This window comes from Mesorhizobium sp. M1307, assembly GCF_040318155.1.
Lineage (GTDB): Bacteria > Pseudomonadota > Alphaproteobacteria > Rhizobiales > Rhizobiaceae > Mesorhizobium.
The window spans coordinates 57,672-114,788 of sequence record NZ_JAMYLR010000011.1; the positions used below are offsets into that span (position 1 = coordinate 57,672).

Here is a 57,117-nt window from a genome sequence, read left to right on the forward strand (position 1 = left end):
CCGATGCAGGTCGTCTCAGGTCCCATCGGTCGGGAGAAAGTCCACTATGAAGCTCCAGCAGCGGCCCGGCTTGAGCTTGAAATGGCCGCGTTCATCGACTGGTTCAACGGTTACGCGCCGCTTGATCCCGTTCTGAAGGCGGGGGTCGCCCATCTATGGTTCGTCACCATCCATCCCTTCGAGGATGGCAACGGCCGTATCGCCCGCGCGATCGCCGACATGATGTTGGCGCGATCGGAGGGCAGCGCTCAGCGGTTCTATAGCATGTCCGCGCAAATCCGGGCGAAGCGGAAGGACTACTACGCCATCCTCGAACGGACGCAGAAGGGCAATCTCGACATCACCCCTTGGCTGCAATGGTTTCTAAGCTGTCTCGACCGCGCCTTCAGCGGGGCCGAGGAGATTTTGGCCAATGTGCTGCGAAAGGCCCGTTTTTGGGAGGAGATGGTCCAACGACCTCTAAGCGAACGCCAGCGCAAAGTCGTCAATCGGCTCCTGGACGGCTTCGAAGGCAAGCTCACCTCCTCGAAATGGGCAGTGCTGACCAAGACCTCACCTGACACGGCCTTGCGGGATATCAATGATCTCCTGGCGCAAGGGATACTCGTGAGAGATGAAGCCGGCGGGCGAAGCACGAGCTATTCGCTGGCAGGTTTGGATGACGGGCCGGACCACGCGCCTCGGCGACATCGTTGAAGCAGGAGCGCGAGCCGACAGCGCGCGCCCCAGAGCAAGGTTGGCCCGCTCGATTGGTTCGGAAAATGCGTCTACGCCGTTTGTCGCTCGGCACTGGCCAAGTCCATCGGGCTCGGACGCAAGCTGTCAAGCGAAGCCGCAACACGCCCTGCAAGATCGATTTTGACATCAAGCCATCAGAAGCCATCTTGCTAGCAGGAGCCTATACGATGGGTGCCAAGGAGTCTGATATGGCCGAGCCACAACTCTCAGTCCGCAGCGCTAAAGCGCGTGATCTTGCACACCGGCTTGCCCGCCGTGAAAACCGCTCGATTGCGGAGGTGGTCGAGCGCGCCCTCGAATCTTACGAGGTCCGCGAGGCCGGTCGTGAGCCTGCTTCTGCCTTCTATCCGCGGCTTTCAGCGCAATCCGGCACAGACATCGACCTTGAGGCGGTGATCCGTGAGAGTCGCCGGCCGAATCGAGGCGTCGAGCTTTGATCTTTGTCGATACCAACGTCGTTTCCGAAACGTTGAAAGGACCCCAGACGAGGCAGTCATTGCCTGGCTGATCCGATACGATGCCGAACTCGCGCTTCCAACCGTGACGATTGCCGAGATCGCCTTCCGCATCCAGAAGATAAGACCCGGATCAACGTGCCGAACGGCTGGAGCAAGGGTTGGCGGACTGGCGCCGGCGTTTCGCATCTCCGGTCTGACAGAAGAGGCTGCGCTGGTTTATGGGGAAATTTTGGGTGCTGCTGCTCGCCAGGGACGCGGCATGTCGGCACCCGATGGCATGATCGCGGCGATCGCTCGAGTAAACGGTGGCCGCCTCGCCACGCGCAATCTGACTGACTTCGAGACGGCAGGACTCGTTCTGACATCTCCTTGGGAGTTCTGAAGCGTTTTCCTGTCGTCGCTTTTGTTCAAGCCCCATCTGCCTGTCAAAGACGGGCTGAAAGGCCGTCAAAGCGCAGGCGAGCGATATCAGGTTCGATTTGCATGCCGTCAAAATCCCCCGAAGGTCACTCGAAGCGGCTCAGCGGCAGCCTGACCGGGTACGGCAACCGACCTGCCTTTTCTTCGGGAAAACCATTAGGCTCGCTGGGCTTGCGAGACGGCGAGAGATGCCCGATCTGAAACAGATGCCGGATGTAAAACAATTGAAATTGCTCGGCGTCCTGGCAGCGACGGCGATCGGTCTATATGTCTGCTATCTGCTGGCGTGGCCTTTTTTGCCGGCATTGACCTGGGCGCTCGTCCTGGCAATCATTCTGTCTCCGGCTCATCGGTGGGTTGAGAGACGGGTCGGAAATCGAAACCTGGCAGCGCTGATATCGGTAAGCTTCGCGGCGATCGCTGTCGGCCTGCCGCTGGCGCTCGTCGCACAACAGCTCGTTCGCGAGGCGGTAAACGGAGCGACTTATCTGGAGGAGGTCATCCGCGGTTGGGACGCAGACGGCTTCATGTCTGGCTATCCCACGCTTTCGGCCATTGCCCAATGGATCGAGAACCAATTCGATCCGGCCGGTTCAGTCGCCGCATTCGTGCAATGGCTGACGGGACAAAGCACATCGCTATTGCGTGGCTCCATCTATCAAGTCGCGATGTTCGGCCTGACATTTTATCTTCTGTTCTATTTTCTGCGCGACCGCCAACATGGCCTGCAAGCCGTCGCGGGCCTTTCGCCCCTGCGCGCGCCGGAGACAGCCTACATCTTGTCCCGCTTTGCGGAGACCGTCCATGCAACACTACTCGGCACCGTGTTCGTTGCCGCCGTCCAGGGGACATTGGGTGGCCTGATATTCTGGTGGCTCGGCCTGCCCACCCCGGTCTTTTGGGGCCTTGTCATGGGACTTCTTGCCATCGTGCCTGTGCTCGGGGCGTTTGTGATCTGGGTGCCCGCAGCGGTCTATCTCGCATTGGAGGGGGCTTGGGCCAGCGCGGCGATATTGACCGTCTGGGGCGGCGTCATCGTCGGTGGCATCGACAATCTGCTCTATCCGATGCTTGTCGGGAACCGGTTGCGCCTCCACACGGTGGTGGCCTTTATCGGCGCGGTCGGCGGCATCGTCTTGTTCGGAGCATCCGGCCTTGTCCTCGGACCTGCGGTGATCGCCATCACAATCAGCCTCATCGATGTGCTAAAGACTCGATTGACCGACCGGCCCAAGGCGATGCCGGCGCGCCCTGGTGGGCTACCACATCAGTCCGTGACGGATTGATCAAGCGCGCGAAAAGGGCGCTGGCCTTCGAGTGGTAGCGCGAAACCTGAACAACCTCTGCGCAGACATCTCAATGAAGGCAAGCACATCAGCCAGGCTGCTGTATTGCGGCAAGCTTCCAGTCACCGCCGTCCTGCCGCGTAAAGGTCCACAGTTCGGTTGTCTCCGTCGGCTGATCGGCCTGGCCCTCGACAATCTTGCCGCTGATGCGGTCGCGGGTCACGTCGCGAGACTCATAGCGCAAAGCAGCCGTCGCGTAGTCGCGATCACCCTCCCGCCAACTTTCCGCAATATCGGCCTCCACCAGGCCGACGTCCGATACATCGTTCCTGACGCCCTTTTTGGCATTGTCGGCAAGTTCCTCGGACAGATAGGACACCATCTCGGACGTCACCAACCGGCGCAATGCAGCATGGTCCTCACGCCCGAACGCCTCCTGAACTTCCGTCAGCCGTTGCTGGAACGTGTCGAGGTCGGTTTGGGTGAGTGTGATCTCATCGGAAGCACTGGCTTGGGAAGGATTGCCTTGGCTCGTTCCGCCATATCCTGACCCAATAGCCCGAATGGGGAACGCTGTGGCGTTGCTTGGCTCGGGCCGGGCTGCTGCGTTGCGCCCAAAGCTCGCTGTAGCGCGCGAGACACCCGCCATAGCGGGCGCTGGGCTTTGCGCCGCCTGCGAGCGGAAAAAGCGAATCGCCAGCATGATCGCGCCGCCGAACAGCAGTACTTGCAGCAAAAGACCCAACATGCCGGCCAAGCCGCCGAACCCATGGCCCAGAAGAACGCCGATCAAACCGCCGAGAAGCAGCCCACGCATCATCGATCCGCCGAGGCCGTTGAAGAAGCCCGGGCGCTGGAATGCCTGCGGCTGACGGGCCGCATTGTTCGTTGCCGCATTGGGCGTCATCGAGCGCTCGACCGGTGCGGCCGGTTGCGGCGCAACTCTGGTCGGCGGGACCGGCTGGAAAGTGCGCATGCCGCGACTGCCGAAGCTGCCGCCACGGCGCGCGTCGGCGTGATCCACCGCGACCATGGAAAATGCCAGGAACAACCCCGCAAACAAAACTGCAAACCGTCCCCAACGCGAAATCAGCATAGGCAAGTCCTCAAGTGACACTCTTTCCGGTCATATGGGGTGCGTCGATCGAAATATCAGTGAATCGTCCGCCGAGATATTTTCGGGCGGCATGGTCGGCCGCCCGCCGGGGTTCACGACGAGAATGTCTGCCCTACCCAAGTGCGATGATCGCTGTTCGTTCACGCAGGCTCCCGCACCCGGCCGACCGGCATCGGTCGCGTCAACCGCAGCGGTCATGCAAGCGTCGGGTCACTGGTCTCCCGGCGACGATGCCGACGGTCTCCCGGCGACGGCTCGATTGACATACAGCTTTCCTATGTACTATCAACATATCTGGAAAACCTGCCATACAGGTTTGCCCACTCCTGAACTGGAGATTGCGTGAGCACGGCCGTATCCGCAAAACATTCCGACGCAGCGAGTCTGGTCAGCAACACGATCGGCGAGATCACGCGCCATATCCGCGCGCATGAGCTCGGGCCCGGCGACCGGCTGCCCAGCGAGGCCGCGCTTTCGAGACAATTGAGCGTCTCGCGTACCGTGGTTCGCGAGGCCTTCAGCTCGCTCGCCGCCATGCGGCTTATCGACCTGAGGGCGGGCAGACGGGCTACCGTCGCCGAGCTGGATTATGGCGCCATGTCACTGGTGATCGAGCATGGCGTCCACACCGAGCAGATCACGGTGCAGCAAATCTACGACGTGCGCCGCACGATTGAGACCCGCACCGCCATGCTGGCGGCCTTGCGCAGAACAGCCGACGAAGTGGAAAGGATCAGGACGCACGCGCTCGCCATGCGCGAGAATTTCCAGCGGCCGGAACAGGTCATGGAGCACGATCTCGCCTTTCACCTCGAAATCGCCAAGGCTGCGAAGAATCCGGTTTTCAGCCTCATCGTCGGCGCGTTCGAGCGCGTATCGCGCCAGACCTGGCCGATCGGCTGGCGGAGCCGCCCTTCGGATGCCGAGCAGTTGGCGATGATCCAGATCCATATCGACCTCGCCGAAGCAATCGAGACCGGTGATCCCCAGTCGGCGCGTGACCTGATGGCGAGGCATTTTGACGAGAGCGTCAAGGCCCTGCTGGCGGCCGGCATCGCCTGAGGAGCAGGGGCGCAATGAAGATCACGAAACTGGAAACGCTGCGGCTCAAGGAGCGGCCGAACCTTCTCTGGGTCCTGGTTCACACGGACGAAGGCCTCGTCGGACTCGGCGAGACCTTCTTCATGGCTGAAACCGTCGAGACCTATCTGCACGAATATGTCGCGCCGTGCGTGATCGGGCGCGACCCCTTGCAGATCGACCTGCTTGCCGCCGACCTCGTCGGCTATCTCGGTTTCCGATCGACGGGCGCGGAAGTCAGGGGCAATTCCGCTTTCGACATCGCGCTTTGGGATCTGTTCGGAAAGGCGACCGGTCAGCCGATCGCACAACTCCTCGGCGGGTTCACCAGGCACGAGATCAGGACCTACAACACCTGTGCCGGAACCGAATACATCAAGAAGGCCACCGGGCAGACGACGGCCAACTACGGGCTCGATAAGCCCGGCGACGCCTATGATGATCTGAACGGCTTCCTTCACCGCGCCGACGAACTGGCGCATTCGTTATTGGAGGAAGGCATCACGGCCATGAAGATCTGGCCCTTCGACATGGCCGCCGAGAAAACGCGCGGCCAGTACATATCGCAGCCCGACTTGAATTCCGCGCTGGCGCCATTCGAGAAAATCCGCAATGCGGTCGGCGACAAGATGGACATCATGGTTGAATTCCATTCAATGTGGCAGCTGCTGCCGGCCATGCAGATCGCTCGCGAGCTTGCCCCCTACAAGACCTTCTGGCACGAAGATCCGATCAGGATGGACAGCCTGTCCAGCCTGAAACGCTATGCCGAGGCTTCGCTGGCGCCGATATCGGCTTCTGAAACGCTCGGTTCCCGGTGGGCCTTCCGCGACCTTCTCGAAACTGGAGCGGCCGGTGTCATCATGCTTGATATCAGCTGGTGCGGCGGGCTCTCGGAGGCGCGCAAGATCGCTGCCATGGCTGAAGCATGGCATCTGCCGGTCGCGCCACACGACTGCACCGGTCCAGTGGTGCTCGGCGCATCGACCCACCTGTCGCTGAATGCGCCGAACGCGCTTGTCCAGGAGAGTGTCAGGGCCTTTTACAAGACCTGGTACCGCGACCTTGTGACCGCTTTGCCGCAGGTGAAGAACGGCATGATCACCGTGCCTCCCGGACCGGGCCTCGGCATGGAACTGAACCCGGAGATCGATCGCGCCTTCACGGCGCTTCGACGGGTGAGCGACGCATCTACTCTCTGAAACAACCTGAAGCAGCTTTCTACGGAGGAGGAGAACCATGAAGAAGCTACTTATCTCGGCAGCCTTGGCAGCAGTACTGGCTGGAGGCTCGGCAATCGGCTCACGCGCACAGGAGCCGATGAACATCGTCTTCACGCATCATTCGTCGGCGTCGAACCCGTTCTGGCAGGCGGTGAAGAAGGGGTTTGACGACGCCTGCGCCAAGATCCAGGCCAATTGCCAGATGGTCTTCACGCAGACCGAAGGCTCGATCGAGCAACAATCGGCCAACATGCAGGCGGCACTCGCGGCAAAACCGGACGCGCTGATCACCTCGATCGTCGACAACAATGCCTTCGACCAGATCATCGCCGACGCGCGCGCTGCCGGCGTCACGGTCATCGCGTCCAACGTCGACGACACCGAGGGTGCAGCCGGCAATGCCCGCCAGGCTTTCATCGGCCAGGGCTTCATTCCCGCCGGCTACGAACTCGGCAAGAAGATGTCCGAGTTCTTCCCCAAGGAAGGCAAGATCAGGGCGCTCGTCGGCGTCTCCGCGCCCGGTCAGAACTGGTCGGAACAGCGCGCTGCCGGCGTCATGAAGTTCCTTGAGGAATACAAGGCCGCGAATGCCGGACGCGAAGTGGTCATTGAACGGCTCGACACCGGCACAGATGGCGCCGTCGTCGCCGATCGTGTTGGCGCCTATCTGTCTGCCCACCCGGACACCACGGTGTATTTCGACACCGGCCTTTGGCATGCCTACGTGGCCCAGGTCCTGATCGATCGCGGCATCGAGCCGGGCAAGGTGCTGATGGGCGGCTTCGACATCGTCTCGGAAGTCCTGCAACAGATGGAAGCGGGTTACATCCAGGTCCAGGTCGACCAGCAGCCCTACATGCAGGGGTTCATGCCGGTGATGGAAGCCTATCTCGCCAAGAACGTCGGTCTGCTGCCGGCAGACATCGACACCGGCAAGGGCATCATCGTCAAGGAAGACGTGCCGAAACTCAAGGAACTGGCCGCACAAGGCGTGCGGTAGGCGCGAAGCCGGCGTCCTCTGCTCGTTCTTTACGCGGAGAGGGCAAGGGGGAGGGCCAGGCAGCACGGCCTTGGGCGTTGGGTCCGTCCCATCCTCCAACGGCATCTCCCCCGTCAAAGGCGGTAGAAGACAGACTGCCGCCATCCCCTTGCCGATGCGACAAGCCAGCGCAAACAATCCCAAGCCGGAGCGAATGATGAAGCGCTTGATGAAGATTTATCTGGAGAAGCCGGAGCTTGCGGCGGTCGTGTTCCTGCTCCTCCTCCTCCTCGTCTTTCAGATTCGCTCGAACGGCGTATTTCTAAACACACAGAACGTGCGCGGAATGCTTGGGCTGCTGCCTGAAATGGGGCTGGTCGCGATCGGCGTGACCCTGCTGATGATATGCGGCGAGTTTGATCTTTCCGTAGGCTCGGTATTTGCGCTGACCCCGATGACCATGGCGGTGATGCTGGCGGCAGGCGTGCCGTTCGCGCCGGCTTTTGCCGCCGGGCTCGCCATCGCCGCCCTGATTGGCTTCTTCAACGGGTTCATAACGATTCGTTTCGCGATACCAAGTTTCATCACCACGCTTGGCATGCTGTTCATCGCGCGTTCGCTGACGGTGGTAATCTCCGGTGGCTTCCCTCCTGTCATCCCGGCCAACGCTCTGCCCAAATGGCTGTTTACGATCTATGTGGGGCCGGGCGACCTCTTTCGCATGTCGTTCTTCTGGTTTCTCGCCGTGGCAATCCTGGCGACGGTGCTTCTGTCGCGCACGAATTTCGGCAACTGGGTGCGCGCCACCGGCGGCTTTCTGCCCGCCGCGCAATCGATGGGGATCCCGACGGCCCGGGTGAAGGTCGCCTGCTTCATGATCTGTTCGGTGCTCGCCGGCTTTGCCGGCACCATTCAGGTGATGCGGCTCGGCGCGCCGCTGCCTTCGATCGGCGAGGGGCTGGAGTTGCAAGCTGTGTCGGCTGCCGTCATCGGTGGCGCCTCGCTGACTGGCGGCATTGGCACCATCTTCGGCGGCATCATCGGGGCTGCCCTGATCCGCGTCATCGACAACGGACTGGTGCTGAGCCAGGTTGACGCCAACTGGTTCAAGATGGCAATCGGCTTCCTGACTATCTTCGCGGTCGTCGTGAACGCCTGGCTTCGAAAGCGGGGCAGGGCAATGAAGGTGGAGACCTGATCATGGCGGCACCCATCATCGCGATCAAGGGACTCCAGAAATGGTATTCCGGCGTCCACGCCTTGAAGAACGTCACTCTGGACATTTATCCAGACGAGGCGCTGGGCCTTGTCGGCGACAACGGCGCCGGCAAATCGACGCTGATCAACATCCTGTCAGGCACCCAAAAGCCCGATGGCGGCGAGATCAGGATCGAAGGTGAACCGGTCCGATTCTCGAACCCGCGCGACGCCATGGATCGCGGCATCGAGACGATCTACCAGTACAATTCAATGGTCCCGACCATGACCATCGCCCGCAACGTTTTCATCGGACGCGAGCCGGTGAAGGGCTCGGTTTTCGGCATCGGCATCCTGGATCAGAAGCGCATGCGTGACGAAAGCGTCAAGGCGATCGCCGACGTCGATCTGCATCTGAGGTCGCCCGATGCGCTGGTCGGCGAACTGTCGGGCGGCCAGCGCCAAGGCGTGGCGATCGCCCGGGCCATGCACTTCAAGTCGAAAGTCATGATCCTCGACGAGCCGACCAATCATCTCTCGGTCAAGGAGACGCGAAAGGTGATCGGCTTCGTTCGCGCCCTCAAGGCCCAGAACATCACCAGCGTCTTCATCAGCCACAACATGCATCATGTTTTCGAATGCTGTGACCGGGTCGTGGCGATGGCGCGCGGCGAGATCGTTCTCGACAAGCGCATCGGCGAGACTTCGATCGAGGAAATCCACGAGGTTCTGTGACGCGGAGAAGCGATCACTTGCGAGCCGCTCTGCTGGTAGAGATCAGTCTGCGCCTTCCGCAAGGATCGCCTCAGCGGTTTTCTCGTCGGTGATCAGCACATCGACGACTCCCAGACGCAACACGGCGCGCAGCACCGGAACCTTGTCGAGGCCGCCGGAGGGCAAGATCACAGTGTCGACGTCGCGCAGATGTTCGGGGGCGAGGCCGATGACACGGCTGTTTAGCGGGTGATCGACGAGTTGTCCGTCGGCGCCGATCCAGTGGCCGCAAATATCGCCGACGGCTCCGGCTTCGCGGAGCGATCTGAGATCATCGTCTCCTACCAGTCCGATCCGAAAGATGGTGGCGTCCTTGTGCACCGCGCCCACCGAAACGAAAGCGGCGTCAACGTCGCGGGCATGGGTGAAGGCGTCTTCCAGAATAGACTGGCGCATAAGCAGATCGCGCGTGGCCTCCGTATCCGTGAATACCGGTGCTGCGATGTAGAAGCATTCCGCATCGAAAAGCGCCGCGAGCCGCGAGGCGATTTCATAGATGTTGATCGCCGATCCACGCGTGAGCCCGCCAAGCAGGGAAACGACCGACATGCCTTTGACGGGGCGTACGGTCACTGACCGCAGACTAAGCTGGAGCGTCCGTCCCCATCCCACGCCCACCGATATCCCGTCACGGATTCTATGCGACAGGGCTTCACCGGCAGCGGCTGCGATCACCTGTGGCACCAGGGTAGGATCGGGCGGTGTCGGAACCACGATTGGGTCGGAAACGCCATAGGCGTCCCGCAGCCGGTTCTCCAGCTCGATGCAGTTCGCCACCTTGGAATTGATGCGAATCTGAACGATCCCCCGCTGACGGGCATGCGCCAGCATCCGGTTGACGCGAAGGCGTGTCAGGCCAAGAGCCTTGGCGATTTGCGCCTGCGTCAGGTCACCGACATAAGCAAGCCAGGCGGCGCGCACGAGCAGCCCTTCCTCGCGATCGGCCGTGACGGAACTCGTGACGGCTTGGCGGCCGTCGCGTTTCTTTCGTGCTGGTTTCTCCATCAGATCATCCTGTCCACTCCGCGGCAGCGGGTCCCGAGCGGGTTCGGCGGAGCCATGTGCTCATCGATATGAGGCATCAATCGAGTCTCCCGGCTCCGCTAGCCTCGATGATAGCGGTCGAAGGACAAAACCAGCGGAGCATCATGGCAAATTGCGTCGATGATGGCCCTCGTCAGCGGCAGGCGATCGTGGGGAAGTACACCCCGGGCCATCATATTCTTCAAAGTCGGACCAAGGTCCAGCGCCAGTTGCGCGCCCTCGACCGTGTCCGAACTCATATGTTCGCGCTTCGCCACCGAATAGGGCAGGCCGCGGCCGAGCAGGCGCCCCATGCGACCGTTACGGCCCGCCTGGCAGGTCACATAAAGATCGCCGGAGCCGGCCAGCCCCAGCACTGTTTCGACCTTTCCACCCAGAGCTTCGACCAGAATCGCCATCTCGGCGAGGGACTGCGAGAAAAGCGACGAGGCTAGGTTGTGCATGAGCGCGCCATTGGGCGCCTTGCCGTCGCGCTCGAGCAGCCCGACGGGAGCCCCAACGGCGAGTGTGTAGAAATTCTTGAACGCAGCGCAGATCTCGACGCCGACGAGATCGGATGACGATCGCGCATGATAGAAAGGCGCGCGCAGAATGCGGGACGCCGCGGCGACCTGGTCGGGATCGTGCCCGGCCATGATCACAGAGGTGTCGCGCTGCGCCGCCAGTTCGCCGGCAATGCACGGTCCGCCGACGGCCATGACCGGGACAGACAAGCCAGTGCGTTGCTCGATCTCGCGGGCAAGTAGATGTGGCAGGATTTCCACGCCTTCGTCGCTTGCTGCAAGTCCTTTCGTAATCATCAGTATCGGCACGGGCGACTTGATGCTTTCTGCAATGCGGTCGATCGCCCAAGGAATGCCGGCCGACGAGACGCCGAGTACAAGCAGATCGGGTCCATCGTTCATCGCCGCCCCGAATTCGGTCCAGGAACAGGCGGTTACCACATCAGGCAGAGTGATGTTGAGGCGTGGGTGATGACTTGTGCTGGCCACGGAGCCGACGATCTCCTCATCGAGATGGGTCCCGACAAGAGTGATGCGGTTACCAGCGTGAGCGGCCGGAAGCGTCATGGCAGAGCCCATGACGCCGGCGCCGAGGATGAGGATCCGCGCCATTCAACTTCTTCCCTTGTCCAGCCGCTCGCCGCTACCTTGGTCGAACAGGTGGATTCGCTCAGGCGCCGGCTCCAGATGGATCACAGCTCCTGGAGCGAGCTCCATGCGGTCATGCAGCACCGAGCAGATCGCGATGTTGCCCATGCTGGCAAAGATGTGGATTTCGGGGCCAGTCGGCTCGACAACCGTAATCCTCGCCGGAATGCCGCGCCCGTCGGCCACTGGTCGAAGATGTTCGGGGCGAATGCCGTAGATCACCTTTTGGCCGGGCCGGACCGCAGCCCCTGGCGGCAGCGGGAGCGATAGCTCGTCGGTCCGCACCACCCAGACGTCGCGCTCGGCAGCCACCTCGCCATGGAACATGTTCATTGCGGGCGAGCCGATGAAGGAGGCGACGAAGAGATTTGCCGGGCGATCGTAGACATCGAGCGGGCGCCCGATCTGCTCGATGTGGCCGTCGCGCATGATGACGATGACATCGGCCATGGTCATGGCCTCGATCTGGTCATGCGTGACATAGACTGTGGTGGTCTTCAGCCGCTGGTGGAGTTCCTTGATTTCGGTGCGCATCTGCACGCGCAGCTTGGCATCGAGATTGGACAGGGGCTCGTCGAACAGGAACACAGTTGGGTCCCGCACGATGGCGCGACCCATGGCGACGCGCTGCCGCTGGCCGCCCGAAAGCTGGCGGGGATACCGTTCCAGATAGGGTGTCAGGTTGAGAATCGATGCCGCCCACCCGACCTTCTGTTTGATTTCTTCGGTTGGGCGGTTCTTCAACTGCATGGAAAAGGCCATGTTGTCGAAGACGGTCATGTGCGCGTAAAGCGCGTAATTCTGGAAGACCATCGCGATGTTGCGGTCTTTGGGATGGAGCATGTTGACGACCCTGTCGCCTATGGCGATCTCACCGGACGTGATGGGCTCGAGACCGGCTATCATGCGCAACAAAGTGGACTTGCCGCAGCCGGAGGGCCCCAACAGAACGACGAACTGGCCATCCTCGATCGAGAGATCGAGTCCATCGATAATGGAGAGGGCGCCATAGTCCTTCTTTATGTTGCTGATGGTGACAGACGCCATAAATTGCTACCCTTCGATTGCCCTTGCCGGTTGGATCGCATTTTCGCCATGCGAGCGATTGGCGATCGGATGCGCTCTCACCATTCGCTCTCCAGAAACTCTTCCAAGAGTCCCGCATCGGCGGCCAGGTTGACAAAGGACCATCGGCCGCGGATTTCTCGCGAATAGCGAATGGCGTCGTGCCAAAGCGCGCGCGGCAGGCCTAGTTCCGCGCCGGTGACCGGCCCTCCCGCAGCCTTGAGTGCTGCCTCCATGCGGGCGACCGGCATTGCCATGGGCCGAACCTCCTGGCGCAGCGCCGGCCAGATTTCCGCAAGCCTGCGGTTGAAGATTTCCGACTGGCTGGCGTCGAGTGCCGTCTTCTTCATCTCGGCAATGCAAAGTGGTCCAAGTTGCGCGCCATAACGGGCCAGCATCGCCGCCTCGTCGATGGCGGTCGGCTTCACCTGCGGCGGCTTTTCCCTGTCCAGCAGCCGCGCTTGCAGCCGCGCCATGACCAGCGAGGCAACCCCGACCTGCTGGCCGTGCGTGGTGCCGGGATGATGGTCTTGCGCGAACATGTCGACCCAATGGGAAATCTGGTGCTCTCCCATGGACCCGGGATGGGAAACGCCGGCAAAGCACACGCCCATCGAGCACAGCGTCAGGACGCGCTGGAGATGCCCGACAGCGGTGACGTCATGCCTGGCAAGGCCAGGCGCATGGGCCAGCATCGGCTCCTCATCGCCCGCCTGCAGCTGGTAGGGCACCTCGGAATAGTAAGTGTCGAACAGCCGATGCGAAGCCCACCAGTCGATCTGGGCCGTGGAGCGGCAGAGGCTGTCGCCAAGCCCGGCGGCGCTGAGCCAGGCGGGCGCTGCGGCCGACACGCCAAGGTCCAGGAAGATGCCCCGGGGCGCGTGTGAAGGCAGCGAGATCTTGAGCCCGGAGGCCAAGGTCACCGACGCTGTCGAGGCGCCGTAGCCATTCATCGAGGCGGCCGTGCCGAAGACGGCATAGGGCCGCTCGTCGAGAAAGGTTGCATGCTTGCAGCCGTCATTGAGAACGCCGGATCCGACGGCCACGACGCCGTCGGCGTGACGCGTCTTCTCCCTGACCATCTGGATCATTGCCTCATCGCAGTCGAGGCCGTCAGGCAGCACGATTTCGTCGATGTCGGCGATGGCACGCAGCGCCTTCGCGACGCGCCTGCCCATCACATCGACGGTGTTGATATCGGAGACCACGGCGATGCGGCTGCCTAGCTTCAGCGGCGCAACGAGATCCGCCTCGCGGCCTTCCGTCGTCTCCAGCAATTCGATCGTCTGGAACGGCAGGACCGCGGCCGCGCCTGTCTTGGGATCTGTCCAGCGTCCAGCGACAACGTCCTCGATCAACGCGTTCCAGTTGGTCGTTTCAGCCATGATCGGCCTCCATGAAGGCCGCGAGGCGTTGGTTCCAGGCTGCAAGCGTTGGCCAAAGATCAGCATGGATCGCAAGAAGTTCGGCGTAGAGCGCGGCCCGTTTCGTGTTCGGTTCGAAGGTTTTGGCCGGCTCGCTGGCCATTGCGAGCGACGCTTCGGCGATGGTGGAAAACCAGCCCACCCCCTTTGCCGCCGCCATCGCCGCGCCTAGCGAGGAGGCTTCGACAGTCGTCGAACGTTTTACGGGACGATCGAGTGCATCCGCCAGAATCTGCATCCACAGGTCGGACTTCGCTCCTCCGCCGATCGCTATGAACTGGTCGATGGTCTGGGCGGCAGCCGCAGCCGCCCGCTGACTTGTCGCGGCCTGATGCAGCGCTATGCCTTCCAGCACGGCGCGATAGATGTCGCCGCGGCGGCTCGAGCCCGAAAGCCCGGCAATCACACCACGGGCCGCACTATCCCAGTGTGGGTCCATGACGCCCTGCCAGTAGGGCAGGAGCATTATGCCGCCTGCGCCGATCGGGCTGGCAGCGGCTTCGGCCTCGAGCGTCTCCAAGGCATCATTTGCGCCATGCAGATCGACGCCAAGCATTTCGCGCGCCATCCAGTCGACAAGAAAAGTGCCGGCGCGAAGGCACGTCTCGTAGATGTAGCCATCATCGGCGACCGCCGTTTCGGTGCGGAAGGCCTGGTCGTGGACGTAGTCCGTGCCGAAGCTGCCGGAGACGACCGCCGTGCCGAGGTTGATGTAAGCGCATCGCGGCTGCAACACACCTGCGCCCGTGCCGGCGCATTGACCGTCGCCGCCGCCGGCGATGATCGGCGTGCCCTCGCGCAGGCCCGTCGAAATGGCCGCTTCCGAAGTTAGTTGGCCTAGAACGGTGCCGGGCCGCGCCAGGTCTGGCATCATGCGCCGGGCGACGCCCGCTGCCTCCAGTATATCGTTCGACCAGTCCATAGCCCGCATATCGAGTATGCCCATCGGGTCGGCGGATGCGGTGGACGTCACCCACCGGCCGCTCAAGCGAAAGGCCAGATAGCCGTGGACTTCGGCCATCCGCTCCACGCGGGCAAAAATCTCGGGCTCTTGCTCGCGAAACCAGATCATGCGGTAGAGGCAAGGAATGACGTCCAGCGGCTTGCCGGATATTGCGTGGACGCGTGCCGCGCCGAAACTCTCGCCGAAGCGACGTGCTTTCCCACGGGCGCGCTCATCGAGCCAGAGCGTCGCCGGCCCGACCGCTTCGCCTTGCTCGTCGAAAAGTCCGAAGCTTTCGCGCTGGTTGGCAATCGCAAGGGCGGCAATGCGTGCCGGCGAAACTGTTGCCGCGACACCACGAAGCGCTGTGACCGTCGAGGCCCACCATTCGGCCGGATCCTGCTCGAAATAGCCCGAACGCGGGTTGGATATTGCAAGGGGTGCACGACCTTCAGCCACGGCCAGACCATTGCGGTCCCAGGCGATCGCCTTGGTTGCCGAGGTCGAGGAATCAATGCCGATGACGAGATCAGGAACCATTGCCGCCACGTTGCCAACGGGCGAGGGCGGTCGAAACCGCCTCCGCCCCCAAATCACTGATTAGCCGCTAAAGATCGGCGTCCTTGACTTTGCCGTCGACAATGCCGGCAATGGCATCCAGGCAAGCCTTGGCATCGCCGCCATAGTCTTGGCCCGTAAGCAACTTGCCGAGCTCAACCGGAATGTCGTTGTTCGACAGATCCGCCCAGATCGGCATGTCCGGCTCAGATCCCATCTGGTTGTCGATAGTGTATTTGATCGCGTCGAAATGGCGTGTCGTTCCGGGGCCGACAACGGCCTTCGCCTTGACCCGAGGATCTGTAAAAGAGGAATTGCGCATCGGCGAGGCGCCGCCGCCGAGCGTCGATACCCGCGCCATCACATCCTTCGAGCAGACCCACTGCATGAACAGCCATGCCGCTTCCTTGTTCTTGGAATATTGCGACAGCGAAATCGTCGAGCCACCCTGGTGGCCGACGGCCGGGATTTCGTTGAAGCCGCAATCGGCAGCGGCGCGACGGCCAGGAACTTCCTTCGGCGCGGGCAGGGCCTCGAACAGGCCTTTGACCTTGGAATCGTTGGCGTCGAAGCCGGGGAAATCCTCGCCCCAGGTGATTGCCATGGCGGCCTGACCCTGTGTCAACGCCTGCCCCTGACCGTCCCAGGTCCACGTCGTCGCCGACGGCGGCGAGTTCTTGACCAGCTCCTGATAGAATTGCAGTCCGGCCACGCCGCGTTCGTCATTGCCGACAAACTTCTTGTCTTTGTTGAAGATCGAACCGCCATGGCCCCACAATGCGAAGGTCCAGTCGCATTCCAGCGAATAATGGCCGGACTTCGCCTGGCATGCTGTGCCGAAGATGCCGTTGCTTTTTTCTGCCTCTGTGAGCGCCTGCACGGCCTTGAGGTAGGCGTCGAGGTCTGTCGGCAGGGCAATGTTGTGTTTGTCGAAAAGATCCTTGCGGTACATCAGGATGAAGATCGGAATATCGAATGGAATTCCGCACTGTTTGCCGTTGTACATGGCGATGCCGTCGACCAGCGGCTTGGAGAAATCGTCCCAGTCGAAGTTGGGCATCGCCAGGTCTTTGTTCTGGTCATAATACTCGCGAGGATCGACGACATCCTGGGCAAACGTCGCCATCCAGGACTGGTCGAGATAGTAGACGTCGTAGGTGCCAAGCTGGCCCTGTACGTCTTGCGTCGCCTTGGCGAGAACCTGCTCCAGCGGCACGATCTCGACTTCCACCTCAATGCCGGTTGCCTTGGTGAATTCACCCGCGACAAGCTGGTTGGCAACGATCGTTGGCGGCGTCGCTTCCGAGGTGTAGCGGATTTTGGTGCCGGCATATGGTTTGCCGACGTCGGCCAGCCACTTCAGCATATCGGCGTCCTGGGCGCGGGCTTCCTCAACCCCGAGGCCCAGCATCCCCCGACTGGTGCGGCCGCCACCTAGCATGGCTGATCCGAAGGCGGAAAAGCCGACACCAGCGAGCGCCATCTTCCTCATGAAGTCGCGTTTGGTTATCCGGCGCGCCGTAAAGTCATTGCAGGTATCGGCGACGAATGTCTTCTTGTCGTGTTCACTGAAGCTCATGATCGTTCCTCCATTGCGTTTTTGTCGTCGTTCTTCTCGTCTGCGCCTCACTCCTTCAGCGATCCGAGGGTGAGGCCGCGGACCAGATGCCGTTGAACCAGCAGGATAAAGATGAAGCTGGGTATGATCGCGGACGTGCCGAGCGCCGTGATGTAGCCCCACTCGGTCGCGGTCGAGGTGACAAAGGTCGAGATCTTCACCGGCACAGTGCGGATCGACGTCGTCAGGAACAGTGAGAGCAGGAACTCGGTCCACGAAAAGATGAAACACAGCACGGCCGTCGCAGCGATGCCGCCCTTGACCATGGGAAGGACCACGCGTCGGAACGTCTGCCAGCGCGTCGCGCCGTCAATCAGCGCCGCCTCATCAACCTCGCGCGGAACATCGTCGAAGAACGACTTCAAAAGCAGAACCGCCAGCGGCAGGTTGATCAAACTGTGAACGAGGATGAGCCCCGTATAAGTATCGCGCAAGCCGAGATCGCGGAACATGAAAACGATCGGAATGACGATCGCGATTGGCGGCATGAAACGTTGCGAGAGAATCCAGAACAGGAAGGACTGCTGGCCGCTGAACTGCATTCGCGACAGGCAATAGGCGGCCAGCGTGGCCAGCAGCAGCGTCAGCGCCGTCGATCCGACGGCTATGATGGCGCTGTCGAGCAACGACTGACGGGAATCATAGGAACTGGCGCCACCCTTGATGACCCCGGCCGCCTCGCCGCCCTGTTCCATGCCGATGTCGACGCGTGAGACGCCAAGCAACGTCACGCGGTAATTGTCCGGCGTCGGTGTGAATCCGACGTAGACCGGTCCGCTGCGGTCGAAGATCGCCGAATAGGGTTTGATGGACGACAGGGCCCACCACGCGATCGGGAACATGAAGATCGCCACCACCAGGACTGCGAGCACGTCACGGGCGATCGTTTGGGCGCGCGACGACTCCATCAGAACCTCACCTTGAACAGCCTGACGAAGAGGTTCGACACGACGATCAAGACGACGAGCACGATCAGCGACAGGGTCGCGGCATAGGGAAAGTCTCCGGTGAAGTAGATACGGCCAGCGTAGAATGAAAGCGTCTCGGTGGCCGTGCCAGGCCCGCCGGCGGTGATGATGTAGACGTAGTCGTAGATGCGAAAGAGATCGACGCCGCGGATCAGCACCGCGACCGCTATCACCTTGCGCAGCATCGGCAATGTGAGGCGCAAGAACGTCTGGATGCCGTTGGCGCCGTCGATCGCGGCTGCCTCGAAAGGCTCCTTCGGCAGCGCCCTGAGCCCTGCCAGGATGATGAGCACCATGAACGGCGTCCACTGCCATATGTCTGCCAGCAGGATCGCCGCCAATGCGGTTCCGGGCTGCGTCAGGATCGGCTGTGCCGGCGAGATCAGGTCGAGGGCATAGAGGTAGAACGACAGGACACCGAAAGAACCGTCCTGCATCAGCAGGAACATCATTCCGGTCACCGCCGGCGGCACCACCAGCGGCAGTGTCATCAGCGCCCGCAGCACCCCGTAACCTTTGCGATCGGTGTCAAGCAGGAGCGCGATGAGGATGCCGAGCGCAAGCTGAACCGCAAGCGCGACGAAGGTGTAGATCAGCGTGGTTTCCAGCGAATGCCACATACGCGCATCCGAGAAGGCGCGCGTCCATTGGTGGAGCCCGGCGAAGTCGAGCTGTCGGGAGACGACATTGCGTTTGTGAAACGACAGCCAGACCGAATAGGCGAGGGGATAGATGCCGAAAACGAGAAGCATCACCGTGATCGGCGCGAGCCAGGGGAAAGGATGCTCGGCCGTCATGAACCGGGGCAGGGCCCATCTGGGCGTTTCGCGGGTCACGGTCACCGTGCTCACGCGCAAATCTCCGCTCGGTCACACAAACGCATCGGCCTTCTCCCTGTCGGCCAGATTGTGCCAACTTGAACTTTTGTAAGTTTGTTGTGCCTTTTGTTAAGAACGTGTCGGACGGCCGCCGATTTGTCAAGTGTCGGTTCCATCAGGCTCAGGGGTTTTTGGTCGTGGTCCCAGAGGATGCCGTGATCGCCGGGTACGGGGTTGTTTTTGGAGGGAGCGCCGCCGGCAAATGCCGTGGACCAGCATCAAAAGCGCTCAGGGCCGCCGCCAATTTTGGCAGCCCAAGGAAGGCTACGAAAGCAGGAGATCGGGAGGACAACCCGGGGGCTTTTTGGAACTCCCCTTAATCCGGCAACAGGATCTGCAGCTTTACGTCCGCCGGCCGAGCTTCGACTGCTCGGTCGAAGGCGGTGATGGAATCTTCGAAGGGGAAGGTCGCCGAAATGAGTGGCTCTAGGTCGACCCGGCCCGACCCCATCAGCGCGATTGCCCGCTCATATTGGTGGGCATATCGGAACACAGTCTCGATGCGGACTTCCTTGGTCGAGGCGGTGACGACATCGAATGCGATCGGCGCCACCGGAAGGCCGACCACCACTACCGCGCCACCGGGCCGCGGCAGATCGAGCAGGGTCTCCCATGCCTTGGACGAGCCCGAGCATTCAAACACCACGTCGGCGCCCCAGCCATCGGTCAGGCGCTTTATTTCCGCCGCCAGGTTCTTGTCGCGGACGTTGATCGGGATCACGCCTTGATAGCCGCCGGCGATGTCGAGCTTGGGTTGGGCGAGATCTGCAACAACGGCGCGGGCGCAGCCGCCGGCGAGCGCTGCGATCGCCACCATCGTGCCGATCGGCCCTGCGCCAATCACCACCGCCGTGTCGCCCGGCGCGATCTTTGCTTTGGCAGCCGCCTGCATTCCGACGGCGAAGGGCTCCACCATGGCGCCTTCGGCGAAGCTGACATTGTCGGGCAGTTTGAAAGTGTAGTTGGCGGGGTGGACGACATAGGGCGTCAGCACGCCATGGATCGGCGGCGTTGCCCAGAACCTGACCGCTGGATCGATGTTGTAGAGGCCGAGCCGGCTCGCCCGCGAATTGAGATCGGGGATACCCGGCTCCATGCAGACGCGGTCGCCGACCTTCAGATGCTCGACGCCTTCCCCCGTTTCGACGACGGTGCCGGCGGCTTCATGGCCCAAGACCATCGGCGCTTCGACCACGAACGGGCCGATGCGGCCATGCGTATAGTAGTGCACGTCGGAGCCGCAGATGCCCACCGTATGGATCTTGATGCGAACTTCGCCCGGGCCGACGGTCTGTGGCAGATCGATGTCACGCAGCTTGAGTTCGTGTTGGCGTTCAAGGACAAGGGCGCGCACGTTCGTCATCGACGTAGTCTCCTCTAAAGCTTATTGTAGGGGCCTTCGTGACCTTACTTGCACTCGGCGCGTTCATCATAGCCGCTCATTCACGGCTTCAAAATCCAGCTCGGAAAACAGGGGTGTTGCCTGATTCCGACTATCCGTACCAACTTCCCGGCCAAAGGACTTTGAAGGCCGGCCTTGCCGCTGCCGAATGCCCTCGGCGGAATGAAATAGTCGTTCGCCCCGAGACTCCCCACTCCCCAGCCTCCAAGCCAGCATCGGTCAGTCATCAACAGGGGTCCAGCAGGTGCGCGACACCCGACGCTACATGCCATGGAACGCTTGCCCAATCCGCTTCTGGTCGATGCGGCCCACCAGGTGAAATATCCGCTATCGTTTTTTGGGCGCCAGAAGTTCCCGGTTCGCTTCCGGCCCATAATGCTGCCGGGCGGCAATGCGCTTCATTAACGTCATTCTCCATTCGAAGCGCTCAGGCCGGAAGCTGCCGTGCGTAAGACGCCAGGTCATTGCTCGCCGCGGATAAGTTTGCAGTTGGACAATACTGGCCAGCCGGGCGATCCCGGCATTTGGCGTTGCTTCAGCGAGTCAATACTGAGCCTGCGCTTACGCGCCATCCTTCTCGACAAGACCAACGGCTGGACCCGATCGAGTGCAGACGGGTTCAGTTGGTGCTGGTTGTGGCGGTGAACCCGCACTGCTTCTGTTCCATATCGATCTGCTTCGTGATGCGGATGGCGTTCTGTGCGTAGGCCTCCGTCACGGAGCCACTATTCACAGTCTTGTCCTTCAGCGGGCTCACGCCTGCGCAGAGGTGGAAAACATGCGGCTCGGTGGACTTCGCGGCTCCGTTTTCGGGCGCGATCCAGTAAACGACATCCTGACCGGCGGGGTGGCTCGCGTCCCGCGTCGCCGCCGCCACGGCGGCGGTGTCCGTCGCGATCGCCTGCGCCTGAGCGGCGACATCGGGCGAACAGGCGGTGGTGGGCTGCCCCGACTTGATCTGCGCTGCGCATGCGTTCATATCCTGGGTGTATTGTTCGACCGACGGGGGTTTTAAACTGATCCCCATGACCGTCGCGAGCACGGCCAGCGCAGCGCCGACGCCGCCGGCAACCTTCTTGGTCCGCGGATCCATGTTCTTGTCGGTGAGAATCAGGAAAACCAGCGGGAGGAAGGCAATCAGTGTGATAATTGCGCCGAGCTGGTTTTGGAAGAAGAACCTGGCCGCGTCGGATGCACGAGCCGGATCGTGCCTGTTGGCCGCCTTCCATAGCAAGTTGCCGGCGATTGCGAAAATCGCGATGCCGACCAGAAGGCCGATGACCAGCGGCAGGTGTCCCTGGTCGAACTTGTTCTGGCGAAGCAGCATAATTCCGTAGATCTCGCCGCCAATGGCGACGACCCACGAGAGTGCGGCGAAAAGGCGAAGACGCGTGGCGGAGGACTTCTGGCCCTGCGTCGCTTGCCAATCCTTGGTAACGTCTGGCTTGTTGTCGGTCATTGACCAGATCCCCTGATATCGACACTTCTGCGGGCGGCGTTAGACCAGAAGGCCAACCCGCCCTGCGCAGCGTCATTGAACGAGCGTCACCTGCCTCAGCGACGCGTGAGCGCCACGGCAGGCCTCATCTCCATTCATAATTCATATTGCGCACGAGTGAGTCCGTCCATACCCACGCAGGCAGACGCCTATGCGGCGATGGCTTCGTTCTTATTAATCTCTGGCTCGAACTTGACGCTGCCTTCCCTCGCTTCCCGGCGGCGGTCGCGCCATTCCCGACACCAGCCGAAGCGAAGTGACGAGCGATTTTGAACGAGACAGTTCTAACGAGACAAACATTGCGGCAAGATCGACGCGGATAGCGGCCGTGGTGTTGGCTTGCATGCTGACCTCCAGGTGATGTTTGGCGACTTCACTCTGGCAGAGCGCTGGTCGCGATTCAGTCGCCGCATTGACGCCAAGCTTGGCCCCGACCCATCTGCATTGATAATAATGCAGATTTGCATTGTCTTATCGCGATGAACAGGAATGTTTAAGATGACAACGTTGACAGTGACGACAAAGGGACAGGTGACGTTCCGCAAGGACGTGCTGCAACATCTGGGCATCAAACCGGGCGAGAAGATCGAGCTTGATCTGCTGCCCGACGGTCGGGCGGAATTGAGGGCTGCACGGTCGAAGGGGTCGTTCCGGGACCTCCACGGGTTCCTCAGAGGCAAGACGAACGGCCGGGTGCTCAGCATCGAGGAGATCAACGAGGCGATAGCGGAAGCGGGCGCTGTGGCCGGGTCCGGCGAGGAATGAGGGTTACGGCCGACACGAATGTGCTGCTGCGCGCCTCTGTCGCCGATGATGAGGGGCAGGCGGCCATTGCCGTCGACCTGCTGGCCAAAGCGGACATCGTGGCGGTGAGCTTGCAGGCCTTGTGCGAGTTCGCCTGGGTTCTGGCCCGGCAGTACCAGACAGAGCGCGAAGATATTGCCGCGGCGATCCGGGCGTTGCTGAACACCGCGAATGTTGTCGTCAGCCGGCCGGCAGTTGAGGCAGGGCTGCCAGTCCTCGATGCCGGCGGCGATTTCGCGGACGGCGTGATCGCTTTTGACTGCGGCTGGTTGGCGGGGAGACTTTCGTCTCGTTTGACCGGAGGGCCGTCAAACTGCTCTCGGCGCGGGGACAATCCGTACAGCTTCTTTTCTAAGTCTTTCCGCGGTGGTCTTTCGCCCTGTGCTGTCGCGTCTTTAGAGGCCGCTGCGAGCAATCGGATTCTGTCTGCGGTACGGATGTCAGATCAAGAATGGCGCGGTGAGAGCCGACAATCGCCGATTTCCTGCTGATGGACGAACCGACATCAGCACTCGATCTATCGCGGCAGGTGGAAGTGCTCGGTCTCATGCGGCAACTTGCTCAGGCGCGAGGCATGGTCGTGCTGATCGCCCTGCACGACCTCAATCACGCCCTGCGCTTCAGCGATCAGACAATGGTCATCGCGGACGGCCGGCTGGTCGCATGCGGGTCATCGCCGGACGTCATCACATCCGATCTGCTGCGGGACATTTATCACCTCAACGCGCGCATCGAGCCGTGCTCGCGCGGCATCGGCCATGTCATCGTGGATGGCGTGGCGGATGGGCGCCGGACGGCCATTATGTCGGCAGCGGAAGCCGAATCCGGGATTAGGAGCAGATTCGAAGCGGCAGCCGTTCCGGCCGCGTGACGGCAACCGCATTATGCCGGTTGATCGACGCGCGCACTGATCGACCTGATTCTCTGACCGCTGGTTGAAGGCGACAGTATGCTTGCATTCAGCTCAAGGCGTGGCCGGCCAATCCATAGACCCAAGGCCCATTGTCTTGGCGGTTCAGGAAGCGGCGCCCTTTGGACATGGTCGTAACGGTCTCGGCAATGCCGAGGCCGCTCTGCTGGAGAAACGCGGCAAACACGCCATCCTTCTCGCGGGTGTCGACGCGGGCGAATCGTCCTGCCAGTTCCTTCAGATGCACGGCTGTGAGGTGGACCGCGTCGAGATCGCTGCGCGCGACCATGGGGCCGATCACATGGCCACGTCCGAACTCGCGACACATGGAATAGCCGACGATTTCGCCGCCGCGGCTCAAAGTGCAGATTGAGGCATCCGCTGCGAGCAACGCGAGCAGCCTCTCGCGGTTTATCCCTAACGCGCGCGTATCCAGCGGCGTGATGTCCTTAAGCCTGTCGCTCGACAGCGCCTGCAATTCCCCGTTCAAGGCCGGCATAGTCGGGAGTGTTTGTGGGACCTCCCCCTGGCGCTGGTATACGATCGCCTCGGTCGTGAAGCCGAGTGAAACGTAGAGGGGGTAGGCAGCATGGGTCGCGTTGAGTGCCAAATTGCGATCGCCGCACTGCTCAAGGACTAGGTCCATGAGCCATCGGCCGCCTCCTTGCGCTTGTGTGCGTGGCGTTGTGATCACCAGGCCAATGGTGGCAAAGTCGCCCCCGTGGGGAAACCACATCGCGCTCCCGAAAACGCGTCCAATACCATCAACGGCAACAATGCCGCGGCCGGCACGGCGCAGAAAGTCCCAATCCTTCGGCCGATGAGGCCAGCGGACTGAGATCGACAGCGCGTGCAGTAGCTTGACGTCGACATCATCAATGTCCCGCGCGACCAGTTCGAAGGATTTCAGGCGTACTGATCTCTGCATCTCAATCGATCCGCTCCTTCAACGAATGCGCAAGGCAAGCGGTGTTGATCCTGTCATCGATCGCCATGTCGCGACATACCTCTTTTGCCGCAGCATTATACGGGAAAGCCAGCAGGTTTCGCTGGTTCGAGGTGCTTTTTCGCAATCTTCGGCCAAAGCACGATGCAATTCGGCAGGGAACACTGCTGCCTGCGGATAGGCTGGTTGCACCCGGTGATAGTGTGCAAGCAGAGCGGACCGCCATGAACGTGGAAGAAATCCTCGCGACCCTGGTTGCATTTCCCTCTGTTGTGGGCACGCCAAACGGCGCGATCGTCGATTGGATCCGCGACTACTGTCAGGCAGCCGGAGCCGAGGTGACGGTTCTCCCCGGTCCCGAGGGCGACCGGTCCAACCTTTTCCTCACGATCGGCCCGCGCCAGGGTCGGGGCTACATCATCTCCGGGCATATGGATGTCGTCCCGGCCGGCGAGCCGGAATGGAGCTCGGACCCGTTCGTTCTGCGCCGCGAGGGCGGCAGGCTTTACGGCCGCGGCACCTCCGACATGAAGGGCTTCCTCGCCTGCGCATTGGCGGCGCTCCCAGGACTTGCGGCGATGAACCTGCGGCAGCCAGTTCATCTCGCATTCTCATATGACGAAGAGGCGGGGTGCCGTGGCGTGCCGCATCTCCTAGCCGCGTTGCCGAGCTTATGCGAGAGGCCGCTTGGCGCGATTGTCGGCGAGCCGAGCCGGATGCAGCCTGTGCGCGCGCACAAGGGGAAGGCCGCCGCGCGGCTCGAGGTGATCGGGCGATCCGGCCATTCCTCACGCCCCGATCTCGGACTCAATGCCGTGCATGCCATGGCCGGCGTCATCACGCACGCCGTGGCCTACGGCCGATCCCTCGCCGACGGGCCGCTCGATGACAATTTCGAGCCCCCTTATTCTTCCTTGCAGGTGGGCGTCATCGCCGGTGGACAGGCGGTCAACATCATCGCTGGCCACTGCACAGCCGATATCGAGGCGCGTGCCGTGCCCGGCGTTTCTCCAGCCTCCCTGCTTGAGCCGGTCAAGGCCCGGCTTTTCGCTCTGCGAGACAGCGGCTTCGATGTGGCGTGGCATGAGTTGAGTACCTATCCCGCTCTTGCGCCCGCCAACGGGAGCGAGCTAGCGGCCGTTCTGACGGAGCTGACGGGGCAGGAGCCGCTGACAGCTGTGAGTTACGGCACGGAGGCCGGACTTTATCAGCAGGCCGGCATCGATGCGGTCGTTTGCGGACCCGGCGACATCGGCCGTGCCCATCGTTCCGACGAATATATCGAGATCGGTGAACTCGCCGCTTGCCGGAAGATGATCGAGGGGCTCGGCGCGCGTCTTGCGGCCTGAAGGAAGGGCGGTCACCATGGCGTTTCTTTTCAATTCCGATGCGGCGCGTGCTGCGGTCTTCCGCGAGATCTTCGCGCGCCAGCTCCCGGATCTGGAATTCGTCCATTCCGGCGACGAGACGGAGCCGGAGAAGGTGCGCTATCTCATCACCTGGACGGTGCCGGACGAGATCTCGCGCTACCGCAATCTGGAAGTGCTGTTTTCCATCGGAGCGGGCGTCGACCAGTTCGAGCAGGACGTGGTGCCAAGCCATGTGAAGCTTGTGCGCATGGTCGAGGACGGCATCATACGCATGATGCAGGAATACATCGCGCTCGGCGTGTTGACTCTCCACCGCGAGATGCCCGCCTATCTTGAGCAGCAGAAAAGATGCCTCTGGCAACCGATTGCCGCTCGACAGGCGGCCGAACGCCGGGTTGGCTTCCTCGGCCTTGGCATGCTGGCCCAGGCGGCTATCGAGCGCTTGAAGCCCTTCCAGTTTCCGCTTGCCGGGTGGAGCCGCAGCGAAAAGCGGATAGAGGACGTCGCCTGTTTTAACGGCACGGACCAACTCGCGGGCTTTTTGAAGCAAACGGATATTCTCGTCTGCCTGCTTCCGCTCACGGAACAAACGCACGGCATGCTCGATGCAGAGTTCTTCGACTTACTGCCCGTCGGGGCGCAGCTGCTGCATGTCGGCAGGGGTCCGCAACTGGACCAGGCCGCGCTGATCAACGCGCTCGACACCGGTCACGTATCTGCGGCGATGCTTGATGTCACCGATCCAGAACCGCTCCCGGAAGACCATCCGCTGTGGTCGCATCCGAAGGTGATGATAACGCCGCACATCGCCTCGGTGACGCAACCGCATACGGCGGCACAATCCGTCGTTGACAACATCCGGCGCCACCGCGCCGGAGAAGAACTGATCGGCCTCGTCGATCGGACACTCGGCTACTAACCAGGAAACATCACATGTCACTTCTGATCACGATCGACACAGTTCCAGACTTCGCGCCGAAGGAGGCACTACCGGCTCCGGAGCGGCTCATTTCCGGCAATCCATCCTTCAAGACCTGGGCGCAGGATGCCTCGAAGGGAGAAAAGGTGCTCACCGGTGTCTGGGAGGCGACGCCCGGCGAGACGCATTCGATCAAGGGCACGATCTACGAGTTCTGCCACATCGTTTCGGGTCTCGTCGAAATCGAGGAGAAGGGCGGTGAGACCAAGACCTACCGCGCCGGCGACAGTTTCGTGATGAAGCCTGGTTTCGTCGGCGTCTGGCGCACTATCGAGACCGTGCGCAAAATCTACGTCTGCGTTTATGACTGAGTTCAGTGCTCAAGGTCCGGCCGAATAGCGCGCGGCGGTTCCAGAACAATCGGCTTTCCAGGTTCCGCCTGACGCGATTCGACGCCGTCGGAGAGCTCAACCTCGACGGAAAATGCGGCGGGCGGTCGACTACTGTTCCGGTGACGCCAGTGCGAATGAGGACCTCCATCAATGAAGACCTACAAGATAGCGCTGATCCCCGGCGACGCCATCGGCAAGGACGTCACGCAGGCGGCATGGCAGGTGCTGCAGGCGGCGGCTAAGCAGGGCGGTTTCGCCCTTGATGACACAAGATTCCCGTGGTCGTGCGCCTACTACCTGGAGACCGGTGCAATGATGCCGTCAGACGGCATCGAGACACTTCGAAAATTCGATGCGATCTATCTCGGCGCTGTGGGCTGGTCCGCGGAAGTGCCCGACTCAGTATCGCTTCACGGACTGCTCCTGCCGATCCGGAAAGGGTTCACGCAGTACGCCAACATACGACCGCACCGGCTGTTGCCGGGCGTTCAGGGGCCCCTCCGCTCCGATGCTTTCGATATCCTGTGCATCCGCGAGAATACGGAAGGCGAATATTCCGGCGCCGGTGGGCGCGTTCATTCTGGCACGGCCGATGAGGTCGCGGTTGAGACTGCGATCTTTACGCGTACGGGTGTCGAACGGATCATCCGTTTCGGTTTCGAACAGGCGCGGGCGCGTCGCAAGAAGCTCGCATCTGTCACCAAATCCAACGCGCAAAAACACTCCATGGTTTTCTGGGATGAGGTCACGCGCGAGGTGGCGAAAGACTATGCCGATGTGGAGGTCTCGCACTACCACATCGACGCCATTGCCGCCCGTATGGTCCTGGCGCCGGACAGCCTCGACGTAATCGTCGCATCGAACCTTTTCGGCGACATCCTCACGGATATTGGAGCGGCCATTCAGGGCGGGCTGGGTTACGCCGCCTCCGCCAATATCAATCCCGATCGCAGCGGGCCTTCCATGTTCGAGCCGGTCCATGGTTCGGCGCCCGACATCGCGCATCTCGGTGTCGCCAATCCGATCGCCGCGATCTGGTCCGGTGCGATGATGCTCGAGCATCTGGGCGAGGGGCAGGCTGCGGCCGAAGTGATGTCGGCAATCGAGTCCGCAACCGCGCGGGGGATTGGCACGATCGCGGGCAAGGACAGGACTGAAACAATCACGCAGGCCGTGCTGGCAGGATTGAGCTGAAAGAGCAGAGGAAAGACCATGAATGCGATGACGAAGATTGGCATGTTCAACGACTCCGACCTTTTCCGCCAGCAGGCGCTGATTGGCGGTGTCTGGCGGGATGGCGAAACCAAAGGCGTGGTCGATGTCATTGACCCTGCCAGCCAAAGTGTTCTCGGCACCGTTCCCGCAATGGGGGAGAACGAGACGAGAGCCGCAATCGGCGCCGCGGCCGAGGCCTTCAAAGGCTGGAGGAAAAGGACCCATGCCGAGCGTGCAGGATTTCTGGAGCGCTGGCACGACCTCATCCGCCAGCACGAACAGGATCTCGCGCTCCTGCTGACGCTGGAACAAGGCAAGCCGCTGGCCGAGGCGGTGGCGGAAATCCGCTACGGCGCATCTTTTGTGAAATGGTTTGCGGAGGAGGCGCGCCGGATCGGTGGCTCGACCATTCCGTCACCCACGGCCGATCGCCGCATTCTGGTGCTGAAAGAACCCGTCGGCGTCTGCGCCATCATCACGCCGTGGAATTTCCCCAACGCGATGATCGCACGCAAAGTAGCACCGGCGCTGGCCGCAGGTTGTACGGTTGTCATCAAGCCGTCGGAATTTACGCCATTCTCGGCGCTGGCGCTCGGCGTTCTGGCGGAACGGGCAGGTATCCCTGCCGGCGTGATCAATATTGTGACCGGCATGCCCGTCGAAATCGGCAACGAACTGATGGCCAACGAGACGGTGCGCAAGATCTCGTTCACCGGTTCGACCCGCGTCGGTGCGCTGCTCATGCGTGGCGCGGCCGATAGCATCAAGCGGCTGAGCCTGGAGCTTGGCGGCAACGCACCCTTTATCGTCTTTGACGACGCCGATCTGGATAAGGCAGTTGAAGGGGTGATCGCATCCAAGTTCCGCAATGGCGGTCAAACCTGCGTCTGCGCGAATCGGATTCTCGTGCAGGAAGGCGTTTACGATGCTTTCGCCGAAAAGCTGAGCCAGCGCGTCACGCGGATGAAGGTTGGCGCAGGGACCGACGAGGGCACTGAGATCGGCCCGATGATCAACGCGGCCGCGATCGACAAGATCGAGCGTCACATCGCGGATGCACAGGCGAAAGGTGCGCAGATCATCGCCCAAAGCGAGACGATGCCGGAGGGTAAGCAATATGCACGGCCCGTCGTGCTGGGAGAAGCTACTACGGGGATGCTCCTGGCATCGGAAGAGACGTTCGGTCCGGTGGCGCCGCTTTTTCGCTTCGAGACGGAGGAAGAGGCCATCGCCATTGCGAACGGTACGCCGTTCGGCCTTGCCGCCTACTTCTACACCGACAACCTCAAGCGCTCATGGCGTGTTGCCGAGGCGCTGGAGTTCGGCATGGTCGGGCTCAACACAGGCATGATCTCGACCGAGGTTGCGCCTTTCGGCGGTGTCAAGCAGTCGGGAGTGGGGCGCGAAGGATCGCAGCTCGGCATCGAGGAATATCTCGAGGTCAAGGCGCTTCATGTTGGCGGGCTTAACTAGTTATCTTGCACGCAGGTGGAAACACTTGCAGCCCTAAAGCGTTGGAACCACAAGAAAGGGGCGGTGAAAACCGCCCCTTTCTCTATTGCGACCAGTGGCTATTCGTTTTGGGAGCGACTCGGTCTGGCGACTGCGCCAGCAAACAAACGTTCAGGCGAATTCCCGAACGGGCTCCAGTCCGACGGCGCCGGCCAGACCGCCGATATCCTTGATCTCGGTATATTCGTAGAAGGGGTTCGCAGGCTCGTGGCCGCGGTTCACCCAGATCTTGCTCTTGATACCGATATCATAGGCGGTCATGAGATCGTAGCGAAATGAGGACGACACGTGCGTAATGTCCTCCGGGCCGCAGCCTAGTTTGTCGAACATATATTCGAAGCCCTTCATCTGCGGCTTGTAGGCGCCCGTCTCTTCGGCCGTGATGACCATGTGAAAGGGTGCGCCGAGTTTCTCCACGTTCGACATGATCAGGCTCTTCATGGAGTTCGACAGGATCACCAGCGGAATCTCCTTGGCGACCTTGGCCAGGCCCACCGGGACATCCGGGTGCGGACCCCATGTCGGCACTTCCGCATAGATGCGCTGGGCATCCTCGGGCCGGAATGCGACGCCGTTGCGCTTGCAGGTCCGTTCCACGGAATTGTGCACGACCTCGCTGTACGGCTTCCAGGCGCCAAGGACCTCATCGAGGCGATAGGCCGAGAAATCCTTGATGAACTGCGCCATCCCAGCTGGGGAGAGCTGGGCACCATATACGCGTCTCGCCGCGCCGGCCATGTCGAAGTTGGTCAGTGTACCGTAGCAGTCGAAGGTGATGTATTTCGGTCTGAACTGGGTCATGAGCGTCGATCCTTCCAATCCTGTCGGCACTGCGTGCCTTTAACAGCAAGGATCATAATGAGGACCAGAGAAGACTAGTCGCCGCATTCGATGCGCCCTGAAGCAGATTGTTTTGTATTGCGTGAGAGCTTTGGCAGAGAGTTGCGCCTGAGTTCGTTTCGAGCTTCGGCGGGCGCGCGATCTCTCAGCCGTGCGTGGCATAAGATGCGGTGCCAGCGGCAAAGGAAAGTCAAAACGCCCATCGCTCAGCTTCTGGTCGGGAGGAACTGCTGCCCGCGGCAGCCTATCTTGGACCTAGAGACTTCAGGCCCGAATGAACATGACCGCGCAGCAGATCACGCTGGAAAACGAGCTGAAGGACGAAATCACACCACACCGGACTTATGCTCTCGTCAGTCAGGCACTGCGCTGAATCGGAGGAAGAAATGCTGGCAAACTCACTGATCGAACTCGATCGCGCACATCTGGTTCACCCGTTTTCATGCTATCGGAGCCACGAGGAGACGGGCGTGCGGGTGCTCAAATCCGCCAAAGGCGCAACCGTGACCGATGCAAGCGGGAAAACCTTGCTGGACGGATTCGCCGGTCTATGGTGTGTAAACATCGGATACGGCCAGGAAAGCGTCGTTGAAGCAGCAGCAAAGCAGCTAAGAGAGCTTCCCTATGCGACGGGATATTTCGGACTGGGATCCGAGCCTGCCATTCGCCTTGCTGCCAGGCTTGCCGAACTGGCGCCCGGCGATTTGAACCATGTCTATTTCACGCTTGGCGGCTCCGACGCAGTCGACAGTACGATCCGCTTCATTCGCTATTACTACCATGCCAAGGGTACGCCGCAAAAGGACCAGTTCATCTCGGTCGAGTATGGCTACCATGGATCCTCGACGGCAGGGTCAGGTCTGACAGCGATCCCGGCTTTCCACGCGGGTTTCGGCGTGCCTTACGACTGGCAGCACAAAATTCCTTCGCACTACGCCTATCGCAATCCGGTCGGTTCCGACCCGCAGGCGATCATCGATGCATCGGTCGCGGCGCTGCGGGCCAAAATCGCGGAACTCGGCGCCGGCCGCGTTGCGGCCTTCTACGCCGAACCCATCCAGGGTTCGGGCGGTGTCCTCGTTCCACCGACAGGTTGGCTGAAGGCTCTGCACGCCGTGTGCAAGGAACACGACATTCTGTTCGTTGCCGACGAAGTTATCACTGCCTTTGGCCGTACCGGCCCCCTCTTCGCCTGTGAGGAAGACGAGGTCGTGCCGGATTTCATAACCACAGCGAAGGGACTGACCTCGGGCTACGTGCCGATGGGCGCCGTCTTCATGTCGGACCACGTGTACAATACGATCGCGGACGGAGCCGGCAAAGCGGCCGTCGGCCATGGCTATACTTATTCCGCCCATCCCGTGAGCGCGGCAGTTGGGCTCGAATGCCTGCGTCTCTATGAAGATGGCTTGCTCGAGAATGGGCGGAAGGCGGGCAAGCGCCTGATGCAAGGCCTTCGCTCGCTCGCCGACCACCCGCTGGCTGGCGACATCCGCGGTCGCGGTATGCTGGCAGCAATCGAGTTGGTCACCGACAAGGAGCGCAAAACGCCGCTGCCGGCGGCGGCCGATCCGGGGCGCCGCATCTTCGAGCGCGCGTGGGCGAACGGCCTTGTCATCCGCGCCTTCAACAGCGGCATCCTCGGCTTTGCGCCGCCGCTCTGCTGCACCGAGGACGATATTGATGGAATCCTCGAACGTACCCGAATGACGCTGGATCAAACGCTCGAAGACAAGGACGTGCGGTCAGCGATGCAGGGATGATCATTGCCATCGCCGAAGCGACCTCGGTCAATGCGGTAGACGCCTAATGCATGTCGCGCAAAAGTGTGCAGCGGTTTTGCGATAACGACATGCATCAAAACAAGAACCTAAAGCGCGTCGCATGAGGCCGGTCGAACGCGACGCGCTTTAGCGGCCCCGAAACAAATCCTCAGGTGATGCCGCCGTCTGCCAAGTGCCAAGCATTTGCCGGTATGTGGAATCGCATGCCGTTGCACAAGCGCAGCGAAAACAGCAAGAGAGAATGCTGGCGCGCGGCTCTCCAGGTCCAAGACTGCGGAGCAGTTTCATTTCTCGAAAATGATGTCGAGAGGCAAATGGGATTTCACGATCGGTGACTTCAGCACGACGAAGCTGAAATATTTGTCGATTCCGATATCCAATTCGATCATGCGCTCCATGATCGTCTGGTACTCGCTGATGCCCGCTGTGACAAACTTCACAAGATAGTCGTAGCCGCCTGAAACCAGATGGCATTCGATGACAGAATCGACTTTCTGAATTGCGGTGAGAAATCTCGCGAAGTCGTTCTGTTGATGGTGCTTGAGCGTGACTTCGGTGAAGATCGTTAGAGTCTGTCCGAGCTTGGACACATCGATCTGGGCGGAATAGCCGGTGATGAAGCCTTCCGCCTGAAGTTTCTTCACCCGCATCAGGCAAGGGCTCGGCGAAAGGTTGACCAGGTCGGCAAGCTCGACATTCGTGACCCGCCCGTTCTTTTGCAGTTGGGATAAGATCTTGATGTCGATCCTGTCGAGCTTCATTGGAAACCTGTCACAGGTTCGAACCGCGGATCGCCCGACAGACGGCGTCCGTCACCTCCTGCGTGGTCGCTGTCCCTCCTACGTCCGGCGTCAGCACGCCTTCACTCGTCACCGCTTCCACAGCGCTCATCAACCGCACCGCCGCTGCGCTCTCGCCCAGATGTTCGAGCATCTGGGCAGCGGTCCAGAAGGTGGCGACCGGGTTGGCAATACCTTTGCCGGCGATGTCGAATGCCGAGCCGTGAATTGGCTCGAACATCGAGGGATAGCGCCGCTCGGGATCAATGTTGGCGGTCGGTGCAACGCCGAGACTGCCCGCGAGCGCGCCTGCAAGGTCCGACAATATGTCGGCGTGAAGATTGGTGGCGACGATCGTATCGAGGCTACGAGGTTTCAACGTCATACGCACTGTCATAGCATCGACTAGCATCTTGTCCCACGCGACGTCCGGGAATTCCCGCGCCACCTCGGCTGCGATTTCGTCCCACATTACCATGCCGTGACGCTGCGCGTTAGATTTCGTAACCACTGTCAGGAGCTTTCGCGGCCGTGACTGCGCCAGCCGGAATGCATAGCGCATGATGCGGGTGACGCCGACGCGCGTGAAGATCGCGACCTCGGTTCCGACCTCCTCGGGGAGTCCGCGATGGGCGCGGCCGCCGTGGCCCGAATACTCGCCCTCGGAATTCTCCCGCACGATCACCCAATCCAGATCGCCAGGGCCAACGCCCGCCAGCGGCGAAACAATCCCGGGCAATATCCTGGTCGGCCGCACGTTGGCGTACTGATCAAAGCCTTGGCAGATTGGCAGCCGGAGGCCCCAGAGCGTGATGTCGTCAGGCAGATCGGGGGCGCCCACCGCGCCAAAGAAGATGGCGTCGAAGCGCTTCAGTTGCGCCACCCCATCTTCGGGCATCATCCGACCATGGACCTTGTAATAGTCTGAGCCCCAGTCGAAGTGCTGGAGGCGCAGCTTGAAGTCGCCGCAGCGCTGCTGCAGCGCCTCAAGCGCCTGGAGACCTGCGGCAATCACCTCTGGGCCGATCCCGTCGGCCGGAATGGCGGCAATCTCATATTCGCGCATCGTCACTTCCCTGTTTTTTGGTGCTGGCCGCCTGGTGACCTCAATCTCGTGTGCGATCGATTGTATGTTGGCAAGACGGTCTTCTCAGAATTCAGCGACCTTGCCCCACGCAGCAGTCTTCAGGCGCTCGGGCCTATAAGGACGCGGATCGACGATAGGCTCGCTGCCTGTAATGATGTCGGCGATCATATGCCCCGCGCCGGGGCCAATCCCGAAGCCGTGACCGCTGAATCCCGCCGCCAGGATGAAGCCCGGAATCCCCTCCACTTCGCCGACTGCGGGAATGCCATCGGGTGTACTGTCGATATAACCCGCCCACACATCGGAGATCGCGACGCGTTGGAGTTCGGGGATCAACTCGCAGGCTCTTCGATATGTCAGCCGAATCTGTCCCATGTCGGGCTTCGGGTCGAGAATGCGGTTCCGTTCCATTGGCGTGATCTCGTCGAGGGCCCATTTGCGCAGGTTTTCATGGCCTTGACGCCAGCCCTCTAAGGCGCCCGGGGCGAGATTGCGCCACCGGCGGGCGAACATAGGTACAAACTCGCGGCCGAACCTGAACTGCTGCGGCGTTGGATCGACACGCGCCCGCCCGCTGATCGCCAGCGCGTATCCACCGTTGCTACGCCGCGTCAGAGAGACGCGCGTGGTATGCAGGGCATCCGGCAGGCTGCTTGCGCCGGGTGCCACGGCCAGAATGGACGAACGCACGGCAGCTTGCGGGAAACGCACACCAAGCTGGTTGCAGAAGGAAGAAGCCCACGCGCCCCCGGCCATGACAACAGTCTTTGTATGGATGGTGCCCGCTTCGGTCACCACAGCGCTCACCCGGCCGGCGCTCAATTCCAGCCCGCGCGCCGCGCAATGCTGATGTACGGTGCCGCCCGCCGCCATGATGCCGCGCGCCGCAACCGGCACTGCCTTAGAAGGATCCGCCGTTCCGTCAGTTGGCGAGAACACGCCACCTTTCCATTTGCGGCCCGTCGCTTTGCCCCGTTCGGTGGCTTCTTCCGCGCTCAGCATGTGCGTGGTGATCCCGACCGTTCTCGCAAAATCGCGCCACTTCGCCCAGCCTGCCAGCTCATTTTCGTCTTGTGAGAGATAGAGGAGCCCGCAGCGGCGAAAGCCGGTGTCTTGGCCGGTCTCCTGTGCCACCTTCTCCCAGAGGTCGAGACTCTTGGTCGCCATCGGCAGCTCGCGCGCATCGCGGTTCTGCTGGCGGCACCAGCCCCAGTTGCGGCTGGACTGCTCGGCCGCGATGCGCCCCTTCTCGACCAGGGCGACCTTGAGGCCGCGGCGCGCCAGATAGTATGCGCTGAACACGCCCACCACGCCGCCGCCGATAACGACGACGTCCGCCTCGCGAGGGAGGGAATGGCTGCAGTCGATGTGCATGAGCGGCGCGGGCATGGATGGGACTCCGGTAATTTGAAGCATCCTAACCTGCCGCCCGCAGAGGCAGGCTGCGGAGTTTGTGCCTGGACGGAATTTCCTGCGTTTAGCAGCCTCCAGGACAGGCAATTATTGCGCGAAAAGCTCGCTGCGAGCCAAGCAGGAGTACACTTCATGCAGTCGCGTCATCTGCGGTATAAGCGGCACACGGCGCAGTCGTCGACCTTGATCGGCAGCGCCTTGGCCGACATTGTGATGGGCCGCACGGTCACCAATCCGCTCGGCGGCTGGCCTGCACATGTGCCGATGTACACCGGAAGGCCTTGGTCCTATCCCTCTTGGGCGCGTATTGCCGGATGAAGGATATGGTTGCCTGATCCCGGTTTCCGCGCCGAAACGGGAACAGAGTGAAATGCCGAACTGGATGTTCTTTTCAGAAGTTCCTGCCGCGCGAGGGCCAAGTTTCGAAGACTCTGCGGAAACAGAACAGTCAAACTGGCGGGAAGAACGGAGCAACCCTTCCTTATGGTAGGCAGGCTCCAGAGGACATCCGACAGGCAGGGCTTGCCCCTTCGGAGAGTTCTCCAAGAAAAAAGGGAACAGAGTCCGGTACACGGACCGGATTTCATAAGGGAACCGCCAGGATGAGCAGAACCCGTCTCTCGCAGACTCAGCGCGCGAAGCGCCGAGAAGGCCAGACTACGGCCGCTACGGTGAGGCGCTTCTGCTCAAAGGGCGATGAAGCGGTCCGCAACAGGGTGGACGCGCTCGGTTGAAAGGGGAGGTGATCTCGATGGTCGCAAGCATCCAGGCTGTAGCCCCCCACGATGTGGCGCTTTCGGTGCGCGACCTCACGGTGAATTTGCCGCAAGGCATGGAACGGACCCATGCTGTCAAGGACATTTCCTTCGATCTGAAACGCGGCCAGATACTTTGCATCATAGGCGAGTCCGGATCGGGTAAGTCGGTCACGGCGAACGCGATCATGGGGCTACTGCCCAAGGTGATCCGCCTCTCATCGGGAATAATCCAGCTGGAGGGGATAAACATCATCGGCATGTCGCCCGACAAGCTGCGCAACCTGCGTGGACGGGTCGTGTCGATGATCTTTCAGGACCCGCTCTCGGCGCTCAATCCCCTGATGACGGTGGGCGCGCAGATTGACGAGGTCATGGCCGCGCATGGCTTCGGCACGCCACAAATCTGTCGAAACCGCGCTATCGAGCTGCTCACTGAAGTAGGCCTGCCAGATCCCGAACTCATGTATCACCAGTACCCTTTCCGGCTTTCGGGCGGGCAGCGGCAGCGCGTCATGATCGCCATGGCGTTGGCGCTCGAGCCGACGGTGCTGATTGCGGATGAACCAACCACCGCGCTCGACGTCACCACCCAGGCTCAGATCCTGCAACTAATCCGTGACATTCAGCGGCGCAAGGGCATGAGCGTGATGTTCATCACCCACGATTTCGGCGTGGTGGCCGAGATCGCCGACAGCGTCGTGGTGATGGAAAAGGGCCATGTCGTCGAACAAGGCAGCGCCGAACAGGTGTTGAAGTCGCCCAAGCACCCTTATACCCAGCGCCTGATTGCAGCCGTACCGCATTTGACCGGCGAAGATCGCCCTCGTCCGGAGGCTGCCAGCAAGGAGCCGATCCTGAAGGTTGAGGGTCTGGTGAAGACCTATCGCGCCGGCAGCGCGCTGTTCGGCGCGCAACGAGTTGTGACAGCGGTCAACGAGGTGTCGTTCGAACTGGCGCCCGGCCGCACGCTGGGGGTCGTAGGCGAGAGCGGTTCGGGGAAATCCTCGCTGGGCCGGCTCCTGATCAAGCTGCTGGACAGTGACGGCGGCGGGATCTTGTTCGAGGGCTGTGACATAGCCAAGCTTTCCGAAGCGAAGTTCCGCCCGCTTCGACCGCGGATCCAGATGATCTTCCAGGATCCCTTCGCTTCTCTGAATCCACGCTCGACGGTCGGCCACATCATGACGGTAGGTCCGGTGGCGCACGGGATGCCTTATGCTCAAGCGCGCGATAAAGCGCGTGCACTTCTGGCACATGTCGGTCTCGATGCCGGCGCTTTTGGCCGCTACCCGCACGAGTTCTCGGGTGGGCAACGCCAGCGCATCGGCATCGCTCGTGCGCTGATGTTCAAGCCGAAGCTGTTGATTGCCGACGAGGCGGTCTCCGCACTCGACGTGTCGATCCAGGCGCAGATCCTGCAGCTTCTGGACCAGATCCAGCGCGAGACGGGCGTGTCAATGGTCTTCATCACGCACGACCTGCGCGTCGCCAGCCAGATCTGCGACGAAATCGCGGTGATGCAGAAGGGCCGGATCGTCGAGCGCGGGCCGCCCTCGCAAATATTCCTGAACCCGCAGGCAGCCTACACCCGCCAACTGGTAGCGGCAATTCCAGGAGAGCGGCCGGGCAATGCCCGTCCAGTAGCAGCAAACGCATAAGAAATAACAAGAGAGGAACTACCATGACCAAAAATTCATCGACTACGTCCAACTACTCGAGGCGCGAAGCGCTGCGACTGATGGCGATAGGTGGGGCTGCAGGCCTCATCGCGCCCAATCTGTTGGGCAAGCCCGCCTTCGCCAAGACCCCTCCTGCAGGCCCGGCCGGTCGCGTCATCGTCGGCCTCTCCCAAGAGCCGACCGTGTTCAATCCGCTGATGGCGCATATCGAAGTCGATGACGCGGTCCATTTCTCGGTTTTCGACGCGCTGGTCCGCATGGATCCCCAAGGTGGCCTACATCCAAACCTCGCAGCCGAGGTGCCAAGCCAAAAGAACGGCGGCATTTCGGAGGACGGTCTCAACTGGCGCATCCGGTTGCGTGACAATGCCCGCTGGCACGACGGTGAGCCCTTCACGGCCGAGGACGTGAAATTCACCCTTGAACTCATCACGAACCCGAAGTTTCGCGCTTGGCGCACGAGCGGCCATTCGCTCGTGCAGGACATCACAGTGGTTTCGCCCACCGAGATCACATGGGGGATGAAGGAGGCTTTTGCGCCCTATCTTTCGTTCTTGGCCGAAACGTTCATCGTGCCCAAGCACATTCTGGAGAAAGAGGCCGATCCGAACACAGCCGCCTTCAACCAGGCGCCGGTCGGCACCGGCGCATTCAAATGGAGCCAGCGCGTCGCAGGTGATCACATCGAGCTCGTCGCCAATCCTGAGTACGCGGGCGAAGGCCCCTATGTCGAGCAGCTCATCTTCAAATACATCCCCGACATGACGGTGCTCTACACGCAATTCAAGAGCGGCGACGTGGACCTGGTCGATCAGTCGTACATCACCGCCGACCATTATACTGAAGCCCGCGAACTAGCAGACCGCGTGGTGACACTTGAGACCGGGTCATCCCTGGAGTCGATCTACCTCAATTTGGGCCGCCCGCAGTTCAAGGAGTTGGCAGTGCGCCAGGCGCTCTACGCCGCCTTGGATAGGAAAGCGATCGTCGACACGATCTATTACGGCGTGGGCACTCTCACCGAGACCTTCATGCCGAAGGAGTCCTACTACTACGACCCGAACCTGCCGGTTCAGGAGTTCAATCTGGATCGGGCGCGCCAAATCCTTGATGAGGCCGGCTGGGCGCCGGGGCCGGATGGAATCCGCGCCAAGGATGGGGTGCGACTGTCCTTCTCCAACTCGACAACTTCTGGCAACAACCTCCGCGAGCAGACGCAGCAGTTCCTGCAGCAGACGTTTGCCGAGATCGGCGTCGAGATGACGATCTCGAATTTGCCGGCTGCAGTTATGTGGGGCGAGTTCTGGCTGAAGTCGCAATTCGACACCGCCATGGTGGGCGTCACCTATCTGATTGCCGCCGACCCCGACGCCACAAACCGGCTCCATACGAAGGCAATCGCCGCTCAAGGCGGACACGGTTCGAACACCGGGCAATATTCCAACCCTGAGGTCGATGCCCTGCTCGAAAAGGGCGCTCGCAGCTTCGATCCGGAAGAACGACGCGGGATCTATAATCGCGTGCAGGAGGTGGTGCGCCATGATCTGCCCTTCCTGCCGCTGTTCGCGTACACAATCGTCCTCGGGCGCAAGAAAGGGCTGGACGGCTTCGAGCCCAACGCCAACACCCGCACCGCGTCGTGGGATGCCGCAGCCTGGCAGTGGAAGGCCTAATCCGCGCAGTTGCCGCCGCCCCGCCGATTCCGCCGCGGCGGCGGCAACAGACTAAAATCATCAACCCACAATGGAGGGACTCGAATGCGCGGCTTCCTGCTCAATCGCCTCTCGCAGAGCCTGGTGCTGCTTGTGATCGTTTCGATCATCGGCTTCGGCATTCTGAACCTCCTTCCCGGCGGCCCGCTGGCGCAATTCGGGCTCGATCCCGGAATGACCCAGCAGGATATCGAGCGTCTCAAGGGGCTGCTGGGCCTCGATCGACCCATATGGATCCAATATTTGGACTGGGCATGGCGGCTGGTGCGGGGCGACTGGGGGCACTCCTTCCGCGACGGAGCGCCGGTATTGGAGGTGATCGGCAGCCATCTCTTTGCCACGCTGCTGCTGATGGGGTCCTCAACCGCAATTGCGATCTCCATTGGCGCCTGGATTGGAATCCGAGGCGCCACGCGCCGCTACTCGCTGTTCGATTATCTTGCAACTGTCGGGGCCATGGTTGCGTTGTCGGTCCCCACCTTCTGGTTCGGACTCGTCGGCATCTACGTCTTTTCCCTGAAGTTGGGTTGGCTGCCTGCGGGTAATATGTCCGAGATCGGCGACGCCTCGATCCTGGGCTACCTCCACCATCTGATCCTGCCAAGTATCGTGCTGTCGCTGGTCCATGTCGCGATCTGGAGCCGCTACATGCGGACGGCCACTCTCGACGCCATTAGCCAGGACTTCGTCAAGACGGCTCGGGCCAAGGGGTTGAGTGAACGCCGGATTCTGATGAAGCATGTCGTCGGCAACGCACTTTTGCCGATGATTACCTTGGCCGGGATGCAGCTTCCCAGTGTCCTCACTGGCGCGCTCGTGACCGAAACCGTCTTTACCTGGCCAGGAATGGGACGGTTGTTCCTCGATAGCCTTGGTTACAGCGACTATCCGGTTGTGATGGGGCTGCTGATGTTCTCCGCCATCCTCGTTCTGCTTGGAAACCTGATCGCCGACATTGTCGTCGCTATTGTCGATCCGCGCATTCGTCTGGCTTGAGCGCGCAACTTCCCCGACAGGAGACAGCCGATATGACCGCTTTCACCGCAAATGCAGCTCCAAGCCGATGGAGAAACAACCGCGCGGCACGTCGTTTCATGCGGCATCGCTTGGCGCTGCTCGGGTTGGCGATGATCATCTTCCTGAGCCTCGCTTGCGTCCTCGGCCCCCATCTCCTGCCTTATAACTCACTGTACATCGATCTGCGGGCCCGCTTTGCCCCTCCGCTGACGGGCTACCACTTTCTAGGTACCGATCCGCTTGGCCGCGACGTGGCGGCAAGGCTTTTGATGGCGGGACGAATCTCGCTGCTGGTCGGTTTCTTTGCCATGGTTTTGTCGACACTCATCGGCACCCTGGTCGGCGTAATTGCTGGCTATCGCGGCGGCTGGGTCGGGGCCACGCTGATGCGCACGGTCGATGGATTCCTGTCATTCCCATCGATCTTTCTGCTGCTGGCGCTGGCTGCCGCATTGAAGCCCAGTCCTGTGATGATCACCGTCATTATCGCTCTCACCAGTTGGATGGAGGTTGCCCGCATAGTCGAAGCGGAAGTCCGCTCGTTACGCGAACGCGAGTTCGTCCTGGCCGGGCGCATGCTGGGATTGAGCGGCACCCACATCATGTTTCGCGAGATACTGCCCAACGCCATGGGGCCGATTATCGTCGCTTCCACCTTGACGGTCGCGCGCGCCATTCTCATGGAAGCCTACATCAGTTTCCTCGGGTACGGGATCCAGCCGCCACTGCCCAGCTGGGGCAACATGCTCAATGGCGCCCAGCAATATCTGGGCAGCGCACCTTGGCTGGCAATCATTCCCGGAGCTGCAATCACCATCGCGGTAACCAGTTTCAATTTCATTGGTGACGGGCTGCGTGATGCGCTCGACGTCCGAGACGACCACATCTGAAGTTTCACCGACCGTAGATTACCCCTGCAATGCAGCGAGAAGTCAGCCACGTGCAAGAGCCTCATATCGCCGACAAGAACACACCCTACTGGTGGGAAGCAGCGCCCGTCATGCCGCTGCCGCGGCAGCCGGTCGCAAAGAACCTTGACGTGGCAATTGTCGGCGCCGGTTATGCCGGGCTTTCGGCCGGGCTTGCGCTGGCGCGCGAAGGACGCTCGGTCGCAGCCTTTGATGCGATGAATCCGGGCGAGGGTGCTTCCACCCGCAACGGCGGGATTACGAGCGGGACCATCCGGCCGGACTATGCCACGATCACCCGGCGCTTTGGGGAAGAGAAGGCCATGGCGATCGAGGCCGAGGGCAAGGTCGCACGCGAATTCCTCTACGACTTCATCAAGACCGAAGGGCTCGACTGCGACTTCCGACAGGTTGGCCAGTTCAAAGGCGCTTTCGGATATGAACAGTATGAGAAGATGGCACGGGGCGCCGAGACGCTGGCGAAGAAACTGGGGATCGAGTCCTACGCGGTTCCGCATGCCGAGCAGCGAAATTATATCGGCACCGACTTCTACCGCGGCGGGACTGTTCGGATGGACATTGGCGGGCTGCACCCCGCAAAATTCCATGCTGAGCTCCTGCGGGTGGCGCTCGCATCCGGGTTGACGGTTCATTCGCATACAGTGGTCAAGTCGATCGAGAGGAACGGTTCGGGCTTCCGTGTCGCGACTTCGGCAGGGACGGTGGATGCACGGCAGGTTCTGGTCTGTACCAACGGCTATACTGACGGCGCCGCTCCCTTCCTCCGCCGCCGCCTGGTTCCGGTTCGCAGCCGGATCATCGTGACCGAAGAACTTGCGCCCGATATCATGGCGCGGCTGATGCCGAAGCTGATGACGATCACCGAGAACCGGCAACTCGGTTTCTATTATCGTCCCTCGCCCGACGGGAAACGTATCCTGCTGGGGGGCCGTGACAGTTCCCGCGTCGGCGATCCGGCGGCGCCGAAACTTCTCCTTCGCAAGGGCCTGGTGAACCTTTTCCCGGAGTTGGAGAACGTGCGCCTTTCGCATTGCTGGTTCGGCAACGTGGCGATGAACCGAGACATGCTGCCCCGCATCTTCGAGAAGGGCGGTGTGGTCTATGCCTCCGGCTTCTGCGGTTCGGGCGTGGTCTGGGCGCCCTGGATTGGCATGCGTGCGGCCCACAAGTTGATGGGGCATGGCGAGCAGTCGCGCACTGCGTTCGACTTTCGACCGCCTTCGGCCGTCCCGCTCTATCGTGGCAATCCGTGGTTCATGCCGGCGATTATCCAGGGCTATCGGTTGCAGGACCGTATCGCCTTCTGGCGCGCCAGACGCTAGTCGCCGACATCCGGGGCGATCCGTGGTTCATGCGGGCAACCCTTTGGCGCGCCCGCCGCTGACACGACTGCAGGATCGCGCGAGGTCACCTTGTTGCCGGAGAGTGTCGAAAAATCCGTCGGGACTGGGCCTGGTGCGAAACTGATCAGCGGTGGGACGCCTTTGCGCGGATCAGCGCGTCGGCCATGTAGAGGTCCTGCAGGGAGATGCCGGAACTGTCGAAGACCGTGATCTCATTGTCGAAGCGGCGGCCGAGCGCACGCCTTTCAATAACGTCGCCGATTGGTGTTACCGCGAGCATGCCGGCGTCGATTTCGTCGCGCACGTATTGGAACTCGCCGATCTGGACGGACTGGGAAAGCAGATCACAAAACAGACGTGCCTTCGGAAATAATTCGCTCGGCAATTCGCGTTTACCCGGAGCATCCGACCCGATGCTGACGATATGGGTTCCGGGTCCCACCCAAGCGGCATCGAACAGCGGTTCGCGTGCGGGTGTCGCCGTCACCACGATGTCGGCCGTGCGCACGGCTTCTTCCGGCAAGGCAGCGCGCGCCTTCAGTCCCCTTTCGCCGATCTGATCGACAAAAGCGTCGCGCCGCGGCGAAGGCCGGGCCACGACCAGCACGGTTTCGATTGGGCGGATGCGTGCCAGCGCCATCACTTCGAAGCTCGCCTGGTTGCCGGCCCCGAAGATCGCCAGAACCTTGGCTTGCTTGCGCGCAAGAAGATCGGCCGCAACCGCGTCGGCGGCGGCCGTCCTGTAGGCGTTGACCTTCCCGGCCTCGACTACGGCGCCGAGCCGACCTGTATGCTGATCGAGCAGCACGATGGTCGAGTTGTGGCGGGGAAGGCCACGTGTCGGGTTGCCCGACCAGAAGGAGCCAATTTTCACGCCGGTCAGCTCGCCCGACGAACCGGATTTGATTGAGAAGGTATTGGTCACCTCCTGTGTGCGCCCGAGAACGGCCGGAAAGACCCAGCTCTGCCGCGATGCTGCCGCCACGAGAGCCTCGCGCGCCGCCTCGAAAGCAAGTTCATGCGTGACGAGGTCGGCTGACTCCTCTTCGCTGATGTAGATCATCCAAAATTCCTCCTGGGCATCGGCGATCGCGGGCAACCACGAAGCGGCGATTCAAGGTGCCAGGTATTCCTCGCCCGATTTGCACGATTTGGCATGCCGAGGAACTGCATAAAACGAATAATACCGCTGATTTGCAGGGGCAAAACAGCAGCGAAATCTGTCCGCCGGGCGCGACTCTAAGATCCGACTTCAATCCGATTCTGGATCAACTGACAGCGTTGCACCTTATGGCTTTTGAGCATGACAGAGATGTCGTCAGCGCCCCGATCGAGCTGATGAAATTGGAAACCCGCCATTTGCCGGGCGCACTGAAGCTGTCGCAGGAGATCGCCTGGCCCTACCGTCAGGAGGATTGGGAATTTGCCCTGATGGTCGGCAATGGCCTGGTCCTTGAGCGGGCAGGACAGGTGATTGGCACGGCCATGTCCTGGTATTACGGACAGTCCTATGCCTCGGCCGGGATGATCATAGTTACTGGGTCCGCGCAAGGCGGTGGCAACGGCGCCCGGCTCTTTGATGGATTGCTTGAGGCGACACACGGTCGCAACCTGCTGCTCAACTCAACCGAGGAGGGGCTGGCGCTCTACAAGCGACGCGGCTTCACTGCCTGGGGCACGGTGCTTCAGCACCAGGGCTCGCTGGCTGTCGCCGTGACGCGGAGTACCCGCGACGACATCCGTCAAGCGACAGCCTCTGACCTCGCGGCAATCCAGGCCTTCGACGAACGGGCCACGGGCATGCCCCGGCTGCCGATGGTGGCTGCGCTCGCCGATGTGGGCAACGCATTGGTCATTGAGCGCAGGGGACGGATTGCAGGCTACGCTGTCGCGAGGAGGTTTGGCCGCGGCTATGTCGTCGGCCCTTGTGCAGCCGAGAGCGACCACGACGCGCGGCTTCTGATCCTGGCCCAGCTTTCGAAGCTTCACAATCAATTCGTTCGCATCGACGTCTATGCCGAGGATGGATTGGGCGACTGGCTTGCGAGCCTTGGCCTGCAGCGGTCCGGCACTGCGACCGCCATGGTCAAAGGACAACGACCCGTCGCCGAGGGGCCAGCCCATATGTATGCGTTGGCAAACCAGTCGTTCACTTAGGAAACGAGACTATGAATAAGATGGCGGCAAACCTGGCGGTGAGCGAGACGGCTAGGACGATCGACGCCTTGGTCACCCCGGCGCTGCTTCTCGACCGTGGGCGGCTCGAGCGCAACATCAAGGGTCTGGCTGAGCGCGCCAGGAAGCTTGGCGTGGTGCTGCGCCCGCATATGAAGACGGCCAAGAGCATCGATGTCGCCCGATACGCGTTCCTTCACGAACGCGGTCCGATCACGGTCTCGACCATCGCCGAGGCAGAGTATTTCGCGGGCCATGGCTTTCGAGACATGACCTACGCGGTCGGCATCTCGCCGGCCTCGGCCAAGCGGGCCATGGAGCTTTGTCGCCGCACCGGCGCTGATGTGAAGCTGTTGCTCGATTCGGTCGGGCAGGCCGATGCCCTGGCCAGCGTCCGCGAAGCCACCGGTATGACCCCATCTGTTTTCATCGAACTGGACTGCGATGACCATCGCGGTGGCTTGAGGCCAGACGACCCGAAGTTGCTCGACGTGGCCGGCAGTGTCGTCGCGGCCAGTGCCAAACTCGTCGGCGTTCTCGCCCATGCAGGCGAATCCTATGGCTTGAACACGCCCGATGCGCTGGTCAAGGCAGGCGAGAACGAGCGTTCAGCCACGGTGCGCGCCGCTGAAATCCTGCGCGCCCATGGCCATGCCTGCCCGATCGTCAGCGTCGGCTCGACGCCGACAGCGCATTTCGCCAGCAATCTTGAGGGGGTCACGGAGCTGCGCGCCGGGGTCTACATGTTCTTCGACCTGGTCCAGCACGGCGTTGGGGTGTGCGAACTCGACGACATCGCGATTTCCGTATTGGCCACGGTGATCGGGTCCAAGCCGGAAAAGGGATGGGTGCTGGTTGACGCTGGATGGATGGCGCTTTCGCGCGACCGGGGAACCGCAAACCAGCAGATCGACCAGGGTTACGGCGTGGTCTGCGACGAAAAGGGGCGGGTGCTTGAAGATGTGATCGTGGCCCAGGCCAGCCAGGAACACGGTATTCTCGCCATTCGTGCCGGCTCTGGAAAGTCCATGCCCGAGTTGCCGCTCGGGACTCGGGTCCGCATTCTGCCCAACCATGCGTGTGCGATGGCCGCCCAGCATGATTTCTACAGCGTTGTCAACGGGGACAGCCCCAAGATTGAAGCGCGTTGGGAGCGGATGCGCGGCTGGTAGGCGCGACTACGCTCGGATGTCGCCCCACTCAAATCAACACTGGTGGTCAAGAAAATGAAGTTTACCTCTTACTGGCTGGATACGTCTCAGCCGTTCAATGAAGGGTCGTCCAGACCGCTCGAAGGCCACTACGACGTGGCGATTGTGGGCGGCGGCTTGACCGGCTCCTCCGCCGCGCTGGCCCTTGCCAAAAAGGGCGCCCGGGTTGCCATGTTGGAGGCCGAAACGATCGGCAATGCCGCGTCCGGCCGCAATGGCGGCATGTGCAACAACGGCTTTGCCCAGAACTATGCAATCATGGCTGGCAAGCACGGCAAGCCGGCCGCAAATGCGCTCTACAAGGCTTTTGACACCGGCGTCGATATGGTCGAGCGGCTGGTGCAGGAAGAGAAGATCGACTGCAGCTTCTCCCGCGTCGGCAAGCTCAAGCTTGCCGCCAAGCCCGAGCACTACGACGTGCTGGCGCGCAGCCAGGAACTACTGGCTGCCAATGTCGATCCCGACACCAGGATGATTGCGCGTGAGGACCTGCGAACCGAAGTCGGCACCAACCGCTACCATGGCGGGCTGCTCTTTCCCAAGAGCGCGGGCATGCATGTCGGCCGGTTCGTCCGGGGCCTCGCGACCGCCGCTGCCCGGCGTGGCGCAGAGGTCCATGAACGCTCGCCCGTCATGGCGATGCGCAAGGTTTCAGGCGTGCATGAGGTAACGACGCCAAAGGGCAAGATCGTCGCGCGGCAGGTCCTGTTGGCAAGCGGCATTTCCCAGGTTGGCCCGCTCGGCTGGATCCGCCGGCGCATGATCCCGGTCGGCGCATTTCTGATCGTGACCGAGCCGCTGTCGCCCGACCACCTTAGGCGTCTCATGCCGACTGGGCGCATGGTCGTCGACACGCGCAATCTCGTTGCCTACTGGCGGCTCACGCCGGACAATCGCCTTCTGTTCGGCGGGAGGGCGCGCTTTGCCGTGTCCAACCCTCAATCCGACGAAAAAAGCGGCCGGATACTCAAGGCGGCGATGGTCGAGGTCTTTCCGGAACTGGCCGGCACCAGCATCGACTACTGCTGGGGCGGCATGGTCGATATGACCCGCGATCGCCTGCCGCGCGCCGGAGAGCGCGATGGCATCTATTACTCGATGGGCTATAGCGGACACGGGACCCAGATGTCGACGTTGATGGGCACCATCATGGCCGACGTCATGGACGGGCGCCCCGAGCTCAATCCCTGGAAGGATTTCGACTGGCCAGCGATCCCCGGTTATTTCGGGCGCCCCTGGTTCCTACCGATTCTCGGCGCCTATTACCGCATGAAGGACCTTGTAGGGTGATGACGCCCCTCGAACACCTGGCCCGCAACGGCCACCTGGACAAGTTCTTCTTCGACGGTCAATGGGTTGAGCCGAGCGGCACCGCGACGGGCGTCGTCGTCAATCCCGCCACAGAAGAGGTTGTGAGCCAGTTTCCGCTAGGAAATGGCGAGGACGTTGACGCGGCCGTTGCAGCGGCTCGCAGGGCATTCGCCTCCTGGAGTCGGACCACGCCAGAAGACCGCGCGGGTCTGCTCGATCGCCTGCAAGCGCTGCTCGAGGCGCGCGGCGAACTGCTGGCTCAATGCCTGAGCCTCGAAATGGGCGCGGCGATCGGCTATGCGCGCAGCGCCCAGGTGCCGCTGGCGATCACGCATGTTAAGGTCGCTCGCGATGTGCTGACAGACTTTCGCTTCGTCAAGCAACGGGGGCAAACCGCCGTCACCCACGAACCGATCGGTGTCTGTGCCTTGATCACTCCGTGGAACTGGCCACTTTACCAGATCACCGCCAAGGTTTCGCCGGCGCTCGCTGCAGGCTGCACGGTCGTGCTGAAGCCGAGTGAGCTTTCTCCCTTGGACGCCCTGCTGTTCGCCGAGGCAATCGAGGAAGCCGGCTTCCCTGCCGGGGTTTTCAACCTCCTGCAAGGTGATGGTCCAGGCGTGGGTATGGGTCTCGCCTCCCATCCGGATGTCGACATGATCTCCATTACCGGGTCCACCCGCGCGGGCATTGCGGTGGCCCAGGCGGCAGCGACGACGGTCAAGCGTGTCGCGCAGGAGCTGGGCGGCAAGTCGCCGAACGTGATCCTGCCGGACGCAGATCTCGATCGCGCCGTTTCTCTGGGCGTAGCCGCCGCCTTCCGCAATCTCGGCCAGTCATGCAGCGCCCCGACGCGCATGATCGTGCCACGCTCGCTGCTCTCCGAGATCGAGGCAATCGCCAAAAGGGCCGCAGCCCAGATCGTCATTGGCGATCCGCTTTGCGAAGCCACAACTCATGGTGCAATCGCAAACCGTGCCCAATTCGACCGCATCCAAACCATGATCGGCGTCGGCATTTCTGAGGGCGCCAGGCTTCTCACCGGCGGACCGGGCCGTGCGCACGATCTGAACGTCGGGTTCTATGTGAGGCCGACCATCTTTTCCGACGTGCGCACGACCATGCGCATTGCCCAGGAAGAGGTCTTCGGGCCAGTTCTCTGCATCATCCCCTACGACACAATCGAGGAGGCCGTCACCATCGCCAACGACACGGTCTACGGTCTGGGGGCCCATGTGCAGGGCCAGAATGTGGACGCCGTCAGGGACGTGGCCTCGCGGATCCGCTCCGGTCAGGTGCATCTCAACCACCCGGCCTGGGATCCGCACGCCCCGTTTGGCGGTTTCAAGCAGTCCGGAAACGGACGCGAATATGGGATCGAGGGCATGTTGGAGTATCTCGAGGTAAAATCCATACTCGGCTATTTCTAGGCCCTGGGGCCTGTCCGTGGCTTTCGACGGTCGGGAATAGCCGTCGGCTCACAAGTTCTTGCTCGGTACCCTGGCGCGCTTGCTGCGAGCCCACGCGATGACGCGTGCGTGCTCGTCCGCCATAGCCGCGTCGAAGCGGCTGTCGCCACTGAAAGCCAGGGCAAGTGCATTTGCGCAGAGTTCGGCGTCCCGGAAGCATCGCCGATGCCTGCGCAGTGACTGCGTCCTTGTTATAGCCAGCATCGTCAACAATCGCCCAGCCTGGCCCGTATGGCTTTGCTGGGCAACGCTGCGCCACCGAGTGGCCTCTCGCGCCTTGCTGCGCCAAGAAGGTCGGCGAAGGCAGGCCATCCCGGCTCCGATCAAGAGCCCCGCGCGCCAGCCGGCCCACCAAGGTTGCCGCGATCACCCTTGATGTCGTAGAGCCTACGGTCGGCGGTTAAAATTGGTGGAGAAGAATATATGCCAGAGCACCCGAAACTCGTCTCGACTGCCAAGTCGCATGGCGGCGCCCAGCATGTTTACTCTCATCTTTCGACGAGCTGCTCGTGCGAAATGACGTTTGCCATTTTCGTGCCTCCGCAGGCACGGGAAAGCCGTTGCCCCGTGGTGTGGTACCTCTCCGGGCTCAGCTGCACCCATGCGAATGTAATGGAAAAAGGCGAATACAGACGTATTGCCGCCGAACTTGGCTTGATCGTTGTCTGTCCCGACACCAGCCCGCGTGGTGCCGACATTCCGGATGAAAAGGACAATTGGCAGTTCGGCAGCGGCGCCGGTTTCTACCTCGACGCGACGCAAGAGCCGTATGCCAAGAACTATCGCATGTATTCCTATATCGTCGAGGAGCTGCCAGCCGTGATCGGGCGCGAATTTCCCGCCGATATGGCGCGCCAGTCGATCTTCGGCCATTCGATGGGCGGGCATGGCGCGCTGACGATCGCACTGAACAATCCCGCGCGTTTCAGAAGTTGCTCGGCCTTTGCGCCGATCGTGCAGCCAAGCACAGCCGGCTGGTCGAAGCCGGCTTTCGAAAAATATCTCGGCCTGGATGAGGCCTCGTGGCGGCGCTACGATGCCACTTCGCTCATCGAGGATGGACACCGTTTCCCGGAATTCCTGGTCGATCAGGGAACGTCAGACGGTTTCCTCCAGGAGGGCCTCAGGCCTTGGCTGCTCGAAGACGCCTGCTCCAAGGCAGGCATTCCGTTGAAATTGCGGATGCAGGACGAATACGATCACTCCTATTTTTTCATTTCGACATTCATGCATGACCATATGACGTGGCATGCCGAACGGCTTTCACGAGGGTAGGCCGTAGGAATAGGTCGGCAGTCAGGCGGGCTCGGTGACGACGCCGATGCGCCGGTAGACGAATGGTTCGTCCTTCGAAGGAACCGTCGCAGCGCGCTGGGCCTCGTCGATCAGCATTGCCATGCGCGCATGGATCGGCGATTTCGCGCAAGCCGGGTCCGTCGCGGCGGCATCGCCGGCGATTGCCATCGCCTGGCAGCGACAGCCGCCCCAGTCGATCTCGCGCCGCTCACAGTTGCGGCAGGGCTCCTGCATCCAGTCCGTGCCTCGAAAGGCATTAAATGCCGGGGAATCGGTCCAGATCGCGGCCAGGCTGCGTGATCCAAAACGCTCGAAGCCGAGCGACGGTATGGTCTGGGCGGCATGGCATGGCAGTACGGTGCCGTCTGGCGTCACCATGAAGGCGTCGCGCGCCCAGCCGCCCATGCACGGCTTGGGATAGATGGCGAAATAATCCGGCGTGACGAAATCGATGTTCATGATGCCGGTGAGCCGTTCGCGCGCCGCCGCGACGATCTCCGCCTGGCGGTCGACGGCAGCACGCTCGGGCATCAGTTGATCGCGATTGGTTAGCGCCCAGCCGGCGTACTGCACGTTGGCGATCTCGAGACGCTCCGCACCCAGCGAAAGGGCCAGATCGATGAATTCCGGTACCTCCTCGATATTGTGGCGATGGATCGGCGCGTTGATGGTAAGCGGCAAGCCGGCCGCGCGAGTGCGGCGTGCCGTTTCCAGCTTCTTTTCGTGGCTGCCCCTGTGATTGCCGATGCGCTCGGTGGTCGCCGGCCGTGCACCTTGAAAGCTCAGTTGCAGATGGTCGAGCCCGGCTTCGGCAAATGCCTCGATGCGGCCATCCGCAATGCCGACACCGGCGGTGATCAGGTTGGTGTAGACGCCGCGCGCCGAAAGCCCGGCGATCAATTGCTCGAGATCGCGACGCAGCGTCGGTTCACCGCCGGACAGATGCACCTGGAGAACGCCAAGGTCGGCCGTCTGCGAGAATAGGTCGAGCCAGCTCTGCGTGTCGAGTTCGCGATTAGCCTTCAGCAATTCGAGCGGATTGGAACAATAGGGGCATTGCAGCGGGCAGCGATGCGTCAGTTCCGCCAGCATGCCGATCGGGGGGAGAGGGGGCTCGCTCATAGCTTCACCAGCAGCTTGTCAGACCATTCCTGCAGGAAGGCGACGACATCGGCCGCCACAGCCTCCTGTTCGGCATCATAATCTGCGGCAAGGCCGGCAATGATGTGGCCGACCGTGGACCGCCCATCGCAGCGGCGCAATATGTCGAGGCTGATGTCGTTTGGCCAGAACACCTTTTCGGGCGACAGCACGGCGAACGCCTGGCGCACGGGGTCATACTGTATGCGCACGTGCTTCGGCAGCGATGGAACCGACTGCAGCGACACTATGGCTCTTTCGCGCAGTGCCATCATTGGGTTGCCTCCGGGCGGAAGGCGCCGGGCGGGATATTGCCCGGCTCGCCATAGGCGTGTTGAAGCGCGTCGAGCATGGCCCAGAGTATATCGCATTTGAACACCAGTGCATCGATCGCCTGCTGCTGGCGTTCTGCCGTGTCGGCACGTTCGAGCACATAGGCGAGGGCGAAGTCGGCGTCGCGCGAGGCCTGTTCGGGCCGTCGGGTGAAATAGGCCAGCGTGTCCTCGGTGATATAATCGTATCTGGCCAGCATCGCGGGTACCCGCTCGCCGATGATGAGCGGCGAGAACATCTCGGTCAGCGACGACGCGACCGCCTCCAGCAGGGTCCGGTTCGTGCAAAAGGAGAGGTAAGCGCCAACCGCAAAACGTGTCGCCGGCAGGGCCAGCCTCTCGCTCTTCACCGCGTCGGCATCGAGACCGAGCGAGGTCGCCAGGTGCAACCAGCGCGCAATACCGCCGCTCCAGCCGTCCTCGCCGTCATGATCCTCGATGCGTTTGCGCCAGGCGGCGCGAAACGCCGGATCCTCGGCATGAGCGAGGATCATGGCGTCCTTGCGCGGAATGACAGCCTGATAGCAATAGCGGTTCAGCGCCCAGGCCTGCATCTCGGTCCTCGACAGCGCACCGCTCGTCATCCTGTGATGGAAAGGATGGCGGTTGTGATAGCGCTCGGCACCGACCTGCCGCAGCACGGCTTCGAGCTCGCTTGAGGACAGGCCGTTGCTGGCTGCGTCGTGGAAATCACTCAAAGGTCCATCTCCATCCCGTCGCGGGCCACTTCCCAGCCAGCCGCTTCGACTGCTGCATGCTCGGCAGAATTCTCGTCCAGAACAGGATTGGTGTTGTTGATGTGGACGAAGACACGGCGGCCAATCCTCACATCGGCCAAGCCGGCGATCGACCCTGCGTCTCCCGACATTGCCAGATGCCCCATGCGCGCACCGGTCTTTTGGCCGACGCCGGCAGCAATCATCTCGTCGTCGGCGAAGACCGTGCCGTCGAACAGAAGGCATGCGGCATCGGCTAGACGCGTGCGCAGGGTCGCATCGATGCGGGCGCAGCCGGGGATGTAGAAGACGGAGCCGCGACTGCCGGCACCGGCGATACGGACGCCGATCGTGTCGCCGGCATCGGAGCTGAAATTGGCATCCGGCTGGCCTCTTTCTTCGAGATAGAGGGCTATCTTCCCGGGCACGGGAAAGCTCTCGACAGCCAGCCCGGTGTCGTGGCCGTCTGCGTCGCAGATCGACAGTTCTTGCGCCGGCGGCAAGATGCGTCGCGGCACGAGCGCCGGATCGAGGACATTGAAAATCGAATTCGCCTCCAGCGTCGCCAGAACCTGTGTCGTTGCATAGATAGCGAAAGGCTGCCGCTCACGCAGGCTGAGCAGGCCGGCCACATGATCGACATCGGCATTGGTCAGCACCACCGCGCGAATAGGTGTCGAGCGCAGCGGCGCATCGTGCGCGGGCTGCAATTCAGGCGTTGCCGCGATCTGCTGGCGAATGTCGGGCGAGGCGTTGAACAGAACCCAGCCAAGCCCATCCGCCGACGCGGCGACACTCGATTGGGTTCGTGAATGCACACCAGCTACCCCGGAGCGAGCCGCACGGCTCAGACGATAATTGCAGTTCCATTGCGGAAAGCCGCCGCCGGCCGCCGATCCGATGATTTTCAAGCGCATGAAAACGCCCGCCCCGCGGCTTCTCTGACCAACAGCCAATTTGCAGCCGCAAAAAACGGCCCGCCCACTTTGCGCGCCTCAAACTCTTTCACGAAAATCCCATACGGCAAGGGGATGCGTGCCCCTGTTGCCAGGGACACGCACCTCTGCGGCCTACTTCTTGGGAGTAATTTCAGCAGGCAGATAGCGCGAAATTTCAAAGCCCGCAGCAACCTGACACATGGTCGGTTTAGTCCAGCTCTTCTTCATAACATTTCTCCTCTTCTACCAGCCCGAAGGGGCCGATCCGGTGGTTAGCCAACCATTGCAGGGCACCGAAGCAATGGCTCGTCCATCACGTTCTCAAAATGGACAAATGAACACAAGTTTTGAAAGACCGAAAAACAAAACTATCGAAAGTAGCTGTAGTCTTCTCTCCTCCTCCTGACCCATCACAACTATTGCGTAATCGGATTGTCGTGCTCGTCGATCAGCGGCACATTGTAACCCAGCAGGAGCTTGGTGATCTCCGCCTGGTTTTCCCTGATCACCCGGTTGAGCGTCCGTTTCCATTCCTGGTCGGACGGACGTACGCCCATGGTGATGCGATAAGACATGCGCGAGCCGGTTTTTTCCTTCAGCAGCGGAACAATGGTGACGTCGGCTCCGAGTTCCGTGGCATAGTAACCCGCCATCGGCCCCCACAGGACCGCCGCGTCGATCTTGCCGGCGAGCATGTCCTTGATCATGACCTCCCCCATGGAAGGGGTGACGCGCGTATCCACCGCCAGCGGGTAGATCTTGGCGGTCCGCAGAAGCTTGTTGGCGGCCATGTTGGCGGTTGGCGGCGTGCTTTCGACGACGCCGATTCTCTTGCCGGAAAGTTTCGGGTCTTCGATCGTCTCGATGCCTTCCATGCCGTTGCCTTTGGGGTATACGAGCACATAGGCGGAGCGGTAGTAGGCGTTGGTGTTCTGCACCAGTTCATCGCCTTGGGCGTAGCCCATGATGATGTCGCATCGATTGGCCCCCAGCGTGTTGCGCACAAAGCCGGTGACAGTGGGAAACCACGTGTAAGCGACTGATTTCCGCCCCGTCTTCTTGGCAACCAGTTCAGCCAGCTTGTTTTCGAAGCCTTGGCCGTTCTTGTCGGTAAAGGGCATGTTCGAGGGATCGGCGCAGACGCGCAGAATGTCGGGATCGACCAGTTCGCCCGCAGCGCCAAGCCCGGCATTTTGCGCCAGAACATTCGACGGCAGCAAGGCGAGCGCGCCGAGGATCGGCAGAACGACGCGCAGCTTCGATGCAGTGCAGCCGGTCATATCATCCACCCATGCAGGATGCTTCGGCATCCTTGGCTGCCTGAGCCTTGTTTTCGTGCTTGGGCGGCCTGCCGCGGGGTGCCGCGCCATCGGCGCGCGCGCGCAGATAGACGTAGAGATCGTCAAGGTAACAATAGACGTTCTTGTTGTCGCCAAAGGCAGGCATGACGTTTTCCTTGCCGCCGCCGACATTCTTGCGGCCCTCGGCGACGATCGACAGGAACGTGGCGTAATCCATGTTCTTCAGGCTATTAGCTAGGGCAGGCGCATAGCTCGAACCTGTGGCGTCCTGTCCGTGACAGACATGGCAATCTGAGTGATACCGGCGGTACCCGCTGAACGTGTACCAATCGACGGTTCCGTTTTCGATCTTGTAGGTCGGATTTCCGTCCGCATCTAAATATTTGCCTCCTTCTTGCTTCACCGCCTTGGCTTTCTCCATGCTGTCTTCGGCCCGTACCAGACTTGAGCTGGCCAGAGGCAGCAGGACCAGGGCGAGAGCGGAAACTGCAATGCGAACGATCATTCAGGCTCTTCCTTCGTTTGCCAGAAACCTGGCTGCCGTCGTGCAGCGGCATTGATCGGAGTTGGGTGCGCGGCGCAATCGAGAGCCCGGTTCCCGGCTTCCCGGTGACCCGGGCTCTCGTTTTCGAACCTAGTCGTAAGGCTCTTCCCGGTTATCAGTCCGGGAGGCCGAAGACGGTGAGCTGGCCGCCCAGCGTCGTATAGTCGGCAAGTGCCGCGTAACCGCCGACGGCACCCAGACCAGCGGTTCCAACGACCGCGGTCTCGTCGCCCTGCGCACGGCCCTGATCGACGGCGCCATGCCAGGCAGCGGCGTTATCGGGCGAAAGCAGCCCCCCTGCCAGACCGATACCCGCCCATCCACCGACGCCGGACAGAACGGCGACGTACTGCTTGCCGTCATGCTCATAGGTCGTGATGTTGCCGATGATGCCGGACGGGGTCTTGAACTTGTAAAGTTCCTTGCCGTCCTTATCGACCGCCTTGATGTAGCCTTCGAGGGTACCGTAGAAGACGACGTCGCCATCTGTCGCCAATGCGCCCGACCACACCGAGAACTGCTCGGGCTTCGACCAGACGATCTCACCCTTGGCTGCATCCCAGGCAATGAAGTTGCCCATGTTGCCGTCACCGCCGGGCGCCGCATACATCGACACGGTGGCGCCCACATAGGGCTGACCGGCGGTGTAGCTCACTTTGTAAGGCTCATAGTCCATGCAGACATGGTTGGTCGGCACGTAGAACAACCCGGTCTTCGGCGAGTAGGCAGCCGGCTGCTGGTCCTTGGTTCCAAGCGCGGCCGGGCAGATACCGGTCGAGTTGGTGTCTTCGCCGTTCTGCTGGGTCGAATACTTGGCGACGACCTGCGGGCGGCCATACTGGTCGCTCTTGGGATCCATGTTGACTTCCGTCGCCCAGTTCACTGCCGGATCGTATTTCTTGGCGACGAGAAGTTCGCCGGTGGCTCGATCCATTGTGTAGGCAAAGCCGTTGCGGTCGAAATGCACCAGCACGTCATGCTTGGCGCCGTTGACCTCCATGCCATCGACGAGAATCATCTCGTTGATGCCGTCATAGTCCCACTCATCATGCGGGGTCATTTGGTAGAGCCATTTGGCAACACCGGTATCCGCATCGCGAGCCATGATTGTCATGGACCAGCGATTGTCGCCTGGGCGCTGGACCGGGTTCCACGTCGAGGGATTGCCGGTGCCGTAATAGACCAGGTTCAGCTTGGGATCATAGGAATACCATCCCCATGTCGTGCCGCCGCCCGTCTTCCACTGTTCGCCTTCCCAGGTGTTCGTGCCGGAATCTTTTCCGACAGGCTTGCCGAGATGGGTGGTCTTCTCGGGATCGAGAAGGGTGTCTGCATCAGGACCTTCCGAATAGGCTTTCCAGGCGAGCTTGCCGTCTTTCAGATTGTAGGCGGCCAGCCAGCCGCGAACACCGAATTCAGCACCGGAGACGCCCACGAGCACCTTGTCCTTGATG

At 61.5% G+C, this 57,117-nt stretch carries 52 protein-coding genes and 2 pseudogenes (2 of these 54 running past the window's edge); 29 read left to right on the forward strand and 25 right to left on the reverse strand.

Annotated features, from left to right (window positions below; all coding sequences use genetic code 11):
- The 4 genes from NKH16_RS15410 to NKH16_RS15425 all read left to right on the forward strand — a co-directional run.
- Positions 1–696 carry the 3' portion of a Fic family protein gene (locus tag NKH16_RS15410; protein ID WP_352900238.1) on the forward strand. It extends 447 nt beyond the left edge of the window, so the window shows 696 of its 1,143 coding nt (coding positions 448–1,143); its start codon lies off the left edge, out of view; it ends in the stop codon at positions 694–696.
- Positions 697–926: 230 nt separating this feature from the next.
- Complete coding sequence (locus NKH16_RS15415) at positions 927–1,175, forward strand: plasmid stabilization protein (RefSeq protein WP_352455498.1); 249 nt, start codon at positions 927–929, stop codon at positions 1,173–1,175.
- Positions 1,138–1,578, forward strand: a complete 441-nt coding sequence (locus NKH16_RS15420) for a PIN domain-containing protein (RefSeq protein ID WP_352746540.1) — start codon at positions 1,138–1,140, stop codon at positions 1,576–1,578. Before NKH16_RS15415 ends, NKH16_RS15420 begins: the two co-directional genes overlap by 38 nt.
- Positions 1,579–1,804: 226 nt before the next feature.
- Positions 1,805–2,902 (forward strand): AI-2E family transporter, encoded by a 1,098-nt coding sequence (locus NKH16_RS15425; RefSeq protein ID WP_352900243.1) that lies wholly within the window; start codon positions 1,805–1,807, stop codon positions 2,900–2,902.
- Positions 2,903–2,990: 88 nt separating this feature from the next.
- Here the strand turns inward: NKH16_RS15425 and NKH16_RS15430 are convergent, their stop codons facing one another.
- A complete protein-coding gene (locus tag NKH16_RS15430; protein ID WP_502901462.1) occupies positions 2,991–3,998 on the reverse strand; it encodes a Tim44 domain-containing protein in 1,008 nt (335 codons plus the stop codon).
- A gap of 363 nt (positions 3,999–4,361) precedes the next feature.
- Between NKH16_RS15430 and NKH16_RS15435 the strand changes: the two genes are divergently transcribed.
- From NKH16_RS15435 to NKH16_RS15455, 5 genes are all read left to right on the forward strand, one after another.
- Positions 4,362–5,081 carry a FadR/GntR family transcriptional regulator gene (locus NKH16_RS15435; RefSeq protein ID WP_352746544.1) on the forward strand — a complete coding sequence of 240 codons (720 nt, stop codon included), beginning with the start codon at positions 4,362–4,364 and terminating at the stop codon, positions 5,079–5,081.
- 14 nt (positions 5,082–5,095) lie between these two features.
- A complete protein-coding gene (locus NKH16_RS15440) occupies positions 5,096–6,301 on the forward strand; it encodes a mandelate racemase/muconate lactonizing enzyme family protein (RefSeq protein ID WP_352746547.1) in 1,206 nt (401 codons plus the stop codon).
- A 37-nt stretch (positions 6,302–6,338) separates the two neighbouring features.
- Positions 6,339–7,322 carry a sugar ABC transporter substrate-binding protein gene (locus NKH16_RS15445; protein ID WP_502895713.1) on the forward strand — a complete coding sequence of 328 codons (984 nt, stop codon included), beginning with the start codon at positions 6,339–6,341 and terminating at the stop codon, positions 7,320–7,322.
- A gap of 196 nt (positions 7,323–7,518) precedes the next feature.
- A complete protein-coding gene (locus tag NKH16_RS15450) occupies positions 7,519–8,499 on the forward strand; it encodes an ABC transporter permease (protein WP_352450624.1) in 981 nt (326 codons plus the stop codon).
- 2 nt (positions 8,500–8,501) lie between these two features.
- Positions 8,502–9,233 (forward strand): ATP-binding cassette domain-containing protein, encoded by a 732-nt coding sequence (locus NKH16_RS15455; protein WP_254819755.1) that lies wholly within the window; start codon positions 8,502–8,504, stop codon positions 9,231–9,233.
- Between the two features lie 42 nt (positions 9,234–9,275).
- Here the strand turns inward: NKH16_RS15455 and NKH16_RS15460 are convergent, their stop codons facing one another.
- The 10 genes from NKH16_RS15460 to NKH16_RS15505 form a co-directional block, all read right to left on the reverse strand.
- A complete protein-coding gene (locus tag NKH16_RS15460) occupies positions 9,276–10,193 on the reverse strand; it encodes a sugar-binding transcriptional regulator (protein ID WP_352900248.1) in 918 nt (305 codons plus the stop codon).
- 182 nt (positions 10,194–10,375) lie between these two features.
- Positions 10,376–11,431 carry a hypothetical protein gene (locus NKH16_RS15465; protein WP_352746553.1) on the reverse strand — a complete coding sequence of 352 codons (1,056 nt, stop codon included), beginning with the start codon at positions 11,429–11,431 and terminating at the stop codon, positions 10,376–10,378.
- Positions 11,432–12,514 (reverse strand): ABC transporter ATP-binding protein, encoded by a 1,083-nt coding sequence (locus NKH16_RS15470; RefSeq protein ID WP_352746555.1) that lies wholly within the window; start codon positions 12,512–12,514, stop codon positions 11,432–11,434.
- Between the two features lie 77 nt (positions 12,515–12,591).
- On the reverse strand, positions 12,592–13,917 hold the full coding sequence (locus tag NKH16_RS15475) for an iron-containing alcohol dehydrogenase (RefSeq protein ID WP_352746557.1): 1,326 nt from the start codon (positions 13,915–13,917) through the stop codon (positions 12,592–12,594).
- Positions 13,910–15,439: a xylulokinase gene (locus NKH16_RS15480; RefSeq protein WP_352746559.1), complete on the reverse strand. Its 1,530-nt coding sequence runs from the start codon at positions 15,437–15,439 to the stop codon at positions 13,910–13,912. Before NKH16_RS15480 ends, NKH16_RS15475 begins: the two co-directional genes overlap by 8 nt.
- Positions 15,440–15,506: 67 nt before the next feature.
- Positions 15,507–17,036, reverse strand: coding sequence for an ABC transporter substrate-binding protein (locus NKH16_RS15485; RefSeq protein ID WP_352746561.1), 1,530 nt, complete (start codon positions 17,034–17,036; stop codon positions 15,507–15,509).
- A 47-nt stretch (positions 17,037–17,083) separates the two neighbouring features.
- The gene (locus NKH16_RS15490; protein WP_352746564.1) at positions 17,084–17,983 is read right to left on the reverse strand and encodes a carbohydrate ABC transporter permease; all 900 of its coding nucleotides are present in this window, start codon (positions 17,981–17,983) and stop codon (positions 17,084–17,086) included.
- The gene (locus NKH16_RS15495; RefSeq protein WP_023678780.1) at positions 17,983–18,894 is read right to left on the reverse strand and encodes a carbohydrate ABC transporter permease; all 912 of its coding nucleotides are present in this window, start codon (positions 18,892–18,894) and stop codon (positions 17,983–17,985) included. Before NKH16_RS15495 ends, NKH16_RS15490 begins: the two co-directional genes overlap by 1 nt.
- A gap of 343 nt (positions 18,895–19,237) precedes the next feature.
- Positions 19,238–20,284, reverse strand: a complete 1,047-nt coding sequence (locus NKH16_RS15500; RefSeq protein ID WP_352900253.1) for an NAD(P)-dependent alcohol dehydrogenase — start codon at positions 20,282–20,284, stop codon at positions 19,238–19,240.
- A gap of 658 nt (positions 20,285–20,942) precedes the next feature.
- Positions 20,943–21,782 (reverse strand): succinate dehydrogenase/fumarate reductase transmembrane subunit, encoded by an 840-nt coding sequence (locus NKH16_RS15505; RefSeq protein ID WP_352746572.1) that lies wholly within the window; start codon positions 21,780–21,782, stop codon positions 20,943–20,945.
- Between the two features lie 537 nt (positions 21,783–22,319).
- Here NKH16_RS15505 and NKH16_RS15510 point away from each other — a divergent pair.
- The 3 genes and pseudogenes from NKH16_RS15510 to NKH16_RS15520 all read left to right on the forward strand — a co-directional run.
- The gene (locus NKH16_RS15510) at positions 22,320–22,586 is read left to right on the forward strand and encodes an AbrB/MazE/SpoVT family DNA-binding domain-containing protein (RefSeq protein WP_352746574.1); all 267 of its coding nucleotides are present in this window, start codon (positions 22,320–22,322) and stop codon (positions 22,584–22,586) included.
- Positions 22,583–22,980 (forward strand): annotated as a pseudogene (locus NKH16_RS15515) (type II toxin-antitoxin system VapC family toxin). Before NKH16_RS15510 ends, NKH16_RS15515 begins: the two are co-directional and overlap by 4 nt.
- 123 nt (positions 22,981–23,103) lie before the next feature.
- A pseudogene (locus NKH16_RS15520) lies at positions 23,104–23,496 on the forward strand (ATP-binding cassette domain-containing protein); the annotation flags it as partial.
- Positions 23,497–23,584: 88 nt separating this feature from the next.
- On the opposite strand, the gene NKH16_RS15525 reads toward NKH16_RS15520, so the two are convergent.
- Positions 23,585–24,463, reverse strand: a complete 879-nt coding sequence (locus NKH16_RS15525) for a GNAT family N-acetyltransferase (RefSeq protein WP_352450636.1) — start codon at positions 24,461–24,463, stop codon at positions 23,585–23,587.
- A 242-nt stretch (positions 24,464–24,705) separates the two neighbouring features.
- Between NKH16_RS15525 and argE the strand changes: the two genes are divergently transcribed.
- The 5 genes from argE (at position 24,706) to NKH16_RS15550 (ending at position 29,850) form a co-directional block, all read left to right on the forward strand.
- Complete coding sequence (gene argE, locus NKH16_RS15530; protein WP_352746579.1) at positions 24,706–25,830, forward strand: acetylornithine deacetylase; 1,125 nt, start codon at positions 24,706–24,708, stop codon at positions 25,828–25,830.
- 16 nt (positions 25,831–25,846) lie between these two features.
- Positions 25,847–26,770 (forward strand): 2-hydroxyacid dehydrogenase, encoded by a 924-nt coding sequence (locus NKH16_RS15535; protein ID WP_352900256.1) that lies wholly within the window; start codon positions 25,847–25,849, stop codon positions 26,768–26,770.
- A gap of 14 nt (positions 26,771–26,784) precedes the next feature.
- Positions 26,785–27,141 (forward strand): cupin domain-containing protein, encoded by a 357-nt coding sequence (locus NKH16_RS15540; protein ID WP_023678793.1) that lies wholly within the window; start codon positions 26,785–26,787, stop codon positions 27,139–27,141.
- Between the two features lie 171 nt (positions 27,142–27,312).
- Positions 27,313–28,356, forward strand: a complete 1,044-nt coding sequence (locus NKH16_RS15545; protein ID WP_352900259.1) for a tartrate dehydrogenase — start codon at positions 27,313–27,315, stop codon at positions 28,354–28,356.
- An 18-nt stretch (positions 28,357–28,374) separates the two neighbouring features.
- Positions 28,375–29,850, forward strand: a complete 1,476-nt coding sequence (locus NKH16_RS15550; RefSeq protein ID WP_352746586.1) for an NAD-dependent succinate-semialdehyde dehydrogenase — start codon at positions 28,375–28,377, stop codon at positions 29,848–29,850.
- Positions 29,851–30,000: 150 nt separating this feature from the next.
- Here NKH16_RS15550 and NKH16_RS15555 read toward each other — a convergent pair whose 3' ends face one another.
- On the reverse strand, positions 30,001–30,690 hold the full coding sequence (locus tag NKH16_RS15555) for a haloacid dehalogenase type II (RefSeq protein ID WP_352900261.1): 690 nt from the start codon (positions 30,688–30,690) through the stop codon (positions 30,001–30,003).
- Positions 30,691–31,115: 425 nt separating this feature from the next.
- On the opposite strand from NKH16_RS15555, the gene NKH16_RS15560 reads away from it, so the two are divergent.
- Positions 31,116–32,492, forward strand: a complete 1,377-nt coding sequence (locus tag NKH16_RS15560; RefSeq protein ID WP_352900264.1) for an aspartate aminotransferase family protein — start codon at positions 31,116–31,118, stop codon at positions 32,490–32,492.
- Positions 32,493–32,797: 305 nt separating this feature from the next.
- Here the strand turns inward: NKH16_RS15560 and NKH16_RS15565 are convergent, their stop codons facing one another.
- From NKH16_RS15565 to NKH16_RS15575, 3 genes are all read right to left on the reverse strand, one after another.
- Positions 32,798–33,274 (reverse strand): Lrp/AsnC family transcriptional regulator, encoded by a 477-nt coding sequence (locus tag NKH16_RS15565; RefSeq protein ID WP_352900267.1) that lies wholly within the window; start codon positions 33,272–33,274, stop codon positions 32,798–32,800.
- A gap of 10 nt (positions 33,275–33,284) precedes the next feature.
- Positions 33,285–34,358, reverse strand: a complete 1,074-nt coding sequence (locus NKH16_RS15570; RefSeq protein ID WP_352900270.1) for a tartrate dehydrogenase — start codon at positions 34,356–34,358, stop codon at positions 33,285–33,287.
- Positions 34,359–34,442: 84 nt separating this feature from the next.
- Positions 34,443–35,768 carry an NAD(P)/FAD-dependent oxidoreductase gene (locus NKH16_RS15575; protein WP_352900273.1) on the reverse strand — a complete coding sequence of 442 codons (1,326 nt, stop codon included), beginning with the start codon at positions 35,766–35,768 and terminating at the stop codon, positions 34,443–34,445.
- Between the two features lie 156 nt (positions 35,769–35,924).
- On the opposite strand from NKH16_RS15575, the gene NKH16_RS15580 reads away from it, so the two are divergent.
- The 6 genes from NKH16_RS15580 to NKH16_RS15605 all read left to right on the forward strand — a co-directional run bounded on the left by NKH16_RS15580 (position 35,925) and on the right by NKH16_RS15605 (position 43,209).
- Positions 35,925–36,110, forward strand: coding sequence for a hypothetical protein (locus NKH16_RS15580; protein WP_352900276.1), 186 nt, complete (start codon positions 35,925–35,927; stop codon positions 36,108–36,110).
- Positions 36,111–36,543: 433 nt separating this feature from the next.
- Positions 36,544–38,208: an ABC transporter ATP-binding protein gene (locus NKH16_RS15585; RefSeq protein ID WP_352900391.1), complete on the forward strand. Its 1,665-nt coding sequence runs from the start codon at positions 36,544–36,546 to the stop codon at positions 38,206–38,208.
- 23 nt (positions 38,209–38,231) lie between these two features.
- On the forward strand, positions 38,232–39,902 hold the full coding sequence (locus NKH16_RS15590) for a peptide ABC transporter substrate-binding protein (RefSeq protein ID WP_352900279.1): 1,671 nt from the start codon (positions 38,232–38,234) through the stop codon (positions 39,900–39,902).
- A gap of 84 nt (positions 39,903–39,986) precedes the next feature.
- Positions 39,987–40,937, forward strand: coding sequence for an ABC transporter permease (locus tag NKH16_RS15595; RefSeq protein ID WP_023678808.1), 951 nt, complete (start codon positions 39,987–39,989; stop codon positions 40,935–40,937).
- Positions 40,938–40,969: 32 nt separating this feature from the next.
- Complete coding sequence (locus NKH16_RS15600; protein WP_352900281.1) at positions 40,970–41,848, forward strand: ABC transporter permease; 879 nt, start codon at positions 40,970–40,972, stop codon at positions 41,846–41,848.
- A 29-nt stretch (positions 41,849–41,877) separates the two neighbouring features.
- Complete coding sequence (locus NKH16_RS15605; protein WP_502911704.1) at positions 41,878–43,209, forward strand: NAD(P)/FAD-dependent oxidoreductase; 1,332 nt, start codon at positions 41,878–41,880, stop codon at positions 43,207–43,209.
- 145 nt (positions 43,210–43,354) lie between these two features.
- On the opposite strand, the gene NKH16_RS15610 is transcribed toward NKH16_RS15605, so the two are convergent.
- Positions 43,355–44,293, reverse strand: a complete 939-nt coding sequence (locus NKH16_RS15610; RefSeq protein ID WP_352900285.1) for an ornithine cyclodeaminase family protein — start codon at positions 44,291–44,293, stop codon at positions 43,355–43,357.
- Between the two features lie 56 nt (positions 44,294–44,349).
- Between NKH16_RS15610 and NKH16_RS15615 the strand changes: the two genes are divergently transcribed.
- The 5 genes from NKH16_RS15615 to fghA all read left to right on the forward strand — a co-directional run bounded on the left by NKH16_RS15615 (position 44,350) and on the right by fghA (position 50,671).
- Complete coding sequence (locus tag NKH16_RS15615) at positions 44,350–45,387, forward strand: GNAT family N-acetyltransferase (protein ID WP_352450655.1); 1,038 nt, start codon at positions 44,350–44,352, stop codon at positions 45,385–45,387.
- 11 nt (positions 45,388–45,398) lie between these two features.
- The gene (locus NKH16_RS15620; RefSeq protein WP_352900288.1) at positions 45,399–46,577 is read left to right on the forward strand and encodes an alanine racemase; all 1,179 of its coding nucleotides are present in this window, start codon (positions 45,399–45,401) and stop codon (positions 46,575–46,577) included.
- Between the two features lie 54 nt (positions 46,578–46,631).
- Positions 46,632–47,906 carry an NAD(P)/FAD-dependent oxidoreductase gene (locus NKH16_RS15625; protein WP_352900291.1) on the forward strand — a complete coding sequence of 425 codons (1,275 nt, stop codon included), beginning with the start codon at positions 46,632–46,634 and terminating at the stop codon, positions 47,904–47,906.
- A complete protein-coding gene (locus NKH16_RS15630; protein ID WP_352900294.1) occupies positions 47,903–49,357 on the forward strand; it encodes an aldehyde dehydrogenase family protein in 1,455 nt (484 codons plus the stop codon). Before NKH16_RS15625 ends, NKH16_RS15630 begins: the two co-directional genes overlap by 4 nt.
- A 462-nt stretch (positions 49,358–49,819) precedes the next feature.
- Complete coding sequence (gene fghA, locus NKH16_RS15635; RefSeq protein WP_352450659.1) at positions 49,820–50,671, forward strand: S-formylglutathione hydrolase; 852 nt, start codon at positions 49,820–49,822, stop codon at positions 50,669–50,671.
- Positions 50,672–50,692: 21 nt separating this feature from the next.
- Here the strand turns inward: fghA and pqqE are convergent, their stop codons facing one another.
- The 8 genes from pqqE to NKH16_RS15675 all read right to left on the reverse strand — a co-directional run.
- Entirely contained in the window at positions 50,693–51,814 is a 1,122-nt protein-coding gene (pqqE, locus tag NKH16_RS15640; RefSeq protein WP_352900297.1) for a pyrroloquinoline quinone biosynthesis protein PqqE, read from the reverse strand.
- A complete protein-coding gene (gene pqqD, locus NKH16_RS15645) occupies positions 51,811–52,107 on the reverse strand; it encodes a pyrroloquinoline quinone biosynthesis peptide chaperone PqqD (protein ID WP_352900300.1) in 297 nt (98 codons plus the stop codon). The genes pqqE and pqqD overlap by 4 nt, the downstream gene beginning before the upstream one ends.
- A complete protein-coding gene (gene pqqC, locus NKH16_RS15650) occupies positions 52,104–52,862 on the reverse strand; it encodes a pyrroloquinoline-quinone synthase PqqC (RefSeq protein ID WP_352744682.1) in 759 nt (252 codons plus the stop codon). Before pqqC ends, pqqD begins: the two co-directional genes overlap by 4 nt.
- Positions 52,859–53,797 (reverse strand): pyrroloquinoline quinone biosynthesis protein PqqB, encoded by a 939-nt coding sequence (gene pqqB, locus NKH16_RS15655; protein ID WP_352900303.1) that lies wholly within the window; start codon positions 53,795–53,797, stop codon positions 52,859–52,861. Before pqqB ends, pqqC begins: the two co-directional genes overlap by 4 nt.
- Before the next feature lie 153 nt (positions 53,798–53,950).
- Positions 53,951–54,046 carry a pyrroloquinoline quinone precursor peptide PqqA gene (locus NKH16_RS15660; RefSeq protein WP_101918690.1) on the reverse strand — a complete coding sequence of 32 codons (96 nt, stop codon included), beginning with the start codon at positions 54,044–54,046 and terminating at the stop codon, positions 53,951–53,953.
- Positions 54,047–54,234: 188 nt separating this feature from the next.
- Entirely contained in the window at positions 54,235–55,098 is an 864-nt protein-coding gene (locus NKH16_RS15665; protein WP_352900305.1) for a substrate-binding domain-containing protein, read from the reverse strand.
- Position 55,099: 1 nt separating this feature from the next.
- Positions 55,100–55,624, reverse strand: a complete 525-nt coding sequence (locus tag NKH16_RS15670) for a c-type cytochrome, methanol metabolism-related (RefSeq protein WP_023678824.1) — start codon at positions 55,622–55,624, stop codon at positions 55,100–55,102.
- Between the two features lie 154 nt (positions 55,625–55,778).
- A protein-coding gene (locus tag NKH16_RS15675) for a methanol/ethanol family PQQ-dependent dehydrogenase (protein ID WP_502894471.1) crosses the window boundary here: on the reverse strand, positions 55,779–57,117 show its 3' portion. It continues 437 nt past the right edge of the window; only the last 1,339 of its 1,776 coding nucleotides appear in the window; its start codon lies beyond the right edge, outside the window; its stop codon occupies positions 55,779–55,781.

What these genes read in the sequence shown, in the direction of transcription:
- NKH16_RS15415 (WP_352455498.1), top strand. Translation starts at nt 927, where the DNA reads ATGGCCGAGCCACAACTCTCAGTCCGCAGCGCTAAAGCGCGTGATCTT.
- NKH16_RS15425 (WP_352900243.1), top strand. Translation starts at nt 1,805, where the DNA reads ATGCCCGATCTGAAACAGATGCCGGATGTAAAACAATTGAAATTGCTC.
- NKH16_RS15430 (WP_502901462.1), bottom strand. Translation starts at nt 3,998, where the DNA reads ATGCTGATTTCGCGTTGGGGACGGTTTGCAGTTTTGTTTGCGGGGTTG.
- NKH16_RS15440 (WP_352746547.1), top strand. Translation starts at nt 5,096, where the DNA reads ATGAAGATCACGAAACTGGAAACGCTGCGGCTCAAGGAGCGGCCGAAC.
- NKH16_RS15445 (WP_502895713.1), top strand. Translation starts at nt 6,339, where the DNA reads ATGAAGAAGCTACTTATCTCGGCAGCCTTGGCAGCAGTACTGGCTGGA.
- NKH16_RS15450 (WP_352450624.1), top strand. Translation starts at nt 7,519, where the DNA reads ATGAAGCGCTTGATGAAGATTTATCTGGAGAAGCCGGAGCTTGCGGCG.
- NKH16_RS15455 (WP_254819755.1), top strand. Translation starts at nt 8,502, where the DNA reads ATGGCGGCACCCATCATCGCGATCAAGGGACTCCAGAAATGGTATTCC.
- NKH16_RS15465 (WP_352746553.1), bottom strand. Translation starts at nt 11,431, where the DNA reads ATGGCGCGGATCCTCATCCTCGGCGCCGGCGTCATGGGCTCTGCCATG.
- NKH16_RS15470 (WP_352746555.1), bottom strand. Translation starts at nt 12,514, where the DNA reads ATGGCGTCTGTCACCATCAGCAACATAAAGAAGGACTATGGCGCCCTC.
- NKH16_RS15475 (WP_352746557.1), bottom strand. Translation starts at nt 13,917, where the DNA reads ATGGCTGAAACGACCAACTGGAACGCGTTGATCGAGGACGTTGTCGCT.
- NKH16_RS15480 (WP_352746559.1), bottom strand. Translation starts at nt 15,439, where the DNA reads ATGGTTCCTGATCTCGTCATCGGCATTGATTCCTCGACCTCGGCAACC.
- NKH16_RS15485 (WP_352746561.1), bottom strand. Translation starts at nt 17,036, where the DNA reads ATGAGCTTCAGTGAACACGACAAGAAGACATTCGTCGCCGATACCTGC.
- NKH16_RS15490 (WP_352746564.1), bottom strand. Translation starts at nt 17,983, where the DNA reads ATGGAGTCGTCGCGCGCCCAAACGATCGCCCGTGACGTGCTCGCAGTC.
- NKH16_RS15500 (WP_352900253.1), bottom strand. Translation starts at nt 20,284, where the DNA reads ATGACGAACGTGCGCGCCCTTGTCCTTGAACGCCAACACGAACTCAAG.
- NKH16_RS15505 (WP_352746572.1), bottom strand. Translation starts at nt 21,782, where the DNA reads ATGACCGACAACAAGCCAGACGTTACCAAGGATTGGCAAGCGACGCAG.
- NKH16_RS15510 (WP_352746574.1), top strand. Translation starts at nt 22,320, where the DNA reads ATGACAACGTTGACAGTGACGACAAAGGGACAGGTGACGTTCCGCAAG.
- NKH16_RS15525 (WP_352450636.1), bottom strand. Translation starts at nt 24,463, where the DNA reads ATGCAGAGATCAGTACGCCTGAAATCCTTCGAACTGGTCGCGCGGGAC.
- argE (WP_352746579.1), top strand. Translation starts at nt 24,706, where the DNA reads ATGAACGTGGAAGAAATCCTCGCGACCCTGGTTGCATTTCCCTCTGTT.
- NKH16_RS15535 (WP_352900256.1), top strand. Translation starts at nt 25,847, where the DNA reads ATGGCGTTTCTTTTCAATTCCGATGCGGCGCGTGCTGCGGTCTTCCGC.
- NKH16_RS15540 (WP_023678793.1), top strand. Translation starts at nt 26,785, where the DNA reads ATGTCACTTCTGATCACGATCGACACAGTTCCAGACTTCGCGCCGAAG.
- NKH16_RS15545 (WP_352900259.1), top strand. Translation starts at nt 27,313, where the DNA reads ATGAAGACCTACAAGATAGCGCTGATCCCCGGCGACGCCATCGGCAAG.
- NKH16_RS15550 (WP_352746586.1), top strand. Translation starts at nt 28,375, where the DNA reads ATGAATGCGATGACGAAGATTGGCATGTTCAACGACTCCGACCTTTTC.
- NKH16_RS15555 (WP_352900261.1), bottom strand. Translation starts at nt 30,690, where the DNA reads ATGACCCAGTTCAGACCGAAATACATCACCTTCGACTGCTACGGTACA.
- NKH16_RS15560 (WP_352900264.1), top strand. Translation starts at nt 31,116, where the DNA reads ATGCTGGCAAACTCACTGATCGAACTCGATCGCGCACATCTGGTTCAC.
- NKH16_RS15565 (WP_352900267.1), bottom strand. Translation starts at nt 33,274, where the DNA reads ATGAAGCTCGACAGGATCGACATCAAGATCTTATCCCAACTGCAAAAG.
- NKH16_RS15570 (WP_352900270.1), bottom strand. Translation starts at nt 34,358, where the DNA reads ATGCGCGAATATGAGATTGCCGCCATTCCGGCCGACGGGATCGGCCCA.
- NKH16_RS15575 (WP_352900273.1), bottom strand. Translation starts at nt 35,768, where the DNA reads ATGCCCGCGCCGCTCATGCACATCGACTGCAGCCATTCCCTCCCTCGC.
- NKH16_RS15580 (WP_352900276.1), top strand. Translation starts at nt 35,925, where the DNA reads ATGCAGTCGCGTCATCTGCGGTATAAGCGGCACACGGCGCAGTCGTCG.
- NKH16_RS15585 (WP_352900391.1), top strand. Translation starts at nt 36,544, where the DNA reads ATGGTCGCAAGCATCCAGGCTGTAGCCCCCCACGATGTGGCGCTTTCG.
- NKH16_RS15590 (WP_352900279.1), top strand. Translation starts at nt 38,232, where the DNA reads ATGACCAAAAATTCATCGACTACGTCCAACTACTCGAGGCGCGAAGCG.
- NKH16_RS15595 (WP_023678808.1), top strand. Translation starts at nt 39,987, where the DNA reads ATGCGCGGCTTCCTGCTCAATCGCCTCTCGCAGAGCCTGGTGCTGCTT.
- NKH16_RS15600 (WP_352900281.1), top strand. Translation starts at nt 40,970, where the DNA reads ATGACCGCTTTCACCGCAAATGCAGCTCCAAGCCGATGGAGAAACAAC.
- NKH16_RS15605 (WP_502911704.1), top strand. Translation starts at nt 41,878, where the DNA reads ATGCAGCGAGAAGTCAGCCACGTGCAAGAGCCTCATATCGCCGACAAG.
- NKH16_RS15610 (WP_352900285.1), bottom strand. Translation starts at nt 44,293, where the DNA reads ATGATCTACATCAGCGAAGAGGAGTCAGCCGACCTCGTCACGCATGAA.
- NKH16_RS15620 (WP_352900288.1), top strand. Translation starts at nt 45,399, where the DNA reads ATGAATAAGATGGCGGCAAACCTGGCGGTGAGCGAGACGGCTAGGACG.
- NKH16_RS15625 (WP_352900291.1), top strand. Translation starts at nt 46,632, where the DNA reads ATGAAGTTTACCTCTTACTGGCTGGATACGTCTCAGCCGTTCAATGAA.
- fghA (WP_352450659.1), top strand. Translation starts at nt 49,820, where the DNA reads ATGCCAGAGCACCCGAAACTCGTCTCGACTGCCAAGTCGCATGGCGGC.
- pqqE (WP_352900297.1), bottom strand. Translation starts at nt 51,814, where the DNA reads ATGAGCGAGCCCCCTCTCCCCCCGATCGGCATGCTGGCGGAACTGACG.
- pqqD (WP_352900300.1), bottom strand. Translation starts at nt 52,107, where the DNA reads ATGATGGCACTGCGCGAAAGAGCCATAGTGTCGCTGCAGTCGGTTCCA.
- pqqB (WP_352900303.1), bottom strand. Translation starts at nt 53,797, where the DNA reads ATGCGCTTGAAAATCATCGGATCGGCGGCCGGCGGCGGCTTTCCGCAA.
- NKH16_RS15660 (WP_101918690.1), bottom strand. Translation starts at nt 54,046, where the DNA reads ATGAAGAAGAGCTGGACTAAACCGACCATGTGTCAGGTTGCTGCGGGC.
- NKH16_RS15665 (WP_352900305.1), bottom strand. Translation starts at nt 55,098, where the DNA reads ATGACCGGCTGCACTGCATCGAAGCTGCGCGTCGTTCTGCCGATCCTC.
- NKH16_RS15670 (WP_023678824.1), bottom strand. Translation starts at nt 55,624, where the DNA reads ATGATCGTTCGCATTGCAGTTTCCGCTCTCGCCCTGGTCCTGCTGCCT.